The organism is Halorhodospira sp. 9628 (genome assembly GCF_022228075.1).
Taxonomy (GTDB): Bacteria; Pseudomonadota; Gammaproteobacteria; order Nitrococcales; family Halorhodospiraceae; genus Halorhodospira; species Halorhodospira halophila_A.
In genome coordinates this window covers 168,542-226,212 of the sequence record NZ_JAJNRF010000001.1, presented here as the reverse complement: position 1 = coordinate 226,212, position 57,671 = coordinate 168,542, and the positions used below count along the sequence as shown (strand labels likewise).

The 57,671-nt window shown below is 68.4% G+C and carries 45 protein-coding genes and 1 tRNA gene (2 of these 46 running past the window's edge); 36 read left to right on the top strand and 10 right to left on the bottom strand.

Annotated features, from left to right (window positions below):
• The 4 genes from mgtE to LRG10_RS00995 form a co-directional block, all read left to right on the top strand.
• On the top strand, positions 1-872 hold the 3' portion of the coding sequence (gene mgtE, locus LRG10_RS01010; protein WP_201171327.1) for a magnesium transporter. The gene continues 517 nt to the left of window position 1, outside the view; 872 of the gene's 1,389 nt are visible here — the last part of the coding sequence; its start codon lies off the left edge, out of view; the stop codon is at positions 870-872.
• Between the two features lie 107 nt (positions 873-979).
• Positions 980-2,056: a hypothetical protein gene (locus LRG10_RS01005; protein WP_201171316.1), complete on the top strand. Its 1,077-nt coding sequence runs from the start codon at positions 980-982 to the stop codon at positions 2,054-2,056.
• A 20-nt stretch (positions 2,057-2,076) separates the two neighbouring features.
• Positions 2,077-3,132, top strand: a complete 1,056-nt coding sequence (locus LRG10_RS01000) for a hypothetical protein (protein ID WP_201171314.1) — start codon at positions 2,077-2,079, stop codon at positions 3,130-3,132.
• The gene (locus LRG10_RS00995; RefSeq protein WP_201171312.1) at positions 3,129-3,917 is read left to right on the top strand and encodes a hypothetical protein; all 789 of its coding nucleotides are present in this window, start codon (positions 3,129-3,131) and stop codon (positions 3,915-3,917) included. Before LRG10_RS01000 ends, LRG10_RS00995 begins: the two co-directional genes overlap by 4 nt.
• Here the strand turns inward: LRG10_RS00995 and LRG10_RS00990 are convergent.
• Positions 3,914-4,759: a universal stress protein gene (locus LRG10_RS00990; RefSeq protein ID WP_201171310.1), complete on the bottom strand. Its 846-nt coding sequence runs from the start codon at positions 4,757-4,759 to the stop codon at positions 3,914-3,916. The two genes, LRG10_RS00995 and LRG10_RS00990, sit on opposite strands and share 4 nt — an antisense overlap.
• On the bottom strand, positions 4,752-7,148 hold the full coding sequence (locus LRG10_RS00985; protein WP_201241746.1) for a Lon protease family protein: 2,397 nt from the start codon (positions 7,146-7,148) through the stop codon (positions 4,752-4,754). Before LRG10_RS00985 ends, LRG10_RS00990 begins: the two co-directional genes overlap by 8 nt.
• Before the next feature lie 342 nt (positions 7,149-7,490).
• On the opposite strand from LRG10_RS00985, the gene LRG10_RS00980 reads away from it, so the two are divergent.
• On the top strand, positions 7,491-8,300 hold the full coding sequence (locus LRG10_RS00980; RefSeq protein ID WP_238634450.1) for a DUF1194 domain-containing protein: 810 nt from the start codon (positions 7,491-7,493) through the stop codon (positions 8,298-8,300).
• A 93-nt stretch (positions 8,301-8,393) separates the two neighbouring features.
• On the top strand, positions 8,394-10,799 hold the full coding sequence (gene prsT, locus LRG10_RS00975) for an XrtA/PEP-CTERM system TPR-repeat protein PrsT (RefSeq protein WP_238634449.1): 2,406 nt from the start codon (positions 8,394-8,396) through the stop codon (positions 10,797-10,799).
• A gap of 597 nt (positions 10,800-11,396) precedes the next feature.
• Here prsT and LRG10_RS00970 read toward each other — a convergent pair.
• A tRNA-Leu gene (locus tag LRG10_RS00970) sits at positions 11,397-11,482 on the bottom strand.
• Positions 11,483-11,658: 176 nt separating this feature from the next.
• Here LRG10_RS00970 and LRG10_RS00965 point away from each other — a divergent pair.
• Together LRG10_RS00965 and queA are read left to right on the top strand one after the other, a co-directional pair.
• Positions 11,659-13,680, top strand: coding sequence for a methyl-accepting chemotaxis protein (locus LRG10_RS00965; protein WP_238634448.1), 2,022 nt, complete (start codon positions 11,659-11,661; stop codon positions 13,678-13,680).
• Complete coding sequence (gene queA, locus LRG10_RS00960; RefSeq protein WP_238634447.1) at positions 13,677-14,714, top strand: tRNA preQ1(34) S-adenosylmethionine ribosyltransferase-isomerase QueA; 1,038 nt, start codon at positions 13,677-13,679, stop codon at positions 14,712-14,714. Before LRG10_RS00965 ends, queA begins: the two co-directional genes overlap by 4 nt.
• Positions 14,715-14,743: 29 nt before the next feature.
• Here the strand turns inward: queA and LRG10_RS00955 are convergent, their stop codons facing one another.
• From LRG10_RS00955 to LRG10_RS00945, 3 genes are read right to left on the bottom strand one after another with little or no spacing between them, the layout of a single operon-like run.
• On the bottom strand, positions 14,744-15,259 hold the full coding sequence (locus tag LRG10_RS00955; protein WP_201171298.1) for a SprT-like domain-containing protein: 516 nt from the start codon (positions 15,257-15,259) through the stop codon (positions 14,744-14,746).
• Entirely contained in the window at positions 15,256-18,792 is a 3,537-nt protein-coding gene (locus LRG10_RS00950) for a hypothetical protein (RefSeq protein ID WP_238634446.1), read from the bottom strand. The genes LRG10_RS00955 and LRG10_RS00950 overlap by 4 nt, the downstream gene beginning before the upstream one ends.
• The gene (locus tag LRG10_RS00945) at positions 18,789-20,060 is read right to left on the bottom strand and encodes a metallophosphoesterase (RefSeq protein WP_201242965.1); all 1,272 of its coding nucleotides are present in this window, start codon (positions 20,058-20,060) and stop codon (positions 18,789-18,791) included. The genes LRG10_RS00950 and LRG10_RS00945 overlap by 4 nt, the downstream gene beginning before the upstream one ends.
• A gap of 391 nt (positions 20,061-20,451) precedes the next feature.
• Here LRG10_RS00945 and LRG10_RS00940 point away from each other — a divergent pair, with 391 nt between their 5' ends.
• The 21 genes from LRG10_RS00940 (at position 20,452) to LRG10_RS00840 (ending at position 45,614) form a co-directional block, all read left to right on the top strand.
• Positions 20,452-21,033 (top strand): DUF1439 domain-containing protein, encoded by a 582-nt coding sequence (locus LRG10_RS00940; RefSeq protein WP_201171289.1) that lies wholly within the window; start codon positions 20,452-20,454, stop codon positions 21,031-21,033.
• Positions 21,034-21,036: 3 nt separating this feature from the next.
• Entirely contained in the window at positions 21,037-23,124 is a 2,088-nt protein-coding gene (locus LRG10_RS13195; RefSeq protein ID WP_238634444.1) for an ATP-dependent helicase, read from the top strand.
• 73 nt (positions 23,125-23,197) lie between these two features.
• Positions 23,198-25,621: a DEAD/DEAH box helicase gene (locus LRG10_RS00930; RefSeq protein WP_201242963.1), complete on the top strand. Its 2,424-nt coding sequence runs from the start codon at positions 23,198-23,200 to the stop codon at positions 25,619-25,621.
• Between the two features lie 48 nt (positions 25,622-25,669).
• Positions 25,670-27,103, top strand: a complete 1,434-nt coding sequence (locus LRG10_RS00925; RefSeq protein ID WP_238634443.1) for a coniferyl aldehyde dehydrogenase — start codon at positions 25,670-25,672, stop codon at positions 27,101-27,103.
• A 75-nt stretch (positions 27,104-27,178) separates the two neighbouring features.
• Positions 27,179-27,910: a sulfite exporter TauE/SafE family protein gene (locus LRG10_RS00920; protein WP_201171280.1), complete on the top strand. Its 732-nt coding sequence runs from the start codon at positions 27,179-27,181 to the stop codon at positions 27,908-27,910.
• Between the two features lie 176 nt (positions 27,911-28,086).
• Positions 28,087-30,060 (top strand): bifunctional diguanylate cyclase/phosphodiesterase, encoded by a 1,974-nt coding sequence (locus LRG10_RS00915; protein WP_238634441.1) that lies wholly within the window; start codon positions 28,087-28,089, stop codon positions 30,058-30,060.
• A 19-nt stretch (positions 30,061-30,079) separates the two neighbouring features.
• A complete protein-coding gene (locus tag LRG10_RS00910; RefSeq protein WP_238632517.1) occupies positions 30,080-30,703 on the top strand; it encodes a gamma-glutamylcyclotransferase in 624 nt (207 codons plus the stop codon).
• Positions 30,700-31,521 (top strand): TlpA disulfide reductase family protein, encoded by an 822-nt coding sequence (locus tag LRG10_RS00905; protein ID WP_201171272.1) that lies wholly within the window; start codon positions 30,700-30,702, stop codon positions 31,519-31,521. Before LRG10_RS00910 ends, LRG10_RS00905 begins: the two co-directional genes overlap by 4 nt.
• 22 nt (positions 31,522-31,543) lie before the next feature.
• Positions 31,544-32,422: a ribonuclease H-like domain-containing protein gene (locus LRG10_RS00900; RefSeq protein WP_238634439.1), complete on the top strand. Its 879-nt coding sequence runs from the start codon at positions 31,544-31,546 to the stop codon at positions 32,420-32,422.
• The gene (locus LRG10_RS00895; RefSeq protein ID WP_201171253.1) at positions 32,419-33,081 is read left to right on the top strand and encodes an MOSC domain-containing protein; all 663 of its coding nucleotides are present in this window, start codon (positions 32,419-32,421) and stop codon (positions 33,079-33,081) included. Before LRG10_RS00900 ends, LRG10_RS00895 begins: the two co-directional genes overlap by 4 nt.
• 86 nt (positions 33,082-33,167) lie before the next feature.
• Positions 33,168-33,815 (top strand): carbonic anhydrase, encoded by a 648-nt coding sequence (locus tag LRG10_RS00890; protein WP_201171251.1) that lies wholly within the window; start codon positions 33,168-33,170, stop codon positions 33,813-33,815.
• A gap of 116 nt (positions 33,816-33,931) precedes the next feature.
• Positions 33,932-35,044 carry a tRNA guanosine(34) transglycosylase Tgt gene (gene tgt / locus LRG10_RS00885; protein WP_238634654.1) on the top strand — a complete coding sequence of 371 codons (1,113 nt, stop codon included), beginning with the start codon at positions 33,932-33,934 and terminating at the stop codon, positions 35,042-35,044.
• Positions 35,045-35,127: 83 nt separating this feature from the next.
• Complete coding sequence (gene yajC, locus LRG10_RS00880) at positions 35,128-35,493, top strand: preprotein translocase subunit YajC (protein WP_201171264.1); 366 nt, start codon at positions 35,128-35,130, stop codon at positions 35,491-35,493.
• 17 nt (positions 35,494-35,510) lie between these two features.
• Positions 35,511-35,852, top strand: a complete 342-nt coding sequence (gene yajC, locus LRG10_RS00875) for a preprotein translocase subunit YajC (protein ID WP_201171261.1) — start codon at positions 35,511-35,513, stop codon at positions 35,850-35,852.
• Between the two features lie 3 nt (positions 35,853-35,855).
• Entirely contained in the window at positions 35,856-37,712 is a 1,857-nt protein-coding gene (secD, locus tag LRG10_RS00870) for a protein translocase subunit SecD (RefSeq protein ID WP_238634436.1), read from the top strand.
• Positions 37,713-37,714: 2 nt separating this feature from the next.
• Positions 37,715-38,677 carry a protein translocase subunit SecF gene (secF, locus tag LRG10_RS00865; RefSeq protein WP_201242956.1) on the top strand — a complete coding sequence of 321 codons (963 nt, stop codon included), beginning with the start codon at positions 37,715-37,717 and terminating at the stop codon, positions 38,675-38,677.
• A gap of 142 nt (positions 38,678-38,819) precedes the next feature.
• Positions 38,820-39,791 carry a cysteine synthase A gene (locus LRG10_RS00860; RefSeq protein WP_201171245.1) on the top strand — a complete coding sequence of 324 codons (972 nt, stop codon included), beginning with the start codon at positions 38,820-38,822 and terminating at the stop codon, positions 39,789-39,791.
• 192 nt (positions 39,792-39,983) lie between these two features.
• Complete coding sequence (locus LRG10_RS00855; RefSeq protein ID WP_201242955.1) at positions 39,984-41,930, top strand: PrkA family serine protein kinase; 1,947 nt, start codon at positions 39,984-39,986, stop codon at positions 41,928-41,930.
• Between the two features lie 24 nt (positions 41,931-41,954).
• Positions 41,955-43,235, top strand: a complete 1,281-nt coding sequence (locus LRG10_RS00850) for a YeaH/YhbH family protein (protein ID WP_201171240.1) — start codon at positions 41,955-41,957, stop codon at positions 43,233-43,235.
• Between the two features lie 55 nt (positions 43,236-43,290).
• Positions 43,291-44,850: a SpoVR family protein gene (locus LRG10_RS00845; protein WP_201171237.1), complete on the top strand. Its 1,560-nt coding sequence runs from the start codon at positions 43,291-43,293 to the stop codon at positions 44,848-44,850.
• An 80-nt stretch (positions 44,851-44,930) separates the two neighbouring features.
• Complete coding sequence (locus LRG10_RS00840; protein WP_201171234.1) at positions 44,931-45,614, top strand: TIGR04219 family outer membrane beta-barrel protein; 684 nt, start codon at positions 44,931-44,933, stop codon at positions 45,612-45,614.
• A 75-nt stretch (positions 45,615-45,689) separates the two neighbouring features.
• On the opposite strand, the gene LRG10_RS00835 is transcribed toward LRG10_RS00840, so the two are convergent.
• Positions 45,690-46,436, bottom strand: coding sequence for a glutathione peroxidase (locus LRG10_RS00835; protein ID WP_201171231.1), 747 nt, complete (start codon positions 46,434-46,436; stop codon positions 45,690-45,692).
• A 269-nt stretch (positions 46,437-46,705) separates the two neighbouring features.
• Here LRG10_RS00835 and LRG10_RS00830 point away from each other — a divergent pair, with 269 nt between their 5' ends.
• The 3 genes from LRG10_RS00830 (at position 46,706) to LRG10_RS00820 (ending at position 49,035) form a co-directional block, all read left to right on the top strand.
• Positions 46,706-47,290 (top strand): DUF4175 domain-containing protein, encoded by a 585-nt coding sequence (locus LRG10_RS00830; protein ID WP_238634435.1) that lies wholly within the window; start codon positions 46,706-46,708, stop codon positions 47,288-47,290.
• A 108-nt stretch (positions 47,291-47,398) separates the two neighbouring features.
• Positions 47,399-47,980 (top strand): hypothetical protein, encoded by a 582-nt coding sequence (locus LRG10_RS00825; RefSeq protein ID WP_238634433.1) that lies wholly within the window; start codon positions 47,399-47,401, stop codon positions 47,978-47,980.
• Between the two features lie 101 nt (positions 47,981-48,081).
• Positions 48,082-49,035 carry a glutathione S-transferase family protein gene (locus LRG10_RS00820; protein ID WP_238632510.1) on the top strand — a complete coding sequence of 318 codons (954 nt, stop codon included), beginning with the start codon at positions 48,082-48,084 and terminating at the stop codon, positions 49,033-49,035.
• A 121-nt stretch (positions 49,036-49,156) separates the two neighbouring features.
• Here the strand turns inward: LRG10_RS00820 and LRG10_RS00815 are convergent, their stop codons facing one another.
• The 3 genes from LRG10_RS00815 to xseA are packed head-to-tail and all read right to left on the bottom strand — an operon-like array spanning position 49,157 to position 52,569.
• Positions 49,157-50,341 (bottom strand): acetyl-CoA C-acetyltransferase, encoded by a 1,185-nt coding sequence (locus tag LRG10_RS00815; protein WP_238634428.1) that lies wholly within the window; start codon positions 50,339-50,341, stop codon positions 49,157-49,159.
• A 28-nt stretch (positions 50,342-50,369) separates the two neighbouring features.
• Positions 50,370-51,203 (bottom strand): peptidoglycan DD-metalloendopeptidase family protein, encoded by an 834-nt coding sequence (locus LRG10_RS00810; RefSeq protein ID WP_238632509.1) that lies wholly within the window; start codon positions 51,201-51,203, stop codon positions 50,370-50,372.
• Positions 51,193-52,569: an exodeoxyribonuclease VII large subunit gene (gene xseA, locus LRG10_RS00805; protein ID WP_201242946.1), complete on the bottom strand. Its 1,377-nt coding sequence runs from the start codon at positions 52,567-52,569 to the stop codon at positions 51,193-51,195. The genes LRG10_RS00810 and xseA overlap by 11 nt, the downstream gene beginning before the upstream one ends.
• A 150-nt stretch (positions 52,570-52,719) precedes the next feature.
• Here xseA and guaB point away from each other — a divergent pair, with 150 nt between their 5' ends.
• The 4 genes in view from guaB to LRG10_RS00785 are tightly spaced (at most 51 nt apart) and all read left to right on the top strand, a layout consistent with a single transcriptional unit that may run on beyond the window.
• Positions 52,720-54,186 carry an IMP dehydrogenase gene (guaB, locus tag LRG10_RS00800; RefSeq protein WP_201171214.1) on the top strand — a complete coding sequence of 489 codons (1,467 nt, stop codon included), beginning with the start codon at positions 52,720-52,722 and terminating at the stop codon, positions 54,184-54,186.
• 19 nt (positions 54,187-54,205) lie between these two features.
• Positions 54,206-55,795: a glutamine-hydrolyzing GMP synthase gene (guaA, locus tag LRG10_RS00795; RefSeq protein ID WP_201171202.1), complete on the top strand. Its 1,590-nt coding sequence runs from the start codon at positions 54,206-54,208 to the stop codon at positions 55,793-55,795.
• Positions 55,792-56,250, top strand: a complete 459-nt coding sequence (tadA, locus tag LRG10_RS00790) for a tRNA adenosine(34) deaminase TadA (RefSeq protein WP_338018466.1) — start codon at positions 55,792-55,794, stop codon at positions 56,248-56,250. Before guaA ends, tadA begins: the two co-directional genes overlap by 4 nt.
• A 51-nt stretch (positions 56,251-56,301) precedes the next feature.
• A protein-coding gene (locus LRG10_RS00785) for a hypothetical protein (protein ID WP_238634426.1) crosses the window boundary here: on the top strand, positions 56,302-57,671 show its 5' portion. The gene runs 406 nt beyond the window's last position; the window shows 1,370 of its 1,776 coding nt (coding positions 1-1,370); the start codon lies at positions 56,302-56,304; the stop codon falls past the right edge of the window.

Below are 57,671 nucleotides of genomic sequence, written 5' to 3'. Positions count from 1 at the left end.
TGCGGGGATACTCCGATGCCGAGATGGTCTTCTATCTCTTCCTGACCGACGAGGCCGGCCACCTGACCGGGGTTATCTCGCTGCGCCAGCTGCTGCTCGCCCGGGAGGACGCCCAGGTGGCAGAGTTCATGAGCCGGCGGGTCATCCGCGTGCGCACCGACACCGAGGAGGAGCAGGTCTCGCGGCTCTTCGACAAGTACCGGCTGCTCGCGCTGCCGGTGGTGGACGAGGCGGATGTCCTGGTGGGCATCGTGACGGTCGACGACATCATCGACGTCATCGGTGAGTCCACCACCGAGGACATGCTCCGCATGGCCGGTACCCGGCAGTCGGAGATGCTCACCGACTCGGTCTTCCGGATCGCCGGGGTGCGCCTGCCCTGGTTGTTCGCCGCCTTCCTCGGCGGGTTGGGGGCGACGGCCGTGATCGGTCAGTACGAGGACATCCTCGGCCAAGTTATTATCCTCAGCGCCTTCGTGCCCATCATCATCGGCATGGCCGGTAATGTCGGCGTCCAGTCCGCCACGGTCACCGTCCGCGGCCTGGCCACCGGCGCGATCCATCTGCGCGATACCCTGGCCATGGTCTTCAAGGAGCTGCGGGTGGGGTTGTTGCTGGGTGCCTTCTACGGCGTGATCCTCGCCCTCTACGGCTTGTGGATGTACGACAGCCTGCAGCTCGGTCAGGTGGTCGGGCTGACCATCCTCACCAACATGGCCGGCGCGGCGCTGTTGGCGGTCTCCCTGCCGATGCTCTTCGTGCGCTTGAATGCCGACCCGGCGGTGGCGACCGGGCCTTTCGTCACCACCGCCATCGACGTGCTCGGGGTGCTCAACTACTTCGTCATCGCCAGCCTGATCTACGGCCTGTAGGCGGCCCCGCGCCGGGATGACGCGGGTACTAGCGCTCGTCCCCCGGTCCGTAGGACACTACCGGGCGTTGCCCAGGCTCCCGGGGGAGCGCAGCGCAGGTCGTGTCGATGTCGGGCCGCAGTCTCTATACCCTGATGTACGTGGTGGCCACGGCCATCTGCGTGGGGATCAGTGTCTACCTCTCGTACTACGGCTACTACAGCCACTTGCAGGAGCTGGCGATCTTCTTTGCCGCTCTGCTCGGGATCTTCCTCTTCGGCACCGACATGTTGCTGCGCCGCTTCCGGCTCGAGGGGCGCAGCCCGCTCAAGCCGCTGGCGTTCTTTGTCATCATCGCCTTCTTCAGCGGCGCGAGTAACTACAACTTCCTCTACACCAACTTCATGGAGCGGGACATGGCCGAGCGCGTGGTCAGCGACCAGTTCTCGGTCTTCCGCGACGACCTGACCGCCACGCGCAGCGCACTGGCCGACGCTCCGATCATCGAGCAGGTGGCCGAGCAGCGTCGCGAGCTGGCCCGCTCGCTGGACAACCTGGACACCCAGATCAACGATCCGCTGCGCCCCGGCTGCGGGGCGCGCTGCCGCGAGCACATCGAGCAGATCCACGATCAGCTCGGCGGCGCGCCGACAGAGCTCGCCGTGCCCTCGCCGGATGCCGGCGCCGAGGCCAACGAGCGCTGGTACGAGCACTTCCGCGAGGCGGTCATCAGCGACTTCGAGAACGGCGTCGTGCCCGAGGCGTACCACCGGACCCGGGAGCTGATCGGGCAGATCGACGGCCTGCTCGAGCGCTACGACGACCCGTACCGCGCACTGGCCGAGGAGCTCGAGCGGCGGGAGCGAGCCCTGCTGGAGCGCCGAGACTTCGAGATCATTGCCACCCTGCGCACCCACTCCCGCGAGGTGCAGCGCCGCGCCAACGTGCTTCTGCCCGAGGCGGATCAGGTGCAGCACCGCGTCATCCGTTCGGAGCTGGATAAGCTCGGCGAGATCCCGATCAGTGTGCGCGACGGCTTCATCGACCGCCCCAACCCCGGGGTGACGGCGGTCTCGGTGATCCTCGGGGTGTTCGTCGACGTGGCCCCGGTGCTCTTCGCCTGGCTGATCTTCGCGCCCGCGTCAGCCGGTGCGCGCGGTGGCGGTTCCACCGGTCGGGGGCGTAATCGGGTGGCGACGCGCTAGCGGGCAAGGAGGGGGAAACCGTGGTCGAACCCAAGGAGTCACGCTGGCAGCTGCGGCGCTACTACGAGCGCCGCCCGGAGCAAGAGCCGTCGGCCGAGGAGGGCGGCGAGCAGGAACCGTCCTCGGCCCCCACCCCGTGGCCCTCGCCGGAGGAGCGCCTGGCCGCCGACGTGGAGCCGGTGCAGCGTGGCGCGCTGATCGACGACAACATCGACCAGCGCCAGGGCAATTACCTGATCTCCTTCGGCTTCCCGGGTTCCGGCAAGACCACCTTCCAGTCCTTCCTGGCCTACTACGTCACCCACATCGGCCCCTTCGAGGCCCAGCCGCTCATCGCCCCGGAGCAGAGCGTCCAGGGCTGGGAGCCGATGGCCATCTTCAACGAGTGGATGCGCATTTGGGGCCAGGGACGCTTCCCCCCGGCAAACCCGGTGGACGAGGGCGACATCCGCGAGCTGAGCTTCCGGGTCCGGCCGCTGCAGGGTACTGGCGAACCGGTGGATCTGAGCTTCCTCGAGGCCTCCGGTGAGCTCATGACCCAGGTGGTGGCCGACCGGGTGCGTGACCCGGCCATGATCGAGACCCTCAGCCGCTACTTCGCCAACGAGCAGCTGCGGCTGATCCTGGTGTTGGTGGTCGACCCGGAGCACGGCGAGGAGAACGACATCCTCTTCCAGAACCTGCTCGCCTTCCTCGATCTGCACTTCCCGGCCCTGCGCGGGCGCACCTCGCTGGCGGTACTGGTCTCCAAGCCGGAGCAGGCCCTGCGCCGGCTGCAGGAGCGCGATGAGCACTACCGCCGTTACGAGGAGCTCAGCGCCGACGCCTGCGAGGCCTTCGTGCAGCGCTTTGCGCCGCGCACCTACCGCATCCTCGACGGCTGGACGGACCAGGATCGGGTGCAGCTCATGGCGCTGCACCTGGGCACGGTGACCGACGGCGAGCACGGGCCGCGGCTGCAGGAGCCGGACTACGACGACATCCGCGACATCTTCGCCTGGATCTACGGCCAGTTCGGCGGCGGGCGGATGGGCCCGACCTGGTGGCAGCGCATCCTGGAGTGGCTGCGCCTATGAGCGAAGCGGCGCCGACGATCCTCGGCCGCTGCGCCTTCGCCACCGTGCGCGGACTCACCGTCCATGGCAGCGGCGCCCTGGCCGGGCTGTCCGGGTTCCCCCAGGCGGTGGAGTTCCGCGGCCGCGGTGGCGACGACCACGCCCTGCCGGCCGCCGGGGAGCAATTGGTCTTCCGCCGCGTGGTGCGTTACCAGGACGGCGCCGACCCCGAGCGCGGTGGTCGCCTGGATCTGATCGGTACACTGGTCCGCCGCCTGGATGCCAGCCGTCGGGTGGGCTATGCCGGCGCCTGCGTGGCGGTGGCCCACCGCGACCTGGAGGCGTACGCCGCGGCCCTGGACGAGGCGCAGGGTCTGGTCCGCCAGGTGGACGAGGTCCTTGCCGAGGGCAGCGCCGCGCGCTGGTCCCGGGAGGCCCGCGGCGATCGGGAAGCGGGCCGCCGGCGCTTCGCGTTCGAGGGCCGCGGCGCCGGTCGCGTGCTTTGGCTCCACCGCGGCACCGCCGCCGAGGCCGATCCGGCGCTGGTCCCGGAGGCCCTGCGCCAGCTGGCCTGGCTGGATGCCTACGCGCTCACCGGGGTGTTGATCTTCCCGGCGGCACGGCCGGGCTCGCGCGCCGTGGACAGCGACCTGATCGCCGGCTTTCGGCGCGCCAAGCAGCAGGAGATCGAGGGCGTGGAGGCGGGCTTCCGGGCCGAGTTCGAGCGCCGCCTGGCGGAGATCGAGTACGAGTACCAGGCCGCCACCCGGGCAGCGTCGCCGCCGCAGCCCCGCGGCGACGACTAGGGCACCACCAGCACCGGGAGCTGCACGGCCTCGATCAGCGAGCGGGTGTCGTGTTCGGCTAGCAGGGCGCTGCGGCGGCTGATGATCAGCTTGTCCACGGGGGCACGGCTCAGGTGCCGGGCCAGGGCGGTCGGCGATCCGGCGGGCGTTAGCCACTGGGCGTTGGGGCAGTGCCGGGCCGCCCAGGCGCGGGCCGGGTCGTCGCCGTCGGGTAGGGGAGCCGCGTGGTCGGGGATGAACCGGGCCAGGATCTCACCCTCGCCGAGCAGGGCGGCGGCACGGGTCAGCGTCCGGACGCCCGGCTCGCCGGATTCGACGACCACGGCCACGCCGTGCCCCGTGCGGGGCTGCAATGGCCGCTCGAAGACCATCACCGGCCCCGGTGTGCCGAAGACGATGGCGCGGGCCGTGGAGCCGATGCGCAGCCCGCGGGCACGGGCGTAGCCCACCTTGCCCAGGACCAGCAGATCATCGCGGTTAACCAGGCTCAGGGTCTCGCGGACGACCCCGCCCCGGCAGACCTCCAGGCGGTAGTGCACGCCCCGGTGCCGGCCAGTCTGCGCCAGCGCCTTGCGGATCGCCTCGGCACGGGTGCGCATGCGCTGCTCTTCGATGCCGGTCTCCAGGGGGCGGACGGCCCCGGAGAGACCCATCTCGCGGGCCCAGGGGTACCCGGCACAGCGCAGCAGCGCCTCCTCCTCGACGAAGATCGCCAGCAGCTCGGCGCCGAGCTGGGCGGCCAGCTCGGCGGCCGCCTCCAGCGCCTCCAGACTGGCCCGCGAAGCATCCAGCAGGACGACTACCCGGCGCGGTGACCCCTGCTCCGGCATGCGCTCAGTCATCGTCATCCTCCGCGGCCTCGTCCGCATCGCCCCCGCCGCGCCGGCGCTGGCTCCGGGCGAATGCCTCCAGGCGGTCGGCCACGGCGCGGTTCACCGACCCCTGCGGGTACGCACCGGCATCATCCCAAACGCCGGCGGGCCGGCCGGTGAGCAGCTCCAACGCCTCATCCACATGGCTCAGCGGGTAGATGTGGAACTGCCCGGCGGCCACTGCGTCGCGCACCTCCTGGCGCAGCATCAGGTGCACCACGTTGCTCGCCGGCAGCGCCACCCCCTGCCGGCCGGTCAGCCCGCGCCGCCGGCAGACCTCGAAGAAGCCCTCGATCTTCTCGTTCACCCCGCCGACGGCCTGCACCTCGCCGAGTTGGTTCACCGAGCCGGTGACGGCGATGCCGTGATCCAGCGGGACGCGGCCGATGGCCGAGAAGAGCGCGCAGAGCTCGGCCACCGAGGCGCTGTCGCCGTCGATGCCGCCGTAGGACTGTTCGAAGGCGAGGCTCGCTGAGAGCGACAGGTCGCCCTCCGGGGCGAAGCGGCTGGCGAGAAAGCGCGAGAGGATCATCACCCCCTTGGAGTGGATCTTGCCGCCGAGCTTCGCCTCGCGCTCGATGTCCACCAGCTGCCCGCGCCCGGGGCGGGCGGTGGCGGTGATCCGCGTCGGCCGGCCGAAGCCGAAATCGCCCAGCTGCAGGACCGAGAGCCCGTTGACCGAGGCGGTGTGGTGCCCCTCGGTGTGGATCACCAGCGTGCCGCGCTCGATGGTCTCCTGGCTGCGATCGCGGATGCGCCCGGCGCGACGCTCCTGGGCGGCGAGGGCGCGCTCGATGTGGTCTTGGCCGATAATCTCGGCGCCGTCGCCGGTGGCGTAGTGATCCGCCTCCTGCAGCAGATCGGTGATGGCCCGCCCGCCGGCGGCCAGCCGCTCGCTGTCATCGGCCATGCGGCTGCCGTGCTCGATCACCCGGGCCGCGGCGAAGCGGTCCAGGTGGCGTAGACGGCGCTGGCGGACCAGGGTGGCGAGCATACGGGCGTAGAGCTGCTGGGTCTCGGCGTCCCGGGGCAGGTCGTCCTCCAGGTCGGCCTCGACCTTGAACAGCTCCGGGAAGTCCGGGTCGTAGGCCGAGAGCAGGTAGTAGACCATCCGGTCGCCGAGCAGCACCACCTTGGTGCGCAGCGGCATCGGTTCCGGCTCCAGGGTGACCGTGGTCCAGAAGCCGTGGACCTGCTCCAAGGACTCGATGCGCACCTCGCCGGCGGAGAGCGTCCGTTTGAGCGATGGCCAGGCCAGCGGCTGGGTGAGGATGCGGTGGGCATCGACGATCAGATAGCCGCCGTTGGCCTGGTGCAGCGAGCCGGGGCGGATCAGGTTGAAGTCGGTGAGCAGCGCCCCCTGGTGCACGTGATGCTCCGTGCGGCCCACCAGCCGTTGGTGGGTGGGCATGTCCTCGTAGACCACCGGCGCGCCGTCGGCCGGGTCGTGGGCGAGCAGCAGGTTGGCCCGGTAGCGGCCGAGGATGTACTCCACGTGGTCTTGCTCGCCGGAGCGGAAGGCGTCCACGTGCTCGATGATGTCGTTGCGGACGGCGTCCAGGTGGGCGGCGGCCAACGGCAGCTCGCCGTAGCGCTGGCGCAGCTCCTGGATGCGCTGGCCGACCGCGAGCAGGGTCATCTCCTCATTGAGCTTGCGGACCTGCTCCTGGATCTCCTTGCGCCACTTGGGGATCTGCTTGACCACCGCCTGCAGCCGCTCCTGCAGGAACTCGATGGCCTCCTGATAGCGCCGGCGCTCCTCCTCGGGCAGCTGCTGGAACTGCTCCGGCTCGATCACCTCGCCCTCCTTGACCGGGGCGAAGCTGAATCCCGAGGGGGTCTGCAGCAGCGTGACGTCGTACTGCTCCGCCTCCTTCTGGATCGCCTCGAAGGCCTCGCGCTGGCGGCGGTTGAGCTGCTGCTGCAGCTCCTGCAGCCGGTTCTGGTACTCGTCGCTTTCGAAGGTGGCCGGGATGGTGCTGCGCAGCTCCTCGATCAGCTGCTCCAGATCGTGGCGCCAGCGCGCCCCCTGGCCCGGCGGCAGGCGCAGCAGCCGCGGCCGCGTGGGCTCCTCGAAGTTGTTCAGGTAGCACCAGTCCGAGGGCGTCGCCTCGCGCGCGGCACGCTCGGCCAGCAGCCGATGGACCATCTCCAGCTTGCCGTCGCCCTCCGGCCCCATCACGAACAGATTGAAGCCCGAGGCGCGCATACTCGCGCCCAGATCCATCGCCTCCAGGGCCCGTTCCTGCCCGGGCGGGCGGTCCATGGCCGAGAGCTCCTCGGTGGTGCGGAAACCGAGCTGCTCCGGGTCACAGACCCGGTAGAGGCGCTCCAGTGAAAGGGGCTCGGGTGCAGCCATGCTCATCTCCCATCCCTGCCGTCATTGATGCGTAGCACCCTACCACTGGTAAGACCCCAGGCGGCCTAGACGACTCCGCCCAGGCTGCAGCGACCACCAACCGTCCATCCAGACGGGTTCGCTTAGGCAAATGTGTCAATGATTCTTACACCGATTCCATTTTTCCCAACATGGAAATCGACAACGCTTTGAAATAAAAAAAGAAGAAAAATCGGCACGAGGCTTGCTCGTAGTCCGGTGCCGACGCCGTCACGACGCTTCCAAGCGCACTCGGGCAACCAGCGTCGGCAGGTCTCGCAATGGCAGCCAAGGGTCACGCCAATCACATTATGGGGTGTCATCATGAACAAGATTCGATCCGCACTATCCGCATCACTGCTGGCAGTGGCTGTAGGGGTACCCATGCATGCCGCTGCCGATCCTATTCCTGTTGACCTGGAGCTGGTGCTAGCGGTGGATGTCTCCGGCAGCGTCAACGCCCCCCGCTATCAAGCACAAAAGACCGGCTATATTGAGGCGTTCCGCAATCCGCTGGTCCACAGCGCCATCGGCAGTGGCGTTATCGGCTCTATCGCCACGACCTACATGGAGTGGTCAGGAGCGACCCAGCAGTCGCAGCAGGTCGGCTGGACACAAATTGGCTCAGCAGCGGAGGCCAACGCCTTTGCCGACACCATCGAGGCGACAACCAGGGCCTTCAGTGACTTGACCGGCATCTCACAAGCCATCGACTGGTCAGTTGACTCCATCCAAAACAATGACTTCGCAGGCACGCGACAGATCATTGATATCTCCGGCGATGGCACCGACAACACTTCCGGCGACCCCGCAGATGCGCGAGACGACGCCGTAGCCGCAGGAATGACCATCAATGGCATCGCTATTGAGGAGGTCACCAGCATCAGCCTCACCGATTACTTCGCAAACAACGTCATCGGCGGTGACAGCAGCTTCGTTTTGACTGCCGATACCTTCGAGGACTTCGAAGATGCCATTCTGTTAAAGCTTCAGCGCGAAATCGACCCCAACGGAGTACCGGTACCCGGCACCGCGGCGCTCTTCGGCCTAGGGTTGGTGCTGCTTGCCGGTGGCGGGCGTTTCAGCCGCCGGATTGCAGGTGCTCCGGCACAGAGACCTACGGTAATGGCCTAACTAACCAGGAAAAGAGGGTGAACCGACGGCCGGGACCTTTCCCGGCCGTTGCCAACTGCGGTTCGACGGTCCGCGCGCATTGGGAGGGGTAGCATGAATCAGCACCGAAGGAGATCGGAACATTGCGCAAGATCCGTTGTCGGGATCGTCGCACTGCTGCTTTTCGGGGCCGTGACGGGCTGCGGGCCAACCCAGATGAGCGAAGAGGAACATTTGGAGCGTGCCGCCCATTACCAAGCTGAAGGCAACCCCGAAGCCGAAGCCATCGAACTGCGTAGCGCGCTTCGGCAAAACCCCGAAAACATTGATGCTCACCACCGGCTCGGGGTTATCTATTTGAGCTTGGGGCGCACCGAGGACGCCATCCGCGCCTTGGAGCGAGCCCAGGAGAGATCCGGCGGGGATGTGGACGACGAGATCCGCTTGGATTTGGGGCGCGCCTACTGGCAAGCGCGCCGCGCTGAGGACACGCTGCAAACCGTGAACACCTCCTTCAGCGCGGCTGAGCACCACTTGGACGCGGCACTGCTACGCGGTCACGCCCTCGCCTCCGAGAACCGCATTATGGAAGCAGAAGCGGCGTATCGTCAGGCATTGCGGAACGACCCTGAACGCCTCAGCGCTATGGTCGGGGTGGCCCGCATGCGGGCCATATCGGGGGACAAGGCGGAAGCTCGAAAACTCGTTAAGTCGGCGCTCGAGCACGACGAGAGCTATGGGCCGGCGTGGAGACTGCTTGGCGAACTAGAGCAGTCCACCAACCCCAATGCCGCCGAGGCAGCCTTTACCCGCAGCATCGAGGACCAGCAAACCGCCGATGCTGGCCGCTTCCATCGGGGGCTACTTCGGTTGCAGAGGGGCGATTTGGAAGGAGCCCGGGAGGACGCACAAGCGCTGGAAGGGCACGACAGGCAACTCCCCCACGCTGCCTACCTCCGCGGCGTAACTCACTTTTTCGCGGACGACTTCGCGGCCGCGGCAGATGAGTTTGAAGACGTGCTGCGGCGCATGCCGGACCACCATTCCTCGGTTCTCTTCGCTGGCTTGGCGCACTTCGGCCGTGGCTCCTCAGCACAGGCGGAATCCCGCCTCGAACAGGTTCTCCAACAACATCCTGGCTTTCCGCCGGCGGTAAGAGTGTTGGCCGCATTGCGGGAGGGCCGCGGTGATACGGCCAATGCCGAGCGTTTGTTGCAGGAACTCATCGATACGAACCCCGGAGACTTGGCATCGATCCATCAGCTGGCCCGTCTCGAATTAGCCGTAGGCCGACTCGATGACGGCTTACCCCGCTTGGTGGCGTGGGCACAAAGCCAACCGCAATCGGTGAGGGGCCGACTGACCTTGGCCCGCGCCCACTTGGCCGGTGGCGAGGCCGATCTCGCCATCGAACAGCTGCAGACGGCTCAGGAGATGGCGCCCGATGCCCTTGAGCCGAGAGTTACATTAATTGTGCATTACCTGGAGAACAGCCTCTATCAGGAGGCGTTGGAGGAGGCTGAGGACCTCGTGGAACGCCATCCCGATGAAGCTGTGGCCCACAATCTCGCTGGCACGGCACTGCTCGGACTGCAACGTCCTGACAGCGCCAGGGACGCCTTCACGACTGCTTTGCAATACGCGCCGGGCGATTTCCTAGCGACCCGCAACTTGGCAATGCTGGCACAGGTTCAGGGAAATACAGACGCGGCCCGCGAGCACCTCCAGAGCGCCTTGACAGTCCGCACCGACGACCTTGATCTGCTCTTGGAGCTTGCGCGCTTCGAGGCTGAAATGGGGCACGATCAGCGCAGCGAGGCGCTGCTTAACCGCGCCAAGGACGCGCATCCCGAGGCATTGCGCCCCCGTCTTGTGCTCGCTCGCCACCGCATGGACGGCGGCAAGCCACGGGAGGCCATCACCCTCCTTGAGCCACTGCGTGAGGTACACGGGTCCAACCCTGCATGGCTGGAGCTCACTGCCCGGGCTCGTTTGATGGCTGGTCAGAACGCTAGCGCCGCCCGCCTTTTCACATCGTTGTTGGAGCAACGCCCGGACGACGCTCAAACCCGCTGGCTATTGGGCTCAGCCCTGCTGGCCGACAGCCGTTACAACGAAGCCACGAATCACTTCCAAGCCGTAATAGAGAGCCATGCCGAAACGGCAGCGGTTCACAACAGCCTTGCGTACGCCCGGCACCAGCTCGGGGACGAGCGGGCCGAAGCGCACGCCCGAGACGCACTGCGTTTAGAGCCGAACAACCCCCACTTCCAGGGCACTCTTGGAATGATCTTGTTAGACAACGGCGAGTTGGAAGAGGCGGCAGAGTACTTGCGGCTGGCCCAGCAAGCACGGCCAGACGAAGTCTCGGTTCGGTATCGTTACGCTGAAGCGCTCGTGCGGCTGGGGCGGGACGATCAGGCCCGACACCATCTCAACTTCATTGTGGACGACGACAGAGAAACACCGTCCAGCATACATGCAGATGCCCGGATGCTGCTGGAGGAGCTTGATCGGTAGGGAATCGGGGCGGGAAATGCCGGGCCTGCATCCTTCCTCGCTCGTGAGGAAACGGTTTTCAGCTCGGTATGGAGGCCCCACTCAGCTCAGTCTAGACATCATGGATAGACCTGCCCTGACCGCGGAGCCAGTGCGTTATGTTTCGTACGTATCCTTTTGATCCCGTCTGGATGCACGGGAGCGGTCGCTGCAGTCTGGGCGGACTTGCTTATTCGGTGTACGGACCAGCCCCCCAGTTAAACAGATACAAGCTTGCCAAGGACCGTGATACGTCCCTTGGTGAAGATGACTTCTTCCAGGATCTGCTCGATCTCGTCCCAGCCGGGGCGTTGCGGAGCGCGGGGATGATGTACTTGGTGCAGATGTCGCGTTCGCTAAAGCCCGAGGTGTTCATCCTTGAGGGAGCCCGGTAACGTCAGTGCGTGGCTGCCAGGACGTAGCGTAGCTCGGCTCGAGACAGAGTCCCTTGAGCGCCTCGCCGGGATGAGCCCGTATTATCCGCTACAGAGTAGCTCGCCCCAAGGCCTTGAGGGTCGTTGGGTAGGATGTGGGGCAGAGCGCCCGTGCGTTTCCAGGTTGCTGTTTTCACGCAATGCATGGTGCCGGGAGTGGGACTCGAACCCACATGGGCGATGCCCACTCGATTTTGAGTCGAGCGCGTCTACCAGTTCCGCCATCCCGGCGTAGCGTCGAAATTATACCACGCCACGCGGCGCCGGCCAGCCGCCGGGAGGATAGCAAGTTCAAGGAATCCGGTCGGTGGTCGCCAAGGGTGATGATGCAGTCAGTCGCGTGGTCGGTCGTGAGGTGGTTGGGCTGCCGCGTGGCGGTGTTCACGGCCGGGGATAAGGAGCAACGCATGCGCATCCGTTGGAAGTTGGGGACGGGATTCGGCCTGGTGATCGGTCTGGCCGGCACGTTGGGTGCGGTGGCCATCTGGCAGCTGGGCACCATCGACGATCACGCCTCGGAGCTCCGCGAGGAGGTGCTGCCGGAGCTGCTGGCGGCGCGCCAGATCGAGGCACACGTCCAGCAGAGTGCCCAGCGCTGGCAGGAGTACGGGTTGACCCACGCGCCCGAGGCCGCCGAGCGCGCCGCCGAGGCGCACGAGGAGGCGGTGGCGCAGATCGAGCAGGTGCGCGCGGCGCGCGCCGGTCGCATCGCCGAGTTCGCCGAGGAGGCCGAGGCGGCGATGGACGCCTACCGGCAGGCCACCGACGCTACCGCGGAGGCCGTCCGGCGGCTGCGGGAGATGCGGGAGGGCCTTCTGCGCACGGCGACCATTGCCCTGGAGGAGACGCAGTACCTGCTGGATGATCAGCGCGAGCGCGTGGAGGCCGCCCAGGCGGCGGGTTTCCAGGCGCCGGCCGGGCAGAGCGCCGCCGAGGCTCGCGGGCAACGGTTGCAGGATCTCTCCCGGCTCAACGAGATCCGCATGGTCACCGGCGATATCCACCGGGCTGCCCTGCACTCGCTGGAGACGCGCGACCCGACCCGTCTGCAGGGGGCCCTGCCGGGGTTTGGGCAGGTGCAGGTGCACTTCAGCATCCTGCGCGCCACCGCTGCCGACGAGCAGGAGCGGCAGCTCCTCGAGGAGATCAACGACGCGATTGTCGAGTATCAGGATTACGCGACGGGGCTGGCCGAGGCGCAGGAGGAGCTGGCCGAGCTGCGCGAGGAGCGCGCCGAGACCAGCGCCCGGGCCCTGGCTGCGGTATCCGAGCTGGCCGGGCACACCGCCGAGATTGGTGAGCGGGCCAGCGACGGTGTGGTCGGAGTTGTCCGGGAGGCGGGGGCGACCCTCGTCATCGGTCTTTTGCTGGTCGGCTTGCTGGCCTTCGGTACGGCGGCGTGGACGACGCGGTCGCTGACCCGGCCGCTGGGTCAGTTGGTTCATGGGCTGCGCGATATCGCCGAGGGCGACGGCGATCTGACCCGCCGGGTGGATGAGCGCCGTGCCGATGAGCTGGGCGAGGTCGGCTACTGGTTCAATCGCCTGATGGACCGGATCCACGGCATGATCGTGCAGCTCTCCGGGGCCAGCCGGGATGTTACGGACGGTGTGGCGCGGATCGCCGCCAGCAATGCCCAGATCGAATCGGGTATGGTCGAGCAGTCGGACCAGACCCAGCAGGTCTCCAGCGCCATCGAGGAGATGTCGAGCTCGATCCACGATGTCTCGCGCCAGACCAGCGAGGCGGCCACGGCCGCCGTGCAGGCCGGCGAGACGGCCACCGACGGCCAGGAGACGGTCCAGGGGCTGGTGACGCGAATGCACGAGGTGGCCGCCAGTGTCGAGCGGGCCAGCGAGGCGGTGACCGCCCTCGGGCGCAGCGGCGAGCAGATCGGCGAGATCATCTCGATGATCGACGGGATCGCCGAGCAGACCAACCTGCTGGCGCTCAACGCCGCCATCGAGGCGGCCCGCGCCGGTGAGCAGGGGCGCGGTTTCGCCGTGGTGGCCGACGAAGTACGCTCTCTGTCCCAGCGGACGGTGGACGCCACGCGGCAGGTCTCCGAGGCACTGCAGCAGATCCAGGAGCGCACCGATACGGCCGTCACGGGCATGGAGCAGAGTTCGGGGCAGGTCAACGAAGGGTTGGGGCAGGCCGAGGCGGCCGGGGCGGCGCTGCAGCGGATCGTCGAAAAGGCGCAGAGCGTGGCCGAGAACGTGCAGTCCATCGCCACTGCCGCCGAGCAGCAGTCCAACGTCGCCGCCGAGATCGCCCAGAATGTGGATGCGGTCAATCAGGTCACCCAGCAGACCAGCGGCGGCGTCAATCAGGCGGCGCAGACGGCCCAGCAACTGCGCCGCGAGGCCGAGGGGCTGCAGGCGCTTGTTCAACAGTTCAAGATTGATGAGGGCAGCGAACGATCGTGACCGAGTGGCGGCGCAGCGACTTCCATTACGACTTGCCCGAAGGGCTGATCGCCCATCGGCCGGCAGCGCGGCGATCCGACAGCCGGATGCTGGTGCTGCGCACCGAGGATGGGGCGCTGGCCGACCGCCGCTTTGCCGATCTGCCCGACTACCTGCGCCCCGGGGATCTGCTGGTGCTCAACGACACCCGGGTCATCCCGGCGCGGCTGGAGGCGGCCAAGCCCACCGGGGCGCGGGTCGAGGTCTTCATCGAGCGAGTGGAGGATGCCGCCTCCGGGGTACTGATCTGTCAGCTGCGCGCCAACCGGGCGCCGAAGCCCGGTGGCCGGCTGGAGCTGGCGGAGGGGGTGCAGGCCGAAGTGCTCGGGCGCGAGGGCCGCTTCTTTCGCCTGCACCTGACCGGCCTGACCGAGAGTCTGTGGGGCTATCTGGAGCGGGTCGGTCATGTGCCGCTGCCGCCCTATATCCGCCGGCCGGATGATGAGGGGGACCGCACCCGCTATCAGACCGTCTTCGCCGCCCGCCCCGGGGCCGTGGCCGCGCCGACGGCGGGGCTGCACTTCGATGACGCCATGCTCGAGCGCCTGCGTGCCGATGGGGTGGAGACAGCCCGGGTGACCCTGCATGTGGGGGCCGGGACCTTCGCCCCGGTGGAGAGCGACGACCTGAGTGCCCACACCATGCACGCCGAGCGGCTAGAGGTCGGCGCCGAGACAGTGGCGGCGGTGAACGCCACCCACGAGCGCGGCGGCCGGGTGGTGGCGGTGGGGACCACAGTGGTCCGCGCGCTGGAGAGTGCGGCGGCCGACGGGGAGCTGGCACCCCACAGTGGCGAGACGCGGCTTTTCATCACGCCGGGCTACCGGTTCCGTGTCGTGGACGGGTTGCTCACCAACTTCCACCTGCCCGAGTCGACGCTGCTGATGCTGGTCAGCGCCTTCGGCGGTTACGAATCGGTCATGGCCGCCTACCGCCACGCCGTTGCCGAGGAGTACCGCTTCTTCAGCTACGGCGATGCCATGCTGCTGATCTGATCCGCTCGGGCACCGGCATCGCGGTCCGGCTAGTCGTCGGCGCGTTCGAGCTGCCGGTGACAGCGGGTGCAGCGGTAGATCTGGGTGCCGCGCAGAATGCGGTTGTGGCGGGTGGTGCTCAGCTGCACCTCGCCGCAGCCGCAGCGGTAGCGCCAGCGGCGCTGGACCCCGGGCAGGCCGGTGATGTCGAGGTCGTGGGTGCGCCGTGGCGGGATGCCCATGCGCTCCATCATCCCGCGCCAGGCGGCGTCGTGGCCGCGGCTGTCGTAGAGGTGGAAGGCGGCCAGGTGGGCCAGCTCATGGACCACGGTATCCGGCAGGATGATGCGAAAGCCGTCCTCGCGCCGGAGCATGGGCCGATTGAAGGCCACCACCCAGCGGCGCAGGTCGGCCCGGCCGGCAGTCGAGCCGCGGCGCAGCCACTCGACCCGTGGCGTAGAGGCCTGGCGCAGCGCGGGGTAGGTGGCGCCGAACCGCTCCCACCACGCCCCGGTCTCCCGTTCCACCACCCGGGCCCGTTCGGCCACCGACCCCGGCGCGTTCACGAGGAGGCCTCCGCGGTCCCTGGCTCGGTGGTCGCGGCGCTCCCATCGGGGTGCTCCTCTTGCAAGGGGGCCAGCCCCGCCTCCAGCTGATCCACCCAGCGACGGACCTGCGCGGCAGTGACGGTCTCCTCGTGGATCGCCCCGCCGGCGGCGCTCAGGGCCCGCTGCAGGCGATCCTCGCGGCGGCTCGGCGGGCGGGGGTCGAGGTAGCCCTGTTGTTCGAGCCATTCGCGCAGCTCGCCGATCTTGCGCGTTAGGAAGCCGGGGACGGCCTTGTTCTCCAGCGCCTGGAGGATGGCGGCGGCGTCGCCCTGGTGGCCGTCGGCCAGTGCGGCCACGTCGTCGCACATCTTGCTGCCGGCGATGGGCGCCGCGGCGGCCAGGCTGGCCCGGTCGATGGGAGTGCCGCGACCGATGGCGTAGGCCTCCAGCCACGCCTCGGCGACGATGATCCGTACGGCCAGCTCGGCGCGTTCCTGCGCGGTGAACAGCGTCTGCGCCGCGTCGCTGTCGAGCAGGCCGCGCAGCGGGCCGAGGTACTCGAAGCCGGCGGCGAGGATCCGGTGCAACCGGTCGAGATCGTCGCGCAGGACGTGGAAGAGGTGGATGGCCCCGGTGCCCTGCCAGGGATCGATCCATGGGGCCTCCAGCGCGGCCCCGTAGCTGGCCGCGGTGTGGTCCTCCGGCGCCGGCAGTGGGTGGCGCTGCGGCAGGGAAAGATCCCCGGCGGAGGCGCTGCCGCGGGCCAGGCGGCGGACCTCGGCCAGGTCGATCACCGGCGGCTCGACGCCCGCCTGGCGCCAGAGCTGCGGCTCGGTGGTCTGGGCGCTGAGGTAGAAGATCTGCCGCCCGTCCTCCTCGGCCAGGGTGGTCAGGGCGCCGGCCACGGCGGCGAAGCGGTCGTGGTCGGTGGTGGTCAGGGCCTCGTCGAGGAACAGCGGCAGCGGCTCGCGGCCGCGCTCGGCCTCCAGGGCGAAGGCGACCCGCACGGCCAGCAGCAGCTGCATGCGTGTGCCGGTGGACAGCTCGGCCAGGCTGCGGTCGGTGCCGGCGTGTTGATCCCGGGCCAGGAAACGGCCGTTGCCGTCGGCATCGGGCACAAAGCGCAACGTGTACTGGTGGTCGGTGAAGCGCTGCAGCCACGCCTCCGCCCGGCGAAGTGCTTCGGGGCGGCGTTCGCTGGTGTGCTCCTGGCGGACATCGTCCATCAGCCAGCGCCCGGCGTGGCTGATCAGTGCCTCTTGCAGGCGTTCACCCAGCGCATCGCTGGCGGCCTGGATTTCGGCGCGGGCCTGTTCCAGCGGGCGGGTCTGCTGGACGTCACGGATCCGTTGCCGGATCGAGCCGATGGTCTCGCTGATCTGCTGCGCGTCGCCGGCCCGCGCCAGGCGATCGGCGGCCTCGGCGTGCAGGGTTTCGGCCGAGACCTGTCCGGCGCGTTCGAGGAGCTCCGGGGCGTCGGCCAGGGCGCGGCGGGCGGCCTGCTCTTCGGCCTGCCACTGACGGCGCTGTTCCTGGAGCTGCTGCCACTCCGGGCGCTGCTCCAGTCGCCGGTGCAGCGTGTCCCGATCCTGGTCGGTGATCCCGGCGCGGGCAAAGAGCTGTTCGATGGCCTGGCACCGCTCCTCGGTCTGTCGAGCCAGATCGGCCCGCCAGCGCTCCAGGTCCTGCTGCTGGCGCAGCGCCTCGGTGCGCTGCTGCGCCCGGTTGGCCAGCGCGTCGACGGCGGCAATCAGGGCCTCGACGTCGTCACCGCCATCTGGAGGCAAGGACTGCCAGGTCTTCAGGAAGTCGCCGATCTCGGTGCGCAGGCGCTCGGCCTCGTTGCGGCGCGCCTCGCGCCGGGCTTCGGCCTTGGCCCGGTCGGCGGCGGCCTGGTTCCAGTCGCGTAGGCTCTGCAGGTAGTGCAGGGTGCTCGCTGCCAACCGGTTGCCGTCGCCGCCGAGCTGGCGGGCGCGGCGCGAGAGATCCTCGCGCAGGCCTTGCAGCTCGCGCTTGCACCGTTGCTGTTCGGCGGCGCGCTGGTTGTGCTGTTCGCGCCGCTCCGCGGCGTGGAGCAGGGCGTCGAGTTGTTCCAGGCAGGAGCCGACGGCCTCGTGTTCCCAGGTGCGGGGCTGGGGGAGCTCGGTCGGGTAGCGTCGCCGGGCGGCATCGCGCAGCGCGTCGGCCTGAGGCGCACGCAGGACCGCGCTGGCGGCGTAGATCAAGGCTGCGGTGGTACCGACGGCGGCCGCCACCCAACCGGGATGCCACTGCCACTGCGGCTCGAGCCAGAAGAGGGTGCCGACCAGCGCCGGCGGGGCGCCCATGCCCAGCACGCCGGCCGTGCCGGCGAGGATGCCGGGGCGGGTCGGCTGGCGGGCGCTGAGCCAGTGGATCAGCTCGCGCCGTCCGGCGCGCACCGTTTCGGCCCGGGGCAGGCGGGGATGGTCCGGATCGGCGAGGCGGGTCAGCTCCCGTTCCAGGGCGGTTAGCTCCGCCTCCGCGCGCTGGTACGGCTCCAGCTGCTCCTCCAGGGTGCGCAGCGCCGCCGGGTCGATGCGCACGGCGGCGGGTTCCGGGGCGCCGAGGGCCTCGGCGATCTCCTGCTGCCGCCGCCGGGCGGCGGCAGCATCCTCCTCGGCCTGGCGGCCCTCCCGCTCGCGTTCGCTGAGTTCGCGCAGCAGCTGCCGGTGGCGCTGCAGGGTCTCAGCGTCGGGGGCGGCATCGGGCAGGCGGGTATCGGCCAGCTGCCGGGCGCAGGCCTGTTCCGCCTCGGCGAGTTTCTCCTGCTCGGTGTGGATGCGGTCCCGGGCCGCCTCTTCCTGCTCCAGGCGCTGGAGTTCGTCGCCGTGCAGGTGGTCCATCCCGGTGGGGAAGTGCGCCAGCTGGTCGTCGATGCGTCGCAGCTCGGTCCGCGCCGCCGCCAGTTCGCCGGCCTGGCGCAGCTGCTCGGCCTCGTGTCGGGCCTGCTCGGCGGCGCGGTACTCCGCCTCGAGCTCCGCCAGGCGCTGCTCGTCGGCGATCAGGTTCTCGTGTTCATGGCGCCGCTCCCGCCACTCCTTGCGCGCCCGTTCCAGGGCGCGGGCCTCGGCATCGCCGTGGTTGCGCTTGAGGTGGAACGGGCCGTTCTGGGCGGTCAGCGCCGCCAGGTCATACCCGCCGGCGAGTTCGCGGACCAGCTCTCGGCCGATTTCGGCGTCGGTGGCCCCCGGATCGGTCAGTCCTTCCACCTGCAGGGCGTAGCAACCGAGCAGGTGGGGCGGGGGCAGGGCCGGCGGATCGGCCGGGGCGCCGTCGCGGTACCAGGTGACCCGGTCGCCGACCCGGGTGACCTTCATGGGTCCGGCGGCCGTTTCCACGTCGGCTTCCAGGTGCACCGTGCCCGCTATGCGCCGCCCCGGCTCAAGCAGGGCGCGAAGGGCACGGATCAGGCTGCTCTTGCCCGAGGCATTGGGGCCGACGATCAGCTGCAGCCCGTCGGCGGTATCCTCGACGGTGAAGCCCGGATCGATGCCGGGCAGGCGCAGGATTCGCAGCCGGCGCAGTCTCACGATGCGGCCTCCCGGTCCTGGGCCAGGAGGCGCTCCAGGGCCTGGCGGGCAGCCTGTTCGAGGGCTTCGGCGATGCGCGCCTCGTCCAGGCGGGGAGACTCCAGCCCCCAGAAAGTGCGCTGCCGGGCGACCGCCTCGAGTTCCGGCCGGGCGCGGCGGATCAGTTCGGCACGCTCGGCATCGCCCGGCTGGCGCCGCAGGATCAGTAGGCGCCGTGCCAGGAGTCCAACCGGATCGCTGCCCTGTGCCAGGCGTTCCAGGTCGAGCGCTGGCTCCGTGGCCATGCGCACGGCCTCGACAAAGTAGTGGACCCCATCGCGCACCTCGTGGAGCTCGGCCAGACCGGTCTCCTGCAGGCGCGCCTCGATTCCGGCACCGGGTGCGGGGCGCCCGGTGATCTGCAGCCGGCAACCCACCGCCTGGGCTTCGGCGCCGTTGCGGCTCAGCTCCAGGTGGAGGGCGTCAAGCGCCGCCATCACCCGTGGGTGGAGCTCATCGGCGTGGTCGATGCTGTCGGCGCTGACCGCCAGCGACTCCCAGCGCAGCGGGGCCAGCGGGACATGCTCGGCCTCGATGCGCCCGGGACCGTCGACCTGGATCCACCAGGGGCCGCGGGCGCCCGGTTCGCCGGGGTCGAGGCCGAGCACGCTGCCTAGATAGCCGATGGGCCGGGGGCCGCTCAGCATGTCCGGACGGTGGATGTGGCCAAGCAGCCAGGCGTCGGTGTCCGCGGCTTCCAGATCCGCCGAGCGCACCGGCGCATAGCGGCTGCCGGTCTGGTCCCGGTCGCAGTGGAGCAGGCCGATGCGTGGCCGGGTGCCGGTCCGCCGCGGGACAGGGTGCGCCAGGGGGCTGTCGGGGGCGGTGGTGCCGGGGAAGGACCAGCCGAGGATCTCCACCCCGCCGATTTCGACGGTTTCCCAGGTGCCGTTGTGACCGAGCAGTTGAAAGGCCGGGAGGCTCTCGGCCAGGCGGGGTAGGACGTCGCCGTCGTGGTTCCCGGAGACGCCGGCGACCGGGATGCCGTGGGCAGCCAGGCGCTCCACGCCGCTGCGCAGATCGGGGAACGCCTCATAGAGGTCGTCGCTGTCCTCAACGACGTCTCCGGCCAGCAGGACGGCGTCGGCACCGTCCCGCACGGCACGCTCCACGCACATGGCCCAGGCAGCCGCCGGGGTCAGACGGCCGGCCGGATCGATGGTCGAGGGGATGCGGCTCGGGCGGCGCCCCAAGTGCAGATCGCCGATGGCAAGAATGCGCGCGGGCACGGTTTTCCCATTATGTGGTGGAAACCCATTTATGCTAACACCCGCAAGCGGCAAGCAGCGCTTGTCGACAAACGGATGCAGGAAGATGCATCCATCAGAGGTGTCGCATGCGCGGGGGATCGCGGGGCGGGTATCGTTAACCCCGCATTCGGCAAAGGGAGCTTGCCGAGCCACCCCGAGCAACGGCGTGAGAGCCCGATAGGGGCGGATAGGGAGATCCGCGGTGAATCCCGCCGAATGTAGGGGCCTGGGGCGGGGTGGTCAAGGACGACCACCCGCCCGCGGGGCCCGCCTCCTGGCCGAAAGCCTTTATACTAGGTGCGTCCGTGGTGCCGGACGTGCCTCGCGCCGTCCAGCGCCGGCCCTCGCCGCGCAGAAGGAGGTGGCTCTGGTGAACCGTCGGCGATCCCTGAGCGGAGCGCTGTGCCGCATGCTTTTCGTGTTGGCGCTCCCGGTCCTGTCCGGTTGCGCGCAGCTGGTTAGCTATTCGGTGGAGCAGGACGAGGTCCAGGCCCACCTCGATACCCGGTTGGAAGCGCTGCGGGATGTGCGTCTGCAGAGCCCGCTAGCGGCCTTCGACTTCTCGGTGCGCACCGCCGATGTCACCCTGGGTCCGGAAGAGGCGCCGGACCGAATCCAGCTCGATATCCTGGGGCGTGCCGGCGTGGACCTGCTCATGGGGCAGGAGTCCGCGGGCGTGGCGCTGCGCCTGCGCGGCCTGCCGGATTATGACCATGAGGCCGGTGCGGTCTACGTCCGGGAGCTGGAACTGGTGACCAGCCGGGTGGAGTCGCGCTGGTTCAACGGCGAGGTGACGGAACTCGTCGATCCGGTGGTCGGCCTGGTCGGCGAACACCTGGAGCGGACCCCGGTCTACGAGATCGAGCGCGACAGCGCCACCGGGAGGGTCCTGGGTCGGGTCCCGGCGGAGGTGCGGGTCGAGCCGGGGCGGCTTGTGCTAAGGCCGCGCTAGACCGTGGCATTCACCCCCGAACAGAGGCAGGTCATCGAGCACCCGGGTGGGCACGCCCGGGTGAGCGCTGCGGCCGGGTCCGGCAAGACGGCGACCCTGGTGGCCCGGGTGATCGAGTTGCTGCGCCGCGGCGCGGACCCGGCACGAATCCGGGTCCTGATGTTCAACCGCTCGGCCCGGGAGGACTTCGAGCGTCGCTTGACGGTGGCCATCCGCGAGGCCGGCTCGCCGGCGCGGGTCTCGGTACAGACCTTCCATAGCGCGGGCTACCGGCTGCTCCAGCGGCTCGAGGCCGAGGGGGTGGTGCCACGGCGCCGGCTCGAGAGTGCCGACTGGGTCGCCCGCAAGCTGGCGCGCAATGCGCTGGAGGCCGCGCTGGAGGATCGGGACGAGGCGGAGGCGGTGGAAGACGATGCCGTCGATGCCTTCCTGGCCTTCGTCGACGTGGTCAAGGCCGATACCCGCGAGGCGTCCGTCATCCATGCCGAGGCCCCCGCCCTGCTGGGCACGTCGCTGCCGGGCCATTATCTCGAGGCCTACCGGCGCTTCGAGGCCCTGCGCGACGACCAGCAGCTGCGCCTTCTCAATGACTTGATCCACGAGCCAGTCCAGGCTCTGTTGGCCGACGAGGCCCTGGCCCGGCGCTTCCGGAATCACTTCGATCACGTCATCATCGACGAGTATCAGGACGTCAACGAGGCGCAGCAGCAGCTGATCCGCTGCATCGCCGGTGAGCGGGCTGCGGTGATGGTCGTCGGTGACCCGGATCAGTGCGTCTACCAGTGGCGCGGGGCGCGGCCGGAGTACATCGTGCGCCGTTTCGACGAGGACTTCCCCGGTGCCGCCAGCTACACCCTGCCGCACACCTTCCGTTTCGGCCACACCGTGGCGTTGCTGGGCAACCACTCGGTGGTGCGCAACCGACAGCGGGACGGCAAGCTCTGCCTGGCGGCGCCCGATAATCCGGCCACCGAGGTGCGCCGGTGCGTCGACAGTGACCCGGAGCTCTACCGGCGCATCCTCGCCGAGCATCGGGCCGCCGGGGGGAGCCTGAGTGAGGTGGCGGTTCTGGTCCGGCTCTATAGCCTGGCCGCGCCGCTGGAGCTGGAGCTGCTCGAGGCCGGGGTGCCGCTGCGTCTGGAGGGGCGCGCCGGGCTCTTCCAGCGTCGCGAGATCCGGGCGCTCCTCGGTTACCTGCGGTATGCCGCCGGAATGCTGCGCGAGCCGCTGCCCGATGGTGCCGGCCCGCGGGAGCTGCTGACCGAGATGCTGATGCTGCCGGTGGCCGGTCTACGCCGGCCGGAGGCGCAGACGGTCGCGCACGGTTATGCCGATGCCCGCCTGCCGCTGACCCGCAGCCTCTCACGTGCCGCCGGGGATCTGCCCCGCTGGAAGGCGCGGCGGCTGCGCCAGCGGATGGCTTCTCTGGAGGCCCTGGGGGCATTCCGGCGCGACGATCCGGTGGCCGATGTGCTCGATGAGATCGTCACCGAGCTGTCGCTCTATGAGGCCATCGCCAGCGGCTCGCCGAGCGCTGAGACGGCCACCGACCGCACCATGATGGTCGACGCCCTGCGCCGTTTCGCCGCCAGTGGCGGTTGGGGACTGACCGAGTTCCTGGAGCGCTGCGACGAGCTCATCGCCCGCTCGGCGCAGTGGCAGGACGCGCCCCCCGAGCAGGCCGTGCGGGTGACCTCCATTCACCGGGCCAAGGGGCTGGAGTGGCCCGTGGTGATCGTCCCCGGGCTGGCGGAGGGGACCTTTCCCTACGGCGCCGGTGAGGCCACGGCGGCGGATCTGGAGGCCGAGCGGCGGCTGTTTTATGTGGCGGTGACCCGGGCCCAGCAGCGGCTCTATTTGGTCCATCCCCAAGACCCGCGTCTGGAGCGGGCGTTGCAGCGCGGCCGTGCGGAGCAGTTCGATCCGCACCGGGCGGTGGCCTCGCGCTTTCTCGCCGAGGCGCAGCCGGAGCGCTCCACCGCTGCCGGGGCGGCCCTGGATCGAGGAGAGGTGCCTGATAAGCGGCTGCGTACGCAGGTCGTTGGCGATTATCTGGCGGCCTTGCAAGCGCACGAGGTGGTCCTCGGCTGAATCCGTTTACGCCGCCGGGTGCAGTGCTTAGGCTCGGAGCGCGCCGGGGGTGAGCCGTTGTGGGGGAGAGACGTTGGCCAAGCGCACAGAGGGTGAGCAGGATCCGGTCCGCGGGCTGGCCGGGCGGCTGCAGCGGCGTTACCGCGAGCGGATCGCCGGCGAGCTGGTGTTGCCCGCCCGTCCGGCGCGCACTGCGGGATTGCCCGAGGAGCTGGCCCCGGCCCTGGTCACAGCGCTGCGCCAGCGCGGTATCGAGCAGCTCTACAGCCATCAGCGCCAGGCGTGGGAGCGGATCCGCGCCGGGCGGCATACGGTGGTGGTCACCCCGACCGCCTCGGGCAAGACGCTCTGCTACAACCTGCCGGTCCTCCACGAGGCGCTGACCGGCGGTGGCAAGGCCCTCTACCTCTTTCCCACCAAGGCGCTGGCCCAGGATCAGGTGGCCGAGTTGCACGAGCTCAATCAGGCCGGCGGGCTGGGGCTGCGCGCCTTTACCTTCGACGGCGACACTCCGGGGGATGCCCGCAAGGCGGTGCGGACCAAGGGCGATATCGTCGTCTCCAATCCGGATATGCTCCACCAGGGAGTGCTGCCCCACCACACCAAGTGGGCGCAGCTGTTCGAGCAGCTGCGCTACGTGGTGGTGGACGAAGTGCACACCTATCGGGGAGTGTTCGGGTCCCACGTGGCCAATCTGTTCCGGCGGTTGCGGCGCATCTGCCGTTTCTACGGGGCTGATCCGGTCTTCATCTTCACCTCGGCGACCATCGCCAACCCGGGCGAGCTGGCCGGGCGGTTGATCGGTGAGTCAGGCGTCGAGGCCATCACCGAAAGCGGCGCCCCGGCCGGAGAGAAGCGGCTGCTGCTGTGGAACCCACCGGTGATCGACCCCGATCTGGGGATCCGCGCCTCGGCGCGCTCGCAGACCACCCGCATCGCGCGTCTGGCCGTGCGCAGTGGCCTGAAGAGCATCCTCTTTGCCCGCAGCCGGCTGATGGTCGAGGTGCTGACCAAGTATCTGAAGGACGTCTTCGACAAGGACCCGCGCCGGCCACCGCGGGTGGCCGCCTACCGAGGCGGTTACCTGCCCACCGAGCGCCGGCAGACCGAGCAGGCCCTGCGCGCCGGCGACGTCGAGTGCGTGGTGGCCACTTCGGCGCTGGAGCTCGGGGTGGATATCGGCAGCCTCGACGTGGCGGTGCTCAACGGCTACCCAGGGACCATCGCCGGCACCTGGCAGCGGCTCGGCCGGGCCGGGCGGCGCAACCGCACCGCGCTGGGCATCGTCGTGGCCACCAGCGAGCCGCTGGATCAGTACATGGTCCGCAACCCGGACTTCTTCCTGGGTGCCTCGCCGGAGCACGCGCGCATCGACCCGGACCAGCTGCTGATCCTGCTCGATCACGTGCGCTGCGCCGCCTTCGAGCTCCCCTTTCGCCGCGGTGAGACCTTCGGCGGCGAGGATCTGGAGGAACTGCTCGATTACCTGGTCGAGCAGGGGGTGCTCCACCGCGAGGGTGAGCGTTGGCACTGGGTGGCGGACAGCTACCCGGCCAGCGAGGTCAGCCTGCGCTCGGTGGCCGACGGCAATTTCGTGGTCATCGACACCACCGACGGCGCCCAGCGGGTGATCGCCGAGGTGGACTACACCGCCGCACCGATGACGCTCTACGAGGGCGCCATCTATATGATCCAGGCGCGCCCCTACCAGGTGGAGCGTCTCGACTGGGACGGCCGCAAGGCCTACGTCCGGGAGACGCGGGCCGATTACTACACCGATGCCATCGACTACAGCCGGCTCAAGATCCTCGAGCGTTTCGAGGGCCAGCGCGGTGGCGATGCCGAGGCCGCCCGCGGTGAGGTGCACCTGGTCCGGCGCATCGCCGGTTACAAGAAGATTCGCTATTACACCCACGAGAACATCGGCTTCGGGGAGATCGAACTCCCCGATCAGGAGATGCACACCACGGCGGCCTGGTGGACCATCGAGCCGGGTGCGCTGGAGCGGGCCTTCCAGACGCGCCACCGCGCGCTGGATGGGTTCCTCGGCGCGGCCTACGCCCTGCACCATGTGGCGGCGCTGCGCCTGATGTCCGAGCCCGGTGATCTGGGCCGTGCCGTGGGCGATGGGGACGCCGAGTGGTTCGCCGTCACCGGTCCACGCGGGCGCGGCCAGCTCCGGGATGCCAGCGGCGAGGTGCGCGGGGTTGAGGAGGCCGAGCGGTTCCAGCCGGCGGTCTTCCTCTACGACAACTACCCGGGGGGTGTGGGGCTCTCGGCGCCGCTGTTCGACCAGCGGGCCGCCGTGGTGGCCGATGCCCACGACCTGGTCCAGGGGTGCGCTTGCACCCACGGCTGTCCGGCCTGTGTGGGGCCGGTGCTGGCCTCGGAGGAGACCCGCGGGCAGTCGCCGCGGGCTGCGGCGCTGACGGTGCTTGAGCTGCTGATGGGCAGCGGCCCGGCCGCGGACCCGGATGCAAGCGGGGCCCTGCAATGAGCACGAACGATTCCTAGCGCCCCTGAACGGAGAAGAGGCGGAGACAGGATGGGCGAACACACCCCCATGCCGGAGGATCAAGCCGCGGAGTTGCAGACGTTGCTGGATCGCCAGCGCCAGGCCTTCGCCGCGGATCCGGCGCCCGGTCTGGCGGTGCGCCGGGGGCGACTGGATCGGTTGCGCCGAGCGGTGCTCGACCATCGGGAGGCGTTGACGGCGGCGCTGGACGAGGACTTCGGGGGGCGCTCGGTGGAGGAGTCGACCACCGTGGACCTGCTGCCGGCGCTGACCGGGATCCGCCACGCGCAGCGCCATCTGCGCCGCTGGATGCGTCCCCGCCGGCGCTGGCCCCACCCGCTCATGCAGCCGGCCTCGGCCTGGGTGCACGACCAGCCCTTGGGTGTGGTGGGCATCATGGTGCCGTGGAACTACCCGGTCTACCTGGCCCTGAGCCCGCTGACCGGGGCGCTGGCGGCGGGTAATCGGGTGCTGCTCAAGCTCTCCGAGCTGACGCCGGCGACCAACGCGGTGCTCGGCAGCGTGATTCGTCAGGCCTTCTCCGCCGAGGAGGTGGCCGTGGTTGAGGGTGGTGAGTCGGTGAGCCGGGCGTTCGCGGCGCTGCCTTTCGATCATCTGCTCTTTACTGGCTCCACCGCCGTGGGACGCCAGGTGATGGCCGCCGCGGCGGCCCACCTCACCCCGGTGACCCTGGAGTTGGGGGGCAAGTCGCCGGCGGTCGTCGATGGGGACGCCGATCTCGATACGGCGGCCGGGCGGATCGCCTACGGCAAGCTGCTCAATGCGGGCCAGACCTGCATTGCGCCGGACTATGTGCTGTGCACGCCGGATCGGCGTGACGCCCTGGTGGACGCGTTGCGCCGGGCGGCTACGCGCCTCTATCCCGATCCGTTGCACAATCCCGACTACGCCGCTGTGATCACCCGTCAGCACCGCGAGCGTCTGGAGGCGCTGCTCACCGATGCCCGGGAGCAGGGTGCGGAGCTGGTGTCCATGGCCGAGGCGGTCGAAAACGCCCCAGAGTCGGGTCGTATGCCTCCCTGGCTGGTGCTGGATGCCCCGGCTTCCGCGCGGGTGCTGGAGGAGGAGATCTTCGGTCCGGTGCTGCCCGTGGTCACCGTGGCGGACCTGGAACAGGCGCTGGCCTACATCCGCGCGCGACCGCGCCCGCTGGCGCTCTACTACTTCGGGCACGATCGCCGCCGTCAGCAACAGGTGCTCGATCGTAGCCACTCCGGTGGGGTGTGTATCAACGACACCGTGCTCCATGTAGCCCAGGACAACCTGCCCTTCGGCGGTGTGGGGGCGTCGGGGATGGGGCTTTATCACGGCTTCGAAGGCTTCCGGACGTTCTCGAACGAGAAAGCGGTCCTGCGCAAGGGGCGGTGGAACAGCGCGCGCCTGGTCGAGCCGCCCTACGGGCGCAGGATTCACCGCTGGGTCCGGCGGCTGATGGTGCGCTGACCCCCGGCGGCGTCCGGCGTCCCCGCGTGGCGGGGTGATAGACTTCCGCCTTCACGAAGCCGCCGGAGTCCGTTCTTGCCCCTGCCTCCCCTCGAACTCGCGCTCGCTTCCCTGCTGGTGGCCATTGGCAGTCTGCTCCAGGGGGCCTTGGGCTTCGGGCTGGCGATCTTCGCTGCCCCGCTGCTGTTTCTCATCGACCCGGCCTTCATCCCTGGGCCGGTGCTCTTCGTGGCCATGGTCATCTCGGCGATCATCCTTTGGCGCAATCGGGCGGGGCTGGCCATCGGCGAACTCGGGGCCGCGGTGATCGGACGCATGCCGGGGATGGTGGCGGCCTTTGGGCTGCTTGCGGTGGCATCGCAGTGGATGCTGTCGCTGGTTCTCGGGGTGGCGGTGTTGTTGGGTGTGGTGGTCAGCCTGCTCCCCGGGGATATCCGCCCGACCCGCAACCGGCTTCTGGGGGCCGGGTTCCTCTCCGGTTTCATGGGTACGGCGACCTCGGTGGGCGGTCCGCCGATGGCACTGCTCTATCAGCACGCCCGGGGACCGCATATCCGGGCCAATTTGGGGGGGTATTTCCTGGTCGGCTCGGTGGTCTCGTTGCTGGGGATGGTCCTGCTGGGGTATTTCGGCCACGACGAACTCATGCTCTCCCTGGCTGTTACGCCGGCGGCGTTGCTGGGGCTGTGGATCTCTGGGTCGATCCTCCACTGGGTGGATGCCGGCCGGATTCGACCGATTCTCCTGATTCTGTGTACGCTGTCGGCTGTCGCGGTGATTGTCGACGGTGTACGCGCGCTGGGTTGAGTGCGAGGGCGGAATGGACGCGATGGCGTGGGGTGTGGTGCTTGCGGCTGCGGGGGTGTTCGCCCTGAAGGGCGTGCTGCTGCACACCGCGCGGCTATCCTTGAACCGGTTCGATGGCGGCGGGCCGTCCTCCCGGTGCCGGCCGGTCGGGCGACGGCGACCCTCTGGTGGAGGTGATGGGGCGCGATAAGCGACAGCAGGGAGTGGCGGGCTGGCCGGTCCCGATTGAGGCGATTGCCCATGCGGCCTTTGTCCACGACCACGAGTACCGCATCCTCGGCGCCAATGCCGCCTATCTGGAGCGGGCCGGCTGCCGGGCCGATGAGGCGCTGGGACGCTGCTACTGGGAGGTGTTCCCCGTGCGCGAGGGGCCGCTACCCCGCTGTGCCGCGGGGATGCGGGCCTTCGCAGCTGCGCGTTCCGCTGATGTCGCCCCGCAGGAGCCGTGCTGTGACCTTGTCCTGGACGCGGGCGAGATCCTGCAGTCGCGGGCCTACCCGGTGGTGGACGAGGCGGGTCGCTACGCCTACTCGCTGCACATCCTGGAGGATGTGACGGAGCGCGAGGCGGTCCGCGAGGCCCTGCACGAGCGCGACTGGCAGTACCACCAGTTGTTGGCCAGCACCGCAGAGGGGATCGTGATCGTCGATACGGAGGGTCGCATCCTCTATGCCAACGCGGCTGCCGGGCGGTTTCTCGGGCAGGATCCGCAGGCGCTGGTCGGGGCTTGGTTCGGCCAGGCGATTCCCCAGGGGGCGCCGCAGCAGGTCGAGCTGTTTGCCCCCGGGGGTGGCTTACGGACGGTGGAGATGGGCGCCCAGCCCATCGGTTGGGAAGGCAGGAGCGCGTGGGTGATCAACCTCCACGACGTCACCAACCGCGAATCGCTCCGTATGCTCTTCCAGGATCGCCTGGCCCGCACTCTCGAGGCGCTTCCGCCCTGGGCGCCCCTGGGGCTGGTGGTCATCGATGTCAACGACTTCCGGACGATCAACGACAGCTATGGCCACCAGGCCGGTGATGACGTGCTCAAACGGTTGGGTCAGCGGCTTAGCGAGGTTCATGTGCCCTCGCAACTGTGCGGCCCGGTGCAGGTCGCGCGGCTCGGCGGGGACGAGTTTGCCGTCGTTCTCCCCCGGTTGCGGACCGCCGGTGACGCCACCGAGCTGGCCCGTCGCTTCCTCGAGGTGACCGGGGCGCCGTTCGAGGTGCAGGGCCAGGAGGTGCCCATCCACCTGCGCGTGGGGGTCAGCAGCTATCCGGAGCCGGCCGCTTCCGCGGCGCAGCTCGTGCAGCAGGCCGATGCCGCCATGTACCAGGCCCGTCAGGAGGGCGTCAGTCTGCGCTTCTTCAGCGAGGAGCTGACGACCGAGGCCCGCGAGCGCCTGGAGCTCGGCTCGCAGTTGCGGCAGGCCATGGAGTCGAATGCGCTGGCGCTGCACTTCCAGCTGCAGACGGAGCTGAGCAGTGGCCGCTGGGTCGGGGCCGAGGCGCTGCTGCGCTGGGAGCATCCGGAGCGTGGTTGGGTCTCTCCGGCGCAGTTTGTGCCGGTTGCCGAGCGGGTGGGGCTTATTGGCGAGCTGGGCCGCTGGGTGCTGCGCCAGGCTTGCGAGCAGGCGCGGGCCTGGCGGGATGCCGGGTTGGCGTTCGGCCGCGTCGGCGTGAACGTCTCGGCACCGCAGCTCGTCGGCGGCGGCCTGGTCGACGATGTGGAGCATGCCCTGGCGCACGCCGGTGTCCCGCCCGAGGTGCTGGCGCTGGAGATCACCGAGAGCGTCCTGATGGAGCAGGATCGCACGGTGGTGGCCCAGCTCGAGGCCCTGCGCGCCCGGGGCGTGCTGATCGCCCTGGATGATTTTGGTACGGGGTACTCGTCGTTGAGCTACCTGCGCGGTCTGCCCATCGACCAGCTCAAGATCGATCGCTCCTTCGTGCGGGGCCTGCCGTCGGATGCGACCCAGATCAAGATCAACCGGGCAATCATCGATCTCGGCGTTAGCCTGGGGTTCTCGGTGCTCGCCGAGGGCATCGAGACCCGTGAGCAGCGCGATATCCTGCTGCATGAAGGTTGCCCGCTGGGCCAGGGGTTCTTCTTCGCGCGCCCGGAGCCGGCCGCACAGGTCACTCCCCGGCTCTTCGGCGCGGGGTAGATCGCCCGAGGCGGGCAGAGTGCGGCGGCGAAGGTCTGGTATCCTCGACGGCATGGTTGCGGATACTAGGGCGATCAACCGGCAGCACCAGCCACTCCCCGATCAGGGCCATCATTGGCTGTTCGGATACGGTTCCCTGATCTACAAGGCCGATTTCCCGTACTTCGAGTGCCGTCCGGCTGCTATCCACGGCTGGAAGCGCCGTTTCTGGCAGGGCTCCCACGATCACCGGGGTACGCCGGAGGCGCCCGGGCGGGTGGCCACCCTGATCGAAGCCCCGGGGGTGCGCTGTGTCGGCATGGCCTACCGGATCCCGCCCGAGGCCCTGGGACCGCTGGATCTGCGTGAGAAGAACGGCTACCTCCGCTTGACCACGCCGCTGCGGTTTCTGGATGGCGGCGAGGGTCGGGGGCTGGTCTACATCGCTACCGCGGATAACCCGGCGTTCCTCGGGCCTGCGCCGATTCCGGAGATGGCCCGGCAGATTGCCAGCTGCAGCGGTCCGAGCGGTCCCAACCGCGACTACCTGATCGAGCTGGCGCGGGCCCTGCGCGCCCTGGGCGAGGAGGATCGGCACGTGTTCGCCCTGGAGGAGGCCATCGAGGAGTTTTTTCCCCATTCAACCGGAGTCGTCCGCCCATGAGTGTCCTGAATCAGACGGTGGCGCTGGGCCCCCTTGTGCTCTCCATCGGACAGATCCTGCTTGTTCTGGCCTTGGCCGTCGCCCTGGTCGCCGGTGGCCTGGCCGCTCGGCGCAGCGGTGTGCGGGTCAGCGACAGCCTGTTCAGCCTGGTCCTGGTTGGGCTGGTGGGGGCGCGGCTGCTGTTCGTCGTCCACTACTGGGAGAGCTTCGACAGCCTCTGGGGGGTGGTGGATATCCGCGACGGCGGCTTCGATCCCCTCGGTGGTGTTGTCGCCGGTCTGGCCTACCTGGTCTGGCGTTTCTGGCGGGTTCCCCAGCAGCGCCGGGCCCTGACGACGGCGGTGGTCGCCGGCGGCATCGTCTGGGGAGTGACCGCGGGCCCGCTGCTGGTGATCGATCAGCAATCCCGATCGGCGCCGGAGGTTGCGGTGAGCACCCTGGAGGGCGAGCGCACGGATCTGCCCAGCCTGATCGATGAGACCGGCCAGCCCGTGGTGGTCAATCTATGGGCGACGTGGTGCCCGGCCTGCCAGCAGGAGAAGCCAGTCTTCGAGCAGGCGCAGGAACGCGAGGATGGCGTCAAGTTCGTCTTCGTCAACCAGGGCGAGGATGCCGGTCAGGTGCAGGGCTACCTGGAAGAGCATGCGCCATCGCTGGAGAACATCCTGATGGATCCGCACCAGCGCTGGAGTGATGCCACCGGCACCCGCGGTCTGCCCGCCACCTTCTTCTACGATGAACACGGCCAGTTGGTCGACTCCCACACCGGCCAGGTATCGAGCGCCTCGCTGGAACGGGGGCTGGAGCGCCTGCGTTGACTCGAGGGAGGGAAGCGAAGCAGTGAGCCTGTCCAAGCGGATCGACCGGCTGCGGGCCCAGGCCGGTGGGCGTCCGGCGGCGGTGTCGCCGGAGCAGCCGGCGACACCGGGGGTGCGCGAGCGCCTGGCGCGTGTCCAAACGCGACAGCGGCGCTCGGCGTCGCGAGCCGGTGGTCAGCGCCCCGGTGATCAGGCGGTGGCCGAGCAGCTTGGTGGTGCAGTGTGCGCGCCCGGGCTGGTCGAAGTCGAGCGCGTGGTTGGGCTGGAGACGGCCTACGGGCAGCAGCCCTTGGCACCGCTCGCGGGGCGCCTGGATGGGGTGCCGGAGGGGGGCGGGCTGGACCCGCAGCGGGCGCTGCTGCTGGATACGGAAACCACCGGGTTGGCGGGCGGGGCCGGCACCGTGGTGTTCCTGATCGGCGTCGGCAGTCTGGGGGGCGGCGGCCTGACAGTGCGCCACTGGCTGCTGACCGGGTTTAGCGGCGAGCCGGCGCTGCTGGCGAGGCTGGGCCAGGTGCTGGATGAGACGCAGGCACTGGTGACCTATAACGGGAAGTCCTTCGATGCCCCGTTGCTCAAGAGCCGTGCGCGGCTCCACGGGGTCGACTTGGGCCTGGACAACCGGGAGCACCTGGATCTGCTGCATCCGACACGGCGGATCTTCCGCAGCCGCTGGCCCAATTGCCGCCTGGCGACCGCTGAGCGCCGGCTCCTCGGTCACGAGCGGCTCGACGATCTGCCCGGTGCCGAGGCGCCGGCGGCCTGGCTCGATTTCCTACAACGGGGCGATCCGCGACAGCTGCCGGCCGTGGTGCGTCATAACAGCGACGATATCCTGGCCCTTGCGGCCCTCTGGGCGGCACTGGATCGGGCCTACTGCGAGGAGGGTAGAGCCCCGTGACGACGAACGCGCGGGTCTTCGCCGGTGGGCCGGGGGCGCTGCCGCCGGATCGCCATCCCACGGGCTTCTACAAGCAGGAGATTGCCGCCGCCTGCTGGTTGGGGCCGGAGGGCCTGGAAGGGGATCACCACGCCGACCGGCGCGTCCACGGTGGCCCCGAGCGGGCCGTCAATCACTATCCTGCCGAGCATCTGCCGTGGTGGTCGCAACGGTTCCCGACGGCGGCGCACCGCTTTGTTCCCGGGGCGTTCGGCGAGAACCTGTCCACCGAAGGGTGGCTGGAGGGCGATGTCGCCGTGGGGGATCGTTTCCGTCTCGGTGCGGCATTGATCGAGGTATCGCAGCCGCGGCTGCCCTGCTGGAAGGTGGATCGCCGGTTCGACGTCGAGCGCATGGCGCGGACCATGGTCGAGACCGGGCGGACCGGTTGGCTCTACCGGGTCATCGAGCCGGGTACGGTCGAGCCGGGGGCGGCCCTGGAGCGGTGCACGAGCCACCCGCAGCGGCTGACGATGGATGAACTCTGGGCGCTGCATCGCGAGCCGCAGGCGGATCCGGAGCGTATGGCCCTGGCCGCCGAGATGCCGGAGCTGGCGGCGGCGTGGCGCGATCGCTTCCAGCAGCGTGTGGTGTGGCTGCAGCGCCAGGGTCGCCTCTGATGCGCCCGAAGCCTTCGCCGTGCCGTAGTATCGGGTGCCGCGCGATGCGGTACACGGGCAAACGTTAGAACATAAGGAGCTTCCCGATGGTGGATCCCGCTCAGGCCCTGGGATGGCTGATCGAAGGCAATCAGCGGTTCATGGCCGATGCCCCCGGTGACCCCGACCGGTTCAATGCCGAGCGCCGCGGGCAACTCGTCCGCGGCCAGACCCCGTTTGCGGCGATCCTCTCCTGCGCCGACTCGCGGGTGCCCGCCGAGGTGGTCTTCGATCAAGGGCTCGGGGATCTGTTCGTGGTCCGGGTGGCCGGCAACATCGCTGCGCCCTCGCAGATGGGTAGCCTGGAGTTCGCTGCCGAGAAACTGGGCGTGCGCCTGGTGGTGGTCCTCGGCCACTCCTGCTGCGGGGCCATCGACGCCACCGTAGAGGCGCTGCGCGAACAGGTCGAGGCCCCCACCGAGGGGCTGCGCAAGATCCTCGACCGGGTGCGCCCGGCGGTGGAGCCGCTGTTTGCCGAGTCCCTCGATCCGCAGGAATTGGCCCGCGAGGCGGTGCGGGCCAACGTGCGCATGGCGGCACAGATGCTGCGCGAGGAGTCGCCGATCCTCGCCCGGCTGCGCGCCGAGCAGGGGTTGGCTGTGGTCGGTGCCGAATACGACCTGGCCTCCGGGGCGGTGCACTTCTTTGACGGGGTGGCCGAGACGGGGGCGCTGCCGCCACCTGAGCAGCGCTAACGCGGGCGCTGGCGGGTGCACTGCGGCCGCTGCATCGCTATCCTGGGCCGTTTTCGTTTTGGGCGACCTTGGAGGGGCTGGTGCAGGCGGATGCGGCATTGACGGATACCGGGGCGCTGCGCTTTGAGCGTATGGCGACGGATGGGGCGGCGCGCCGCGGACGACTGCATCTGCCGCGCGGGACCATCGAGACCCCGGCCTTCATGCCGGTGGGCACCTACGGCACGGTCAAGGGCATGACGCCGGAGGAGCTACGCGAGCTGGGCGCGGAGATCATCCTCGGCAACACCTTCCATCTGTGGCTGCGCCCCGGTACCGAAGTGGTCCACCTCCACGGCGATCTGCACGACTTCATGAACTGGCACCGGCCGATCCTCACCGACTCCGGCGGGTTTCAGGTCTACAGCCTCGGCGAACTGCGCAAGGTCACCGAGGAGGGGGTGCACTTTCGCTCACCGGTGGACGGCGCCCGGGTGTTCATGGGGCCGGAGGAGTCGATGGCCGTCCAGCGCGAGTTGGGCTCGGACATCGTCATGATCTTTGATGAGTGTCCCCCGTACCCGGCCGAGCGTCAGGCGGTGCAGCGTTCCATGGAGCTGTCGCTGCGCTGGGCGGCGCGCAGCCGCCGCGCCCATGGCGACAATCCGGCGGCGCTGTTCGGGATCGTCCAGGGCGGCATCTACCCCGAGCTGCGCCGGGCCTCGCTGGCGGGGCTGATGGACATCGGATTCGACGGGTACGCCATCGGCGGCCTGTCGGTGGGTGAGCCCCGCGAGGAGCGCGACGCCGTGCTCGAGGACCTGGAGCCGTGCCTGCCGGCCGACCGGCCGCGCTACCTGATGGGCGTGGGCAAGCCGGAGGATCTGGTCGAGTGCGTCCGGCGCGGTGTGGACATGTTCGACTGCGTGATCCCTACACGCAACGCACGCAACGGTTTCTTGTTCACCTCCGAGGGACTGGTAAGGCTGCGCAACAGCCGCTACCGCGCGGATACCACGCCGGTGGACCCGGTCTGCGACTGTTATACCTGCCGCAACTACTCGCGGGCCTATCTCAAGCACCTGGAGCGGTGCAACGAGATGCTCGGGGCTCGCCTGGCGACACTGCACAACCTCCACTACTACCAGCAGCTGATGGCCGGCCTGCGTGCGGCGATCCGCGACGGCGCACTGGCGGGCTTCGTGGACGATTTCTACGCGCGGCGTGGGCAAACGCCGCCGACCCTATGACATAATACGCCGCATCCGGGCCGCCGAAGGGCGGTGTCAATGCGCTAACCGACAGATTCTGAAGGGGGAATGCGCGCATGTTGATGGACTTCTTCATCTCGCCGGCCCACGCCCAGCAGGCAGGCGGCGGGGGCGATATGCTGTTTTTCCTGATCTTCACCGTCCTGCTGGTGGCGGTCTTCTACTTCCTGCTGATCCGCCCGCAGCGCCAGCGCATGAAACAGCATCAGCAGATGGTCGAGGGGCTGGCCGAGGGCGATGAGGTCGTGACCAGCGGGGGCGAGCTGGGTCGCATCACGCGCCTGGGCGAGGATTTCGTGCGTGTTGAGGTGGCCAAGGGTGTCGAGTGGAACGTCAAGCGCGATTTGATCGGCCACGTCCTGCCCAAGGGCACTTTGGACGAGGCCCGCGGCGGCAAGACCGACGCCCAGACCGAATCCACTGACTGAATACCATGGAGAGCGTTATGGACTTTCTAATCTCTGCCGCGCACGCCCAGCAGCAGCCGGAGGAGCCCAACGTCTGGTTCAGCATCATCCTGCTGGTGGGCATGATCGCCCTGTTCTACTTCCTGCTGATCCGCCCCCAGACCAAGCGGGCCAAGGAGCATCGGCAGATGGTCGAGGAGCTCTCCAAGGGCGATGAGGTGGTCACTAACGGTGGCACGCTGGGGCGCATCACCGAGGTGGGCGACACCTTTGCCACCATCGAGGTGGCCAATGGCGTGCAGCTGCAGATCCAGAAGAACGCCGTGGCCAATGTCATGCCCAAGGGCACCCTCAAGGAACAGGACAAGAAGGGCAAGTAGCTCTTGAACCGCTATCCGCTCTGGAAATACCTGCTGGTGGTCGCCGTCCTGGTGGTCGGCGGCCTCTTCGCGCTGCCCAACCTCTTCGGCGAGGACCCGTCGGTGGTGATCACCACCGGCGACGACGAGGTGCCAAGCGAGGAAGTCCAGTCCGATGTCCTCTCCTTCCTCGAGGAGGAAGGCTACAAGCCACTCTCGGCGGAGGTGCTGGAAGGGCAGTGGGTGCTGCGTTACGGCTCCACGGACGAGCAGATGCGGGCCTCGGATCTGATCTCCGCCAAGCTCGACCGGGACTACTCCGTTGCGATGACGCTCGTGCCGTCGACGCCGCAATGGCTCCGGGCCTTGGGAGCCGAGCCGATGTTCCTCGGGCTCGACCTGCGCGGTGGGGTGCACTTCCTGCTCCAAGTGGACATCGACGCCATGGTCGGCGAGACCATGGAGGGGCACCAGCAGGATATCCGGACCCTGTTCCGGGAGGAGCGGATCCGCTTCTCCGCGCTGGAGGTGACCGACGAGCAGCAGATCCGCATGGCCTTCGTGGACTCGGAGCTGCGCGAGCGGGCCCGCAGCGCGCTTGCGGAGCACATCGACGGGCTCGCCTACAGCGAGGAGACGAACGAAGACGCCTACCTCCTGATCGCCTCCATGGACGAGGAGGAGCTTCAGGAGATGAAGGACCTGGCGGTCCAGCAGAATATCACCACGCTGCGCAACCGGGTTGACGAGCTGGGCGTCGCCGAGCCGGTGGTCCAGCGCCAGGGGGCGGATCGGATCGTGGTCCAGCTGCCCGGCATCCAGGACCCGGCGCAGGCCAAGGAGATCCTCGGCGCCACGGCGACCCTGGAGTTCCGCTTTGTCGATCACGCCAACTTCCCTTTCACCGGCGACCCGGATGATCCGCCTGAGGGCGCAGAGGTCTTCCCGCAGCGGGATGGCGGCTACGTGGCCCTGGAGCGCCAGCGCATCCTCTCGGGGGATCGCATCATCGACGCCTCGTCGGGTTTTGATCAGGAGAGTGGTTCGCCGGAGGTGAACATCCGCCTCTCGGGCACCGGCGGGCGGATCATGAATCGCGCCACCCGGGATCGGGTCGGCGATCACATGGCCGTGCTCTTCCAGGAGCGGGTCTCCGAGACCGAGATGATCGATGGCGAGCCGGAGCGGGTGATCCGCGAGATCGAGGAGGTGATCTCGGTGGCGCGGATCCGTGAGGGGCTCGGCAGCCGCTTCCGGATCACTGGCCTGGACTCCAGCCAAGAGGCCAGCAACCTGGCGCTGCTGCTGCGTGCCGGTGCCTTGGCGGCTCCGATCGACATCGTCGAGGAGCGCACTATCGGGCCAAGCCTGGGTGCGGAAAACGTCGAGCGCGGCTTCATGGCGGTGGTGATCGGCTTCCTGCTGGTGATCGCCTTCATGGCTCTCTACTACCGGACCTTCGGCCTGGTGGCCAACCTGGCCCTTTTAAGCAACCTGGTGATTATCGTCGCCGTGCTCTCTATGCTCCAGGCGACCCTGACGTTGCCGGGCATTGCCGGGATCGTGCTGACCGTGGGTATGGCGGTGGACGCCAATGTGCTCATTTTCCAGCGCATCCGTGAGGAGCTGAAGGCCGGCGCGCCGATCCAGACCGCCATCGATGCGGGCTACGGCAAGGCGCTGTCGACCATCGCCGACGCCAATGTCACCACGCTGATCGCCGCCCTGGTGCTGTTCCTCTTCGGCACGGGGCCGGTCCAGGGCTTCGCCGTGACGCTGGCCATCGGTCTGGCCACGTCGATGTTCACCGCCATTGTCGGCACGCGGGCCGTGATCAATCTGATCTACGGCGGGCGTAAGGTCTCGGAGCTCAAGATCTAGCCATGGAGATCTTCAAGAACGATCCCAACTTCGACTTCCTCGGCCGGCGCCGTATCGGCTTCGGGCTCTCGGCGGTGCTCCTGGTGCTCTCCATCGGCTCGCTGCTCTGGCAGGGGCTGAATCTGGGCATCGACTTCACCGGCGGGACCCTGGTCGAGGTCGGCTACGAGGAGTCCGTGGAGGTCGCCGAGGTCGAGGCGGCGCTGCAGGGGACCGATTATGCGGATGCCCAGGTTCTGCACTTCGGCTCGCCGCGCGAGATCATGGTGCGCATCCCGCCGATGGAGGACGTGGAGCAGGCGGCGGTCTCCGAGGAGATCCTGGCCAAGCTGCGCGAGGCCCACGACGGCGTCGAACTCCGGCGGGTCGAGTTCGTCGGCCCCCAGATTGGCCGTGAACTCACCGAGCAGGGCCTGCTGGCGCTGCTCTACGCCCTCGGCGGTGTGCTGGTCTACGTGGCCTTCCGTTTCGAGTACCGCTTCGCCCTCGGCGCGGTGGCGGCGCTGGTCCACGATATCGTGCTCATCCTCGGGTTCTTCTCGCTCACCCGCCTGACCTTCGACCTGACCGTGCTGGCGGCGCTGCTGGCGACCATCGGCTACTCGCTCAACGACACCATCGTGGTCTCCGACCGGATCCGCGAGAACTTCCTCAAGGTGCGCAAGGGCACCACCGAGTACGTCATGAACCTGGCGATCAACCAGACACTGTCCCGGACCCTGGTAACCTCGTTCACGACGCTGCTGGTGGTCGGCTCGCTGCTGCTGCTCGGCGGCGAAATCATCCACGGCTTCGCCATGGCGTTGCTCGTCGGTGTCCTGGTTGGTACCTACTCGTCGATCTTCATCGCCAGCGCCTCCTCGCTGGCCATGGGCGTGAGCAAGCAGGACCTCCTGCCGCCTGAGAAGGAGGGACAGGACCAGGAGGATCACGAATCGGCGATTCCCCCCGCCGAGCGCCCGTGACCGCTGCGCTCCCGGGGGCGCCCCCCGGGAGCCGGCGTGTGTCAGCCCTGCAACTTTCCCGCTGATTTCTGCGACGGCTCCGCGCTATGCTGTCCCCACACCCCCTGAGGATTGGGGAAAGTCAAGCAAGCGGGAGTCAAGCATGTCGATCTGCGATGGGTTCGTCGGCGCGGTCGGGAATACGCCGCTGATTCGCCTGCCGAGGCTGAGCGAGGAGACCGGCTGCGAGATCCTCGGCAAGGCTGAATTCATGAATCCGGGCGGGTCCGTCAAGGATCGGGCGGCGCTGGCGATCATCCAGGCCGCCGAGCGCAGCGGCGAGTTGCGCCCCGGCGGGACCGTAGTGGAGGGCACCGCCGGGAATACCGGGATCGGGCTTGCCCATATCTGTAACGCACGCGGCTATCGCTGCGTCATTGTCATCCCCGAGACGCAGAGCCAGGAGAAGATCGACCTGCTGCGCACCCTCGGTGCCGAGGTGCATACCGTACCCGCCGCCCCCTACCGTGATCCGGGCAACTACCAGAAGGTTGCCGGCCGCATGGCTGCAGAGATGGACAACGCGGTCTGGGCGAACCAGTTTGACAACACCGCCAACCGCCAGGGCCATTACCGCACCACCGGGCCGGAAATTTGGGCGCAGGCCGGTGGCCGGGTGGACGCCTTCGTGGCGGCTACCGGAACCGGCGGGACCCTGGCCGGGGTCTCTCGGGCGCTCAAGGAACGCGCGCCGGATACGCGCATCTACTTGGCCGACCCGGCGGGCAGCGCCCTCTATAGTTTCGTGCGCGAGGGTGAGCCATCCCCGTCGGCAGGCAATTCCATCACCGAGGGGATTGGCAGTAGCCGTGTAACAGCTAATCTTCAGGATACGGACATCGATGACGCGTTCTGCATACCGGATACCGAATCGGTGCCGATGGTCTACCGGCTCCTGAGGGAAGAGGGGCTGTTCCTGGGCAGCTCGTCGGGGGTCAATGTCTGCGGGGCGATCCGCGCCGCCGAGGAGCTCGGTCCCGGGCACACGGTGGTGACGATCCTCTGTGATGGAGGGGGCCGCTATTACTCGAGACTCTTCAACGAGGCCTGGCTGGCGGAGCGGGGACTCGCCTGAACCCCTCCGCTGCCGTGGTTCGGTCGCCGCCCGGTCTCGTCCGGGGGCATGGCCAGTCGACCCCGCCGGCGGTTTGCGCCGGGCGCCGCCTTTCTTCCGGAACATTCGTGCGCATTTTTGCGTCCAATCAAACGGAGCCGCCTTCGTTCTTTCGCGACTTCACCTCAAGACTCCGTGAGGGGGGTGCTGCATATGGATACCGCCGAAGACCTGATTGCCCGCTACGCTCGCAGCTACGAACGCCGCCAGGAGCAGCAGCTGACCCTGGCCGAGTATCTGGAACTCTGCCGGGACGACCCGATGGCCTACGCCTCCCCGGCCGAGCGGCTGGTAGCGGCGATCGGTGAGCCGCAGGTCTACGACACCTCGAAGGATGAGCGACTGGGGCGCATCTTCCTCAACCGCACCCTGAAGATCTATCCGGCCTTCGAGGACTTCTACGGCATGGAGGAGACCATCGAGCGGCTGGTCGGTTTCCTCAACTACGCGGCCCAGGGGCTGGAGGAGCGCAAGCAGATCCTCTATCTCCTCGGTCCGGTCGGCGGTGGCAAGTCCTCGCTGGCCGAGCGGCTCAAGCAGCTGATGGAGCGCTACCCGGTCTACGTCCTCAAGGCCGGCGAGGAGATCAGCCCGATCTTCGAGAGTCCGCTGGGGCTCTTCGATCCGGACCAGCACGGCCCGGAGCTGGAGGAGCGCTTCGGCATCCCGCGGCGCAAGCTCAGCGGGCTGCTCTCGCCCTGGGCGGTCAAGCGCCTCGACGAGTTCGGCGGCGATCTCAACCGCTTCCGGGTGGTTCGCCTCTATCCGTCCAAGCTGCGGCAGATCGCGGTGGCCAAGACAGAGCCCGGCGACGAGAACAACCAGGACATCTCCTCGCTGGTGGGCAAGGTGGACATCCGCAAGCTGGAGCTCTACAGCCAGAACGATACGGATGCCTACAGCTACTCCGGCGGCCTCAACCGCGCCAACCAGGGCATCCTCGAGTTCGTGGAGATGTTCAAGGCGCCGATCAAGATGCTCCATCCGCTGCTCACGGCCACCCAGGAGGGCAACTACGTCGGCTCCGAGAACATCGGTGCAATCCCGTTCCACGGCCTGGTCATGGCGCACTCCAACGAGTCGGAGTGGCAGAGCTTCCGCAACAACAAGAACAACGAAGCGTTCCTCGACCGGATCTCGGTAATCAAGGTGCCGTACTGCCTGCGCGTCTCCGAGGAGCGGCAGATCTACGACAAGCTGATCCGGGAGAGCGAGCTCGCCGACGCGCCCTGCGCGCCGTGGACCCTGGAGATCATGGCGCGGTTCTCGGTGCTCACCCGGCTCAAGGAGCACGAGAACTCCAGCCTCTACTCGAAGATGCGGATCTACGACGGCGAGAGCCTCAAGGAGACGGATCCCAAGGCGAAGTCGATGCAGGAGTACCGGGACCAGGCCGGGGTCAACGAAGGGATGGACGGGATCTCGACGCGCTTCGCCTTCAAGGTCCTCTCGCAGACCTTCAACTACGAGACCGAGGAAGTGGCCGCTGACCCGGTCCACCTGCTGTACCTGCTCGAGCAGAACATCAAGCGCGAGCAGTTCCCGGAGGAGACCGAGCGCAAGTACCTGGAGATCATCAAGGCCGAGCTGGCCCCGCGGTATGCGGAGTTCATCGGCAACGAGATCCAGAAGGCGTATTTGGAGTCCTACGATGATTTCGGTCAGAACCTCTTCGAGCGCTACGTGGGGTATGCCGATGCCTGGATCGAGGACCAGGACTTCAAAGATCCCGACACCGGGCAGCTGATGGACCGCCAGGCGCTGAACCAGGAGCTGACTAAGATCGAGAAGCCGGCGGGCATCGCCAATCCGAAGGACTTCCGCAATGAGGTGGTCAAGTTCGCGCTGCGTGCCAAGGCGCAGCAGGGCGGGCAGATGCCGAGCTGGACCTCCTACGAGAAGATCCGCGAGGTCATCGAGAAGCGGATGTTCAGTCAGGTGGAGGATCTGCTGCCGGTGATCAGCTTTACCACCAAGGGCGACTCGGAGACGGAGCGCAAGCACAGCGAGTTCGTCCGGCGGATGGTCGAGCGGGGCTACACCGAGCGCCAGGTGAGACGCCTGGTGGAGTGGTACATGCGCGTCAAGCAGGCCGGCTGATCCGGCAAGAAGGGGGGTGCGTCCTTGGTCAATATCATCGACCGGCGCCGCAATCCGAAGGGCAAGAGCCTGGCCAACCGCCAGCGTTTCCTCAGACGGGCCAAGCGCCAGGTGCTGGATGCCGTCAACGAGGCTTCCGGCCGGCGCAAGGTGACCGACGTGGCCGGTGGGGAGCAGATCACCATCCCCGCCGACGGCCTCCACGAGCCGAGCTTTCGCAAGGCCGCCGACCGCGGGGTGCGCGAGCACGTGGTTCCCGGCAACAAGGAGTACGTGGTCGGCGATACCATTCCGCGCCCCGAAGGGCAGGGCAGTGGTGGCGGGCGCGAGGGTAGCCCCGACGGCGAGGGGGAAGACGAGTTCACCTTTGCTGTCAGCCGCGACGAGTTCCTCGACCTCTTCTTCGAGGGCCTGGAGTTGCCGGATCTGGTCAAGCGCCAGGTCAAGAAGACCGAGCAGTACACCCAGCAGCGCGCGGGCTATTCGGTCAGCGGCTCCCCCTCGAACCTCAACGTCGAGCGGACCATGCGCAACTCCCTGTCACGGCGCATTGCCCTGCGCCGCCCCAAGGGGGAGGATCTGCAGGCCCTGGACGAGGAGATTGATCGTCTGGAGCGCTCCGGTGCCGAGCCGGAGCGGCTGCGCGAACTCATCGAGCTCCGCCGAAGCAAACAGGAGCGGTCCCGGGCGATCCCCTACATCGATCCGGTCGACATCCGCTATAACCGCTTTGACCACGTTCCGCAGCCGATCTCCCAGGCGGTGATGTTCTGCCTGATGGACGTCTCCGGCTCCATGACCGAGGACATGAAGGATCTTGCCAAGCGGTTCTTCATGCTCCTCTACCTCTTCCTCGAGCGCCGTTACCGCCATGTGGATATCGTCTTCATCCGCCATACCCACATCGCGCAGGAGGTCGACGAGGACACCTTCTTCTACTCCCGCGAGACTGGGGGGACGTTGGTCTCGCCGGCGCTGACGATGATGCGTGACATCATCGAGGACCGTTATCCCGTCAACGACTGGAACATCTACGGGGCGCAGGCCTCGGACGGGGATAACACCCCCGCGGACAACCCGGCCACCACCCGGCTGATGGCCGACGGGATCCTTCCCCTGTGCCAGTACTTCGCCTACATCGAGGTGGGTGGCGGGCAGGCCTTCCATGTCCCGTCGGACCTGTGGCGGGCCTACGACCGGCTGGCCCGCGGGGAGTCGCCCCTGGCCATGCGCCGGGTGCAGACCCGCGGAGACATCTTCCCGGTGTTCCGGGACCTCTTCACGCCGGCTGAACTGAAGGCTTGAACCCTGAGCGCTGAACCTTGACCCCCTGAACCCTCAGAGACTGGAGAGGATCCCGATGGCATCGAATGCGGCGGTTCAGCAAAAACCCCTGTTCACCGGCCTCGACTGGGATTACCGCGATGTGATGCGCGTCTACGACGCCATCGAGCGGATTGCCCGCGAGGAGCTCAAGCTCGACATCTATCCCAACCAGATCGAGGTCATCAGCTCCGAGCAGATGCTCGACGCCTACGCCTCGATGGGGATGCCGCTGTTTTATCGGCATTGGTCCTTCGGCAAGCACTTCGCCCGGGACGAAATGCTCTATCGCAAGGGCTACACCGGGCTCGCCTACGAGATCGTCATCAACTCGAAGCCGTGCATCTCCTACATCATGGAGGAGAACACGCTCACCATGCAGACGCTGGTGGTGGCCCACGCCGCCTTCGGCCACAACCACTTCTTCAAGAACAACCGCCTCTTTCGGGAGTGGACCGACGCCGAGGGCATTCTCGACTACCTGGATTTCGCCAAGGGCTACATCGCCGAGTGCGAGGAGCGCTACGGGGTGCAGGCGGTCGAGCGGGTGCTCGACGCCGCCCACGCCCTGATGAGCCAGGGGGTGCACCGCTACCCCAAGCCGCAGACGCGTAGCCTGCGCGAGGAGCGCGACCGCGAGATCGAGCGGATTCGCTACGAGGAGCAGACCTACAACGATCTCTGGCGCACCGTGCCCACGGATCCGGACGGCGAGCTGCCCGGCGGCGCGGACCCGGTGGAGCTGCGTATGCAGCGGCTGGGGCTGCCGGAGGAGAACCTCCTGTACTTCCTCGAAAAGCGCGCGCCGCGCCTGGAGCACTGGCAGAGGGAGGTGCTGCGCATCGTGCGCAATGTGGCGCAGTACTTCTATCCGCAGAAGCAGACCAAGGTGATGAACGAGGGCTGCGCCACGGCAGTGCACTACTACATCATGAACCGGCTCCACGAGAACGGGCAGTTGACCGACGGCGCCTTTCTGGAGTTCCTGCACAGCCACACCAGCGTGGTCTTCCAGCCGGAGTTCGACGATCCGCGCTACTCGGGCATCAATCCCTACGCTCTCGGGTTCGCCATTCTGGAGGATCTCCGGCGCATGGCCACCGATCCCACCGACGAGGACCGGCGCTGGTTCCCGGAGGTGGCCGGCAGCGGGGACTGGCTCGGTGTCTGGCACCACGCCTGGCAGGAGTACCGCGACGAGAGCTTCATCCTGCAGTTCCTCAGCCCCCGGGTCATCCGCGATTTCCGTCTCTTCCGGGTCCACGACGACGCCGACGAGCCCGAGTTGGTGGTCGACGCGATCCACGACGATGCCGGCTACCGGGCGGTGCGGCGCTCACTGGCGCAGCGCCACGACGTGGCCCGGCTGGAACCGGATATCCAGGTGGTGGACGTGGATCTGGCCGGGGACCGGACCCTGGTGCTCGAGCACCGGGTCAGCGACGGGGTCATCCTGGACAAGGGCGAGGCCACGGCGGTGCTGCGGCACCTGGCCAACCTCTGGGGCTACGATGTGAAGCTCTACGAGGTGGACCCGGAGACGGAACGGGTGATCAACGAGTTTCCCCAGATGTCCCCCGCGGATCCGGTGGCCTGAAGGGCGGCGGACGCCGATTGGGGCGGCTGCGGCGGGGTGGTATGCTCAGGGCAAAGCTTTTGACAGTGCAGGAGTAACGCATGCGGCGAACCCTACTCAGTGGATTCACGGCGGCGGCGCTGGTTCTCGGAGCCGGGGCCGCGCACGCCACCGGCGGGATCATGGGCATCTCCGGCGGTGCGAATCTCTGGTTCCACGACCCGGAAGGGGAGATTCTTGGCGAAGACGTCGAGGGGGATGACATCGACCTCGACAGCGATCGGGACTGGAACCTCTGGTTCGAGTGGGATCACATCCTCCCCGGTGTGCCCAGCGTCCGCTTGGAGCGGACCCATCTCGAGCAGGACGGGACCGGGAGCACCGTGGTCAACCTCGACCACACGGACCTGACCCTGTTCTGGTCGCCGCTGCCGCTGCCGATGGTGGACATCGATGTGGGTGTCACCGCGCGCCACTTCGATGGTGAGGTGCGTGCCGCGAATGCGGGGGTGGACACCTCGCTCTCCGGCACCCTGCCGATGTTCTTCGGCCGGGTGGGTGTGGATATCCCCGGCTCGCGGATCGGTTTCGAGGGCTCTTTGCAGACGCTGCCGGTGGGGGATCATTCGATCACGGACTTCCGCGCCCACTTGGTCTACCGGCGCTGGTACACGGGGGCGATGCTTGGCTATCGGGAGTTCTCGGTGGACATGGACGACTTCAGTGACGTGACCCTGGACGTGGACTTCAGCGGACCGTACGCCGGCGCCTTCCTGCGTTTCTAGGCCGGATGCCGACGCAATAAAAGACCCGGGGCAGCGCGGGGCCGCCCCGGGTCTTCTGACACGGCCGCAGCCGGATCAGGCCGCCGAGCGGGCCCGCCCCAGTCGCGCCTCCAGATCGTCGGCACCGCCGACCAGACGCCCGTCGATCAACACCTGCGGCACTGTGCCCGAGCCGGTGGCTGCCCGTACCGAGCGGGTGGTGATGCCCTCGCCGAGGCAGATCTCCTCGTAGTCGTAGCCGTGCTCCTCGAGCAGCGCCTTGGCGCGGGAACAGTGCGGACACCCCGGCTTGCTGAACAGGGTCACAAAAGACGGGTGTGGTGCATCCGGGTTGATGTGGCGCAGCATGGTGTCGGCGTCGGAGACTTCGAACGGGTCGCCGGGCTTCTCCGGCTCGACGAACATCTTCTCGATGACGCCGTCGCGGACCAGCATCGCGTAGCGCCAGGAGCGCTTGCCGAAGCCCAGGTCGTTCTTGTCCACCAGCATGCCCATGCCTTCGGTGAACTCCCCGTTGCCGTCGGGGATGAAGGTGACGTTCTCGGCGTGCTGATCCCGCCGCCACTCCTCCATCACGAACGCGTCGTTGACCGAAAGGCAGACGATGTCATCTACGCCGTTGTCCCAGAGCACCGGCGCCAGCTCGTTGTAGCGCGGCAGGTGGGTGGAGGAGCAGGTCGGAGTGAAAGCCCCCGGCAGGGCGAACACCACCACCGTTTTGCCCTTGAACAGCTCGTCGGTCTTGACGTCCTGCCACTCGCCGTTTACGCGGGTCCGGAAGGTGACACGCGGGACAGGCTGTCCTTCCATCGGGTGCGACATCGTTGCCTCCTTGGTTCTGGAATAAGAACAGATCAAAACTACCCATATTCTGTCGGCAGCGGTCCGGGCGTTGCAATAAGAAAAACTGATACAAGATGCCTCAAGTCCTGATACGCGCCGTATGGGGGGCTGCACGGTTTGCGACGGTGTCCGCCGGAGAGGGATTCGGTGCCGCTATCCCGGAACCATCCACCCCGGGATGCTGTCAGCCGGGGTAAGGCCGTTGCGACGGTTTCAACGCACCGAACCCGTTTGATGAGGAGTTGTATATGTTCCGCAAGACTGCCGCTTCCGCGCTCGTGCTGATGCTCGCCACCTCGGGGGCCTACGCTCAGATGGCTCCGGAGGGCGGCCAGGGCATGCAGCCGCAGATGTCCGAGGGCCAGCAGCGCATGCAGGAGATCCAGCAGCAGCTGGGTCAGATGCAGCAGGACACCCTCGAGTCCAACCCGGAGCTGGAAGAGCGCGCCGAGGAGCTGGACGACCGGTTGCTGGATCAGATGGAGGACATGGGCTACGACAACGTCCGCCAGGACATCGAGCGCTTGGAGGAGACCATGGAGGCCATGCACTCCGGCGAGATGTCCCAGGAAGAGGTCCAGCAGCGCATGCAGGAGGATCAGGAGATCCACATGGAGCTGCAGCAGGCCCAGCAGGAGGCCATGCAGGATGAGGACTTCGTCCAGCCGTGGCAGGAGGATCGCCAGCAGCTGGAGCAGGACCTGATCGACACCATGTATGACGAGAACCCCGAGGCCGAGGCCCTGATGCAGGAGATGGAGGAGCTGCAGGCCGAGATGCAGCAGGGCATGGGCGGTGAGCAGCCGATGCCTGAGGGCGAGATGCCTCAGTAAACGGCATCTCGGGGAAACAGGTGCGCCGTCGTCCTCGAGTGCTACCATGGACAAGCGCGGGGGCGACCGGGCCGCTTCCGTGGTGGGAATAGCTAAGGGAGTTCACCAATGATTCGCACGACGACGGCGGCGCTCCTGGCGTTGCTCATTGCCGCAGCCCCGCTGCAGGCCTCGCTGGCTCAGGGGGGCGAGCAACAGGCCCCCGGGGCCCAGGACGCGGAATTGATGGAGGCGCAGCAGCGGCTCCAGGAGCTGCAGCGGCAGCTGGGGCAGATCCAGCAGGAGACCTTCGAGGCCAGCGACGAACTCCAGGAGAAGCAGCGTCACCTGGAGGAGCGCGCCACGGCCAAAATGGAGGATCTTGGCTACGATCCCGAGCGCCACTATGCGCGCATGCAGGAGATCTACGAGCGCTTCGAGGCCGGGGACGTCTCCCAGGAGGAGCAGCAGGAGCTGGCCGAGGAGTTCCACGAAGCGCAGATGCAGCTCCAGCAGGAGCAGCAGGAAGCCATGCGCGACGACGATTTCCGCGAAAGCATGGAGCGCGACATGCGCGAGTTCCAAGAGGATCTGCTCTCGGCCATGGAGGAAGACTACCCCGAGACGGCCGAACTCATGTCAGAACTCGAGGAGCTCCAGCGGCGCGTTCAGGAAGGTATGCAGCAGCAGGTCCCGGAAGGCCTGGAGTAAGGGGAGCAACGCTCCCGGGATGAGTGGGCGGGGTGACCAGCGTGGTCATCCCGCCTTTTTTTTAGCAGCCAAGGCGGTGCCGAGGCCGCCCCGGAGGGAAGATGGGCTTGCTGGTGGATGGGCAATGGACGCAGGAGTCGTACAAGCGGGACGAGACCGGCCGCTTTCAGCGCGACGTGAGTCGGTTTCGGGAGTGGATCGAGCCAGGCGGGCGTTTCGCGCCGGAGGCGGGCCGCTACCATCTGTATGTCTCCCTGGCTTGCCCCTGGGCGCATCGGGTGCTTGTCGCCCGTCGGCTGAAGGGTCTCGAGCCGGTGATCTCGGTCTCGGTGGTGCACCCGCTGATGCTGGAGAATGGCTGGGAGCTGCGCGACGACTTCCCTGGTGCCACCGGCGACCCGATCCACCGGGCGGACTACCTCCATCAGGTCTACACCGCCGCCGAGCCTCGCGCCAATGGCCGGGTGACCGTGCCGGCACTGTGGGACTGCCGGGAGGGCACGCTGGTCAACAACGAGTCCCGGGACCTGCTTCGCATGTTCGATCACCGCTTCGAGGCGTTGGCCGGTAACGACGTGGATCTGGCCCCGGCGGATCGCATCGAGGCCGTGGATGCGGCCATCGACGCCATCTACCAGCCCATCAACAATGGCGTCTACCGCTGCGGCTTCGCCGGTAGCCAGCAGGCCTACGAAGAAGCCGCCGATGCCCTTTACGCGGCCCTGGACCACTGGGAGGAGGTGCTGGGCCGGCAGCGCTATCTTTGCGGGGACCGGCTCACCGAGGCGGATATCTGTCTGTACACGACGCTGATCCGTTTCGACGCCGTCTATGCCGTGCACTTCAAGTGCTCGCAGCGCCAGATCCGTGAATACCCGAACCTGATGGGCTACCTGCGTGAGCTCTACCAGATGCCGGCGTTCGGCGAGACCACGGATTTCGACCACATCCGCCACCATTACTACCGGAGCCACGCCTTTCTCAATCCCACCGGCCTGGTGGCGCGCATGCCGCGGTTGGATCTGGACGCCCCCCACGGCCGAGAGGCGGTGTAGCCGAGCCGTAGTCCGGCCGGAGGATGCAAAAAAGCCCCGGGTGCTCGCGCACCGCGGGGCTTGCTGCGTTTCCGTCCCCGACGGCCATCGGCCGACGGGGATCGGCGTCCGGGGGGGGGCCTTACATCCGCTCGATGGCCAGGGCCACCCCTTGGCCGCCGCCGATACACATGGTGACCACGCCCTTGTCCACACCGTCGCGCTGCATGGCGTGGATCAGTCGGGTGGTGAGCACCGCGCCGGTGGCACCGATCGGGTGGCCGTGTGCCACCGCGCCGCCCTCGACGTTAACCCGCTCCGGATCGAGACCTAGGTCCCGGGTGACGGCGATGGCGATGGCCGCGAAGGCCTCGTTGATCTCCCAGCGCCCCACCTCATCGGTGGACCAGCCGGCGCGCTGCAGGCACTGCCTGACCGCCGGTACCGGGCCGATCCCGAACATCCCCGGCTCGACCCCGCCGACGCCGTAGGCCACCAGCCGCGCTGCTGGCGTGAGTCCGTGCTGACGGGCGGCATCCTCCTCGGCGACCACCATGGCTGCGGCCCCGGTGTTGACGCCAGGGGCGTTGCCGGCGGTGATGGTGCCCTCCTTGCGGAAGGCCGGGCGCAGCTTCTGCAGGCCCTCGAGGGTGGTGTCGCCGCGGTTGTGCTCATCGGTCTCGAAGCGCGTGGGCCCCTTGCGGCCGGGCACGTCCACCGGGGTGATCTCCGCCTCGAAGTGGCCGGCGGACTGGGCGGTGCTGAAGCGTTGCTGCGAGCGCAGGGCCCATTCGTCCTGTTCCTGCCGGGTGATCTGATACTGCTCGGCCAGATCCTCGGTATGCCAGCCCGAGTGCTGGTCGGAGAAGGCGTCGTTCAGGCCGTCGCTGAGCACGGCGTCGAGGATCTGCTGGTGGCCGAGGCGGTAGCCGTAGCGGCCCTGCATCAGCAGGTAGGGGGCGCGGTCCATGTTCTCCATGCCGCCAGCGACAGCGGTTTCGGCGAAGCCAAGTGCCACCTCCTGGAAGGCGTTGGCGATGGCCTGGGCGCCGGAGCCGCAGACGCGGTTGACCGTCAGCGCCGGCGTCTCGGCGGGGACACCGCCATTGATCGAGGCCTGGCGGGCCGGGTTCATCTTGCAGCCGGCCTGGATCACGTTGCCCATGACCACGGTATCCACGGCCGCCGGGTCGAGGCCGGAGCGTTCCAGTGTCCCGCGGATAGCAGTGGCACCGAGATCCGGTGCGGGGACGGTCTTGAGGGCCCCGCCGAACGTCCCGATGGGTGTGCGAGTGGGCGAGCAGATGACGACTCGACGCTGGGACATGATGCCTCCTTTCTCGATCGCGTTGGTCCTAAAGGAATAGGTTGGGGTCAACGGTGTTGCCGTTGAGGATGACGCTCAGGTGCAGATGAGGCCCGGTCACCCGTCCGGTCTCCCCGACGGTTCCGATTGCCTCGCCACGCTCTACCCACTGGCCCTTTTCGACGTCCATCTCGTCCAGGTGGCAGTACATGGTGACCAGGCCGGCGCCGTGGTCGATGAACACGGTCTTGCCGTTGAAGTAGTAGTCTCCGGTCTGCACCACGCGGCCGGCCTCGGCCGCCTCGATGGGCGTGCCGGTGGGGGCGGCCATGTCGAGGCCATTGTGCGGATTGCGGGGTTGGCCGTTGAGAAAACGCCGCAGCCCGAACGTGGCCGAAACCCGGTGCTCTGCGACCGGGGTGTGCAGGTGCAGCCGCGGCTGGGTGTCGACCTCGCGGCTGCGAAAGGCGGCTCGGATCTCGCGCTGTTCGGCCCAGATGCGCTCCAGCGTCTCCTCGGGGGGTGTGACCATGTCTTCGTCGTCGATGGTCAGGTGCTGCTCCTCGTAGTCGATGGGCTCGACTTCGAAGGTGTGCGGGGTCCCATCCACCTTGAGGGTGTGGGTTCCAGGGTCGGCGTCCAGGCCGATCCCCACCACCGCCTGCCAGCCTTCCGGCGTGGAGCGCACCATCACCGGCTCGTCGTCATAGCGTACATCGCCCGGCCGCCTGTCGGTCTCCAGATCAACCCGTGCCACGCCGCCGGGGACGGGCCAGTCGGGCAATGGGGCGGCCTGCAGCGCAGAGGCCAGCAGCAGCCCGACCGCGGCGGCGAGTGCCGTGACTGCTTTTCCGACGCGGGGGAGCAAGGATTCAGTCGGCATCGGGCAACGGGTCCTCCGTGGTGCGTCTGGCTTCGACCCGACAGTCTAGCGCCCCGTGCGCCAGGCGGGCACGGATGCGCTCGCCCACCTCCACGGCTTCGGCCTGGCGCAGGATGGCGCCGTCCTGCACCCGCTGCACCACCGCGTAGCCGCGCTCCAGCGTGGCAAGAGGGCTGACCGCGTGCAGGGCACGGGAGGCGGTGCCGAGGCGCTGCTGCGAGGCCTCCAGCCGGCCACGCACGGACTGACGCAGCCGCTGCGCCAGCTCTTCGATCCGCCGGCGCTCGTGGGCCGTGCGCCGGCGTGGATCCTGGACCTGAAGCCGCTGCCTGGCGGTTTCAAGCCGTGCACCCCGCATCTCGAGGGCCTGTCGGCCCAGGCGGTGTAGCCGACTCTCCAGCTCGTCGAGGCGTTGCGCCCGGTCGCGCAGCCGCCGTCCCGGGTGCTGTGCTGCCAGCCGGCGCTGGAGCGCCGCCAGCTGTTCGGCGTCGCGGCCGAGGCGCCTTCGCGCGGCGGTCTCCAGGCGGTGGCCGATGCGCTCGAGTCGCTCCTGCCAGGCGTGCCGGTCCGGTGACAGGGTCTCGGCGGCGGCCGAGGGGGTCGGCGCGCGCAGGTCCGCCGCCAGGTCGGCGATGGTGACATCCACCTCGTGGCCCACCGCACTGACGACCGGGATCGGACAGGCGCGGATCGCCCGGGCCACCGACTCTTCATTGAAGGGCCAGAGATCTTCCAGCGAGCCGCCGCCCCGGGTCAGCAGCAGGGTATCGACCTCGCACCGGCGGCCGGCGAGCTCCAGGGCCCGGACGATGGCCGGTGCGGCAGCATCGCCCTGGACCGGTACCGGGTAGACCAGCACCGGCAGCGCCGGGAAGCGCCGCTGCAGCACCTGCAGCACATCGCGGATGGCGGCGCCGGTCGGCGAGGTGATGACCCCGAGCCGGCGCGGCAGGCGGGGCAGGGGGCGCTTGCTTGCCGCGTCGAACAATCCCTCGGCGCCCAGGCGCTGCTTGAGCGCTTCGAAGGCGCGCTGCAGGGCCCCCTCGCCGGCCGGCTCGAGGTGCTCGATGACCAGCTGAAACTCGCCGCGGGCGGGATAGAGGCTGGCCTTGGCGCGGACGCGGATCTGGTCGCCGTCGGCGGGCCGGTGCCGAAGCGCCGAGGCGCGGCCGCGGAACAGCGCACAGCGGACCTGGGCACTGGCATCCTTAAGCGTGAAATACAGGTGCCCGGATGAGGGCCGGGCCAGGTTCGAGATTTCGCCCTCGACCCAGATGGACGGCAGGACCGTCTCGAGCATGCCCCGCACCTCCTGGTTGAGCTGCGAGGGGCTGTAGACGGCGATATCGTCGCTGCGGCGCTCCATACTCGGCGGCGGCTCGCTCCCGTTGGCTGATTACAACCTACACGCCGCTATCGCCCATGGGAAGTTTGTTGAGTGGGGGTGCTGCTGCACCGTAAAATACACTGCTCTTTTCCATCTTCAGACAGCGTCTCCGCCCGAGGTCCCGACACCATGCGAATCGCCCAGGAAGCCCTGACTTTCGATGACGTTCTTCTCCTTCCCGCTGAATCGCACGTGCTCCCTCGGGATGTGGATCTGAGCACTCCGCTGACGCGCCGAATTCAGGTTAACGTCCCGCTGGTGTCCGCAGCCATGGATACCGTCACCGAGGCGCGACTGGCCATTGCCCTGGCCGAGCAAGGCGGGCTGGGCATCATCCACAAGAACATGACCGTCGAGCAACAGGCCGCCGAGGTGCGCCGGGTCAAGAAGTTCGAGAGCGGGATCATCAAGGAGCCGATCACTGTCTCGCCCTTCATGACCATTGGCGAGGTGCTCAAGCTCACGCGCCAGCACGGCATTTCGGGGGTCCCGGTGGTCGACGGTGAGGAGCTCGTCGGCATCGTGACCGGGCGTGACCTGCGCTTCGAGAGCCGGGTCAGCGAGCCGGTCTCCGTGGCCATGACGCCGAAGGAGCGGTTGGTCACGGTGCGCGAGGGGGCTGAGCGCGACGAGGTGCTGAGCAAGCTGCATCAGCACCGCATCGAGAAGATCCTGGTGGTCGATGACGCCTTCCGCCTGCGCGGCATGATCACCGTCAAGGACATCCAGAAAAGCCAGGACTTCCCCAATGCCTGCAAGGACGAGCACGGCCGTCTGCGGGCCGGCGCCGCTGTCGGGGTCGGTGAGGGCACCGAAGAGCGCGCCGAGGCGTTGGCCGCTGCGGGGGTGGATGTCCTCGTGGTGGATACCGCCCACGGTCACTCCCGCGGGGTCATGGACCGGGTCCGCTGGGTCAAACGGCACTACCCCGATGTCGAGGTGGTGGCCGGGAACATCGCCACCGGCGATGCGGCGAGGGCGCTGGCCGAGGCCGGTGCCGACGCCGTTAAGGTGGGCATCGGCCCGGGTTCGATCTGTACCACCCGCGTTGTGGCCGGGGTCGGGGTGCCCCAGGTGACGGCGATTTCCAACGTCTCCCAGGCGCTGGCCGGGACCGACGTACCGCTGATCGCCGATGGCGGCGTCCGCTTCTCCGGGGATGCCGCCAAGGCGCTGGCCAGCGGGGCGCACACGGTCATGATCGGCAGCCTGCTGGCCGGTACCGAAGAGGCGCCGGGCGAAGTGGAGCTCTACCAGGGGCGTTCCTACAAGGCCTACCGCGGGATGGGGTCCCTCGGGGCCATGTCCGGTAGCCAGGGGAGTGCTGATCGCTACTTCCAGGAGGGGTCGCAGTCGGTGGACAAGCTTGTCCCCGAGGGGATCGAGGGCCGGGTGCCCTACAAGGGGAGCATGGTCACCATCGTCAACCAGCTCATCGGCGGGATCCGGGCCAGCATGGGTTACGTCGGCTGCGCCACCATGGAGGAGATGCGTACACGGCCGCAGTTCGCCCGCATCACCGGCGCCGGCATGCGTGAGAGCCACGTCCACGACGTGACCATCACCAAGGAAGCGCCCAACTACCGCGTCGAGTAATCAATCGGAGCCGTTGCCTGTGAGCGAGCAGTCCGGGGCGGATATCCACGCCCACCGCATCCTTATTGTCGATTTCGGTTCGCAGTACACCCAGCTCATCGCTCGTCGCGTACGGGAGTGCGGAGTGTACTGCGAGATCCGCGCCTGCGATGCCGATGACCGGGCCGTGCGCGACTTCGCACCGTCCGGGGTGATCCTCTCCGGCGGCCCGGAGACAGTCACCGACGCTGAGACCCCGCGCATCCCCGCGGCCGTGTTCGAACTCGGAGTGCCGCTGCTCGGGATCTGCTACGGCATGCAGGCGATGACCGCCCAGCTCGGCGGGCGCGTGGCGCCGTCGGATCACAAGGAGTTTGGGTACGCCCAGGTCCGGGCGCGGGGGCATTCGCGGCTGCTGCGCGATATCGAGGACCACGCCAGCGCGGACGGCTTCGGTCTGCTCGACGTCTGGATGAGCCACGGCGATCGGGTCGAGGTGCCGCCGGAAGGCTTCCAGGTGATTGCCGAGACCGAGGCGGCGCCGGTGGCCGGCATCGGCGACGACGCCCGCGGCTGGTACGGCCTGCAGTTCCATCCCGAGGTCACCCACACCGCCCAGGGCGGCCGCATCCTCGAGCGGTTCGTGCGCGAGATCTGTGGCTGCCCCGGCGACTGGACACCGGGGAACATCGTCGAGGATAGCATCGCGCGGGTGCGCGAGCAGGTTGGTGATCGCCACGTGGTCCTCGGGCTCTCCGGCGGTGTCGATTCCTCGGTGACGGCCGCGCTGCTGCACCGGGCCATCGGTGAGCAGTTGACCTGCGTGTTCGTCGACAATGGCCTGCTGCGCCTGGGCGAGGCCGAGCAGGTTATGGCCACCTTCGCCCGCCACATGGGGGTGCGGGTCATCCATGTCGATGCCGAGGATCGCTTCCTGGCCGCGCTGGCCGGGGTCGAGGACCCCGAGGAGAAGCGTCGGATCATCGGCAACCTGTTTGTCGAGATCTTCGACGAGGAGGCCGGCAAGCTCGAGGACGTGGAGTTCCTGGCCCAGGGCACGATCTACCCCGATGTGGTGGAGTCGGCGGGCAACGCCGGCGGCAAGTCCCACGTCATCAAGTCGCACCACAATGTGGGTGGGCTGCCCGAGACGATGAAGCTCAGGCTCGTCGAACCGCTGCGCGAGCTGTTCAAGGACGAGGTGCGGCGCGTCGGGCTGGAACTGGGGCTGCCGGCGGATATGCTCTACCGTCACCCCTTCCCGGGGCCGGGATTGGGGGTGCGGATCCTGGGCGAAGTCCACAAGCGCTATGCCGATTTGCTGCGGCGGGCGGATGCGATCTTCATCGAGGAGCTGCGCCGATGGGACTGGTACGAGCGCACCAGCCAGGCCTTCGCCGTCTTCCTGCCGGTGCGATCGGTGGGCGTGACCGGGGACGGCCGCCGCTACGAGTACGTCGTCGCCCTGCGCGCCGTTGAGACGGTGGATTTCATGACCGCCCGCTGGGCGCAGCTCCCCTACGAGTTCCTCGACCACGTCTCGCGGCGCATTATCAACGAGATCGACGGCATCTCGCGCGTGGTCTACGACATCTCCGGCAAACCCCCGGCCACCATCGAGTGGGAGTGAACGGGGCATCGGACGACGCGCAGTGGATGGCGCGGGCGCTGGAGTTGGCCCGGTGCGCCGCCGGGCAGGGCGAGGTGCCGGTGGGGGCGGTGGTGGTCCGCGACGGGGCGCTCCTCGGCGAGGGCTGGAACCACCCCATCGCCAGCCGGGACCCGACCGCCCACGCCGAGCTCAACGCCCTGCGTGCCGCCGGCCAGGCCGCCGGGGCCTACCGTCTGCCCGGGGCCACCCTCTACGTCACCCTTGAGCCTTGTTTCATGTGCGCCGGGGCCATGATCCATGCCCGGATCGGTCGGCTGGTCTACGGCGCCTCCGATCCGAAGACCGGCGCCTGCGGCGGTCAGTTCGATCTGCTCGGCCTGCCGGGGCACAACCATCGCGTTGAAGTGACGGCCGGGGTCTCCGGCACTGTGGCCGCCGAGCTGCTGCGCGAGTTCTTCCGCGCCCGGCGCTAGCTGTCCCGGGCCGCGTCGACGCTCTGGCACCGGCGCGGCTATAGTCACGGTATGCACGACGACGCCACCACCATTGTCCCGTTCCGGGGCGGCGCGCTGGAGCGCGCTGCCTGGGACCGGCTGTGGGACGCTGCCGACAGCGGCTGCGTGCGCCGGGCGCTGGGCGAGCGGCGGGTTCGCTATCACCGCCGGGTTGAGCAGGAGATGGCGGCTTTCGCGCGCCTCGGATTGGAGCCTGGCGTACTCCTGGAGCTTTCCTGGGTGGTTCAGGACCTGGCGGCCCGCGGCGTCACCTTCGGCGCGGGCTACGGCCCGCAGAGCGGCTCCCTGCTGCTCAACCTGCTCGGTCTCAACGGGATCGACCCCATCGATCACGGGCTGCCGTTCCTCGGTTTCGGGCGCGAGCTGGAGGCGCGGCGCCTGCACTTGCGCGTGGCCAGCCGTGCCGAGCAGGCCGAGCTGACCTCGGCACTGCGCCGCGGTGGCCCGGCGCCGGCCGACGCGCCCGAGCAGGGGATCGAGGTCGTGGTCGGTCATGAGCCGACACTGGCGCTGACGCGCGAGATGGCCCGCCTGGCGCGGGCGCTGAACGGCGGGCGTGACTGCGATCCTTTGCGCTGGGCCTACCCGTGGGATGACCCGGACACGCTGCGTCTGATCGCTCGGGGCGAGACCGCCGGCATCCCCTTGCTGGAGGGGGCGGAGCTGCAGGCGCGCCTGCGCGAGGCGGCGCCGCGCAGTCTGGAGGAGGTGACGCAGGTCGTGGTGGTCGCCCGGGACGGGGCGCCGCAGGGCCTGACGGAGCGTTACCGGGCGGCGCGCACCGGCGCCACCCGCCCGCCGCTGTCCCACCCGGAGCTGGAGGACATCCTCAACCCGACGGCCAACGTCTGGCTCTATCGCGAGCAGGTCATCGTGGCGCTGGCGCGGTTGCTCGGTTGCGAGCTGGCCGAGGCCGTGACGCTTGCACAGCGGCTGAGCGAGGAGGGGGCCGACGCTCATGAGGGTGAGTTGTCGCGCCAGCTGGGCGAGCGCATAGCCACCCAATGTCAGCTGCCTCACGCCCGGGGGCTCTACCTGCTGCGCACGCTCCGTCAGGCACTGGCCCAGGTGGTCGATCGTGCGGCGGCGCTGATCGAGATCACCGAGGCCTACCGCCAGGCCTACTACCGGGCGCGCTATCCTGCGGTGTTCCAGGCGGCGCGTCTGAACCGGGCGCTGCAGCGGATTACCCCCCGCAACGGCGTCCGCTACGGCGCCGGTGGAGGGCCGGAAGGGGTGGCTTGCCCCCATCGCGAGGCACTCGTCGATCTGTGCCGGGAGGCGCTTAGTGACGGGGTGATCGTACTACCGCCGGATATTAACCGCAGCGACTGGGGGTTTCGTCCCTTGGACCGGGATACGGTCCTCTTCGGCCTTGG

What these genes read in the sequence shown, in the direction of transcription:
- LRG10_RS01005 (WP_201171316.1), top strand. Translation starts at nt 980, where the DNA reads ATGTCGGGCCGCAGTCTCTATACCCTGATGTACGTGGTGGCCACGGCC.
- LRG10_RS00995 (WP_201171312.1), top strand. Translation starts at nt 3,129, where the DNA reads ATGAGCGAAGCGGCGCCGACGATCCTCGGCCGCTGCGCCTTCGCCACC.
- LRG10_RS00990 (WP_201171310.1), bottom strand. Translation starts at nt 4,759, where the DNA reads ATGACTGAGCGCATGCCGGAGCAGGGGTCACCGCGCCGGGTAGTCGTC.
- LRG10_RS00985 (WP_201241746.1), bottom strand. Translation starts at nt 7,148, where the DNA reads ATGGCTGCACCCGAGCCCCTTTCACTGGAGCGCCTCTACCGGGTCTGT.
- LRG10_RS00980 (WP_238634450.1), top strand. Translation starts at nt 7,491, where the DNA reads ATGAACAAGATTCGATCCGCACTATCCGCATCACTGCTGGCAGTGGCT.
- prsT (WP_238634449.1), top strand. Translation starts at nt 8,394, where the DNA reads ATGAATCAGCACCGAAGGAGATCGGAACATTGCGCAAGATCCGTTGTC.
- LRG10_RS00965 (WP_238634448.1), top strand. Translation starts at nt 11,659, where the DNA reads ATGCGCATCCGTTGGAAGTTGGGGACGGGATTCGGCCTGGTGATCGGT.
- LRG10_RS00925 (WP_238634443.1), top strand. Translation starts at nt 25,670, where the DNA reads ATGGGCGAACACACCCCCATGCCGGAGGATCAAGCCGCGGAGTTGCAG.
- LRG10_RS00915 (WP_238634441.1), top strand. Translation starts at nt 28,087, where the DNA reads ATGGGGCGCGATAAGCGACAGCAGGGAGTGGCGGGCTGGCCGGTCCCG.
- LRG10_RS00905 (WP_201171272.1), top strand. Translation starts at nt 30,700, where the DNA reads ATGAGTGTCCTGAATCAGACGGTGGCGCTGGGCCCCCTTGTGCTCTCC.
- LRG10_RS00890 (WP_201171251.1), top strand. Translation starts at nt 33,168, where the DNA reads ATGGTGGATCCCGCTCAGGCCCTGGGATGGCTGATCGAAGGCAATCAG.
- yajC (WP_201171264.1), top strand. Translation starts at nt 35,128, where the DNA reads ATGGACTTCTTCATCTCGCCGGCCCACGCCCAGCAGGCAGGCGGCGGG.
- yajC (WP_201171261.1), top strand. Translation starts at nt 35,511, where the DNA reads ATGGACTTTCTAATCTCTGCCGCGCACGCCCAGCAGCAGCCGGAGGAG.
- secF (WP_201242956.1), top strand. Translation starts at nt 37,715, where the DNA reads ATGGAGATCTTCAAGAACGATCCCAACTTCGACTTCCTCGGCCGGCGC.
- LRG10_RS00860 (WP_201171245.1), top strand. Translation starts at nt 38,820, where the DNA reads ATGTCGATCTGCGATGGGTTCGTCGGCGCGGTCGGGAATACGCCGCTG.
- LRG10_RS00855 (WP_201242955.1), top strand. Translation starts at nt 39,984, where the DNA reads ATGGATACCGCCGAAGACCTGATTGCCCGCTACGCTCGCAGCTACGAA.
- LRG10_RS00845 (WP_201171237.1), top strand. Translation starts at nt 43,291, where the DNA reads ATGGCATCGAATGCGGCGGTTCAGCAAAAACCCCTGTTCACCGGCCTC.
- LRG10_RS00840 (WP_201171234.1), top strand. Translation starts at nt 44,931, where the DNA reads ATGCGGCGAACCCTACTCAGTGGATTCACGGCGGCGGCGCTGGTTCTC.
- LRG10_RS00835 (WP_201171231.1), bottom strand. Translation starts at nt 46,436, where the DNA reads ATGTCGCACCCGATGGAAGGACAGCCTGTCCCGCGTGTCACCTTCCGG.
- LRG10_RS00830 (WP_238634435.1), top strand. Translation starts at nt 46,706, where the DNA reads ATGTTCCGCAAGACTGCCGCTTCCGCGCTCGTGCTGATGCTCGCCACC.
- LRG10_RS00825 (WP_238634433.1), top strand. Translation starts at nt 47,399, where the DNA reads ATGATTCGCACGACGACGGCGGCGCTCCTGGCGTTGCTCATTGCCGCA.
- LRG10_RS00820 (WP_238632510.1), top strand. Translation starts at nt 48,082, where the DNA reads ATGGGCTTGCTGGTGGATGGGCAATGGACGCAGGAGTCGTACAAGCGG.
- LRG10_RS00815 (WP_238634428.1), bottom strand. Translation starts at nt 50,341, where the DNA reads ATGTCCCAGCGTCGAGTCGTCATCTGCTCGCCCACTCGCACACCCATC.
- LRG10_RS00810 (WP_238632509.1), bottom strand. Translation starts at nt 51,203, where the DNA reads ATGCCGACTGAATCCTTGCTCCCCCGCGTCGGAAAAGCAGTCACGGCA.
- xseA (WP_201242946.1), bottom strand. Translation starts at nt 52,569, where the DNA reads ATGGAGCGCCGCAGCGACGATATCGCCGTCTACAGCCCCTCGCAGCTC.
- guaB (WP_201171214.1), top strand. Translation starts at nt 52,720, where the DNA reads ATGCGAATCGCCCAGGAAGCCCTGACTTTCGATGACGTTCTTCTCCTT.